This is a genomic window from Rhizobium sp. AG207R (genome assembly GCF_027109195.1).
In the GTDB taxonomy this organism is placed as follows: Bacteria; Pseudomonadota; Alphaproteobacteria; order Rhizobiales; family Rhizobiaceae; genus Rhizobium; species Rhizobium dioscoreae.
Genome location: NZ_JAEPVT010000004.1, coordinates 456746 through 514416, shown reverse-complemented (window position 1 = coordinate 514416; position 57671 = coordinate 456746). Strand labels below are relative to the sequence as shown.

At 60.0% G+C, this 57671-nt stretch carries 48 protein-coding genes (2 of these 48 running past the window's edge); 31 read left to right on the top strand and 17 right to left on the bottom strand.

The genetic code is table 11. The annotated features are described in order from the left end of the window. On the bottom strand, positions 1-233 hold the start of the coding sequence (locus tag JJQ51_RS12365; protein WP_113329572.1) for a class I SAM-dependent methyltransferase. The gene continues 799 nt to the left of window position 1, outside the view; 233 of the gene's 1032 nt are visible here — the first part of the coding sequence; its start codon is at positions 231-233; its stop codon lies beyond the left edge, outside the window. Between the two features lie 253 nt (positions 234-486). On the opposite strand from JJQ51_RS12365, the gene JJQ51_RS12360 reads away from it, so the two are divergent. Both JJQ51_RS12360 and JJQ51_RS12355 read left to right on the top strand, forming a co-directional pair. Continuing rightward, positions 487-2430 (top strand): putative bifunctional diguanylate cyclase/phosphodiesterase, encoded by a 1944-nt coding sequence (locus JJQ51_RS12360; RefSeq protein WP_246661121.1) that lies wholly within the window; start codon positions 487-489, stop codon positions 2428-2430. A 34-nt stretch (positions 2431-2464) separates the two neighbouring features. Then, complete coding sequence (locus JJQ51_RS12355; RefSeq protein ID WP_269244772.1) at positions 2465-2851, top strand: ester cyclase; 387 nt, start codon at positions 2465-2467, stop codon at positions 2849-2851. On the opposite strand, the gene JJQ51_RS12350 is transcribed toward JJQ51_RS12355, so the two are convergent. From JJQ51_RS12350 to JJQ51_RS12330, 5 genes are all read right to left on the bottom strand, one after another. Then, on the bottom strand, positions 2848-4050 hold the full coding sequence (locus tag JJQ51_RS12350; RefSeq protein ID WP_269244771.1) for an MFS transporter: 1203 nt from the start codon (positions 4048-4050) through the stop codon (positions 2848-2850). The two genes, JJQ51_RS12355 and JJQ51_RS12350, sit on opposite strands and share 4 nt — an antisense overlap. A 122-nt stretch (positions 4051-4172) precedes the next feature. Next, positions 4173-6500 (bottom strand): cation:proton antiporter domain-containing protein, encoded by a 2328-nt coding sequence (locus JJQ51_RS12345; protein WP_269244770.1) that lies wholly within the window; start codon positions 6498-6500, stop codon positions 4173-4175. A gap of 155 nt (positions 6501-6655) precedes the next feature. Beyond that, a complete protein-coding gene (gene pcaF, locus JJQ51_RS12340; RefSeq protein ID WP_269244769.1) occupies positions 6656-7861 on the bottom strand; it encodes a 3-oxoadipyl-CoA thiolase in 1206 nt (401 codons plus the stop codon). A gap of 114 nt (positions 7862-7975) precedes the next feature. Continuing rightward, positions 7976-8665, bottom strand: coding sequence for a CoA transferase subunit B (locus JJQ51_RS12335; protein WP_269244768.1), 690 nt, complete (start codon positions 8663-8665; stop codon positions 7976-7978). Then, positions 8662-9369 carry a 3-oxoacid CoA-transferase subunit A gene (locus tag JJQ51_RS12330; protein ID WP_269244767.1) on the bottom strand — a complete coding sequence of 236 codons (708 nt, stop codon included), beginning with the start codon at positions 9367-9369 and terminating at the stop codon, positions 8662-8664. Before JJQ51_RS12330 ends, JJQ51_RS12335 begins: the two co-directional genes overlap by 4 nt. A 153-nt stretch (positions 9370-9522) precedes the next feature. Between JJQ51_RS12330 and JJQ51_RS12325 the strand changes: the two genes are divergently transcribed. Further along, a complete protein-coding gene (locus JJQ51_RS12325; protein ID WP_269244766.1) occupies positions 9523-10278 on the top strand; it encodes an IclR family transcriptional regulator in 756 nt (251 codons plus the stop codon). A 201-nt stretch (positions 10279-10479) separates the two neighbouring features. Here JJQ51_RS12325 and JJQ51_RS12320 read toward each other — a convergent pair whose 3' ends face one another. Beyond that, on the bottom strand, positions 10480-11367 hold the full coding sequence (locus JJQ51_RS12320; protein ID WP_269244765.1) for a helix-turn-helix domain-containing protein: 888 nt from the start codon (positions 11365-11367) through the stop codon (positions 10480-10482). Between the two features lie 115 nt (positions 11368-11482). Between JJQ51_RS12320 and pobA the strand changes: the two genes are divergently transcribed. Then, positions 11483-12655, top strand: a complete 1173-nt coding sequence (gene pobA, locus JJQ51_RS12315; RefSeq protein ID WP_269244764.1) for a 4-hydroxybenzoate 3-monooxygenase — start codon at positions 11483-11485, stop codon at positions 12653-12655. A 7-nt stretch (positions 12656-12662) separates the two neighbouring features. Here the strand turns inward: pobA and pcaQ are convergent, their stop codons facing one another. Further along, on the bottom strand, positions 12663-13589 hold the full coding sequence (gene pcaQ / locus JJQ51_RS12310) for a pca operon transcription factor PcaQ (protein WP_269244763.1): 927 nt from the start codon (positions 13587-13589) through the stop codon (positions 12663-12665). Between the two features lie 94 nt (positions 13590-13683). Between pcaQ and pcaD the strand changes: the two genes are divergently transcribed. From pcaD to JJQ51_RS12240, 14 genes are all read left to right on the top strand, one after another. Continuing rightward, positions 13684-14490, top strand: coding sequence for a 3-oxoadipate enol-lactonase (gene pcaD / locus JJQ51_RS12305; RefSeq protein WP_269244762.1), 807 nt, complete (start codon positions 13684-13686; stop codon positions 14488-14490). Continuing rightward, entirely contained in the window at positions 14490-14894 is a 405-nt protein-coding gene (gene pcaC, locus JJQ51_RS12300) for a 4-carboxymuconolactone decarboxylase (protein WP_113350645.1), read from the top strand. The genes pcaD and pcaC overlap by 1 nt, the downstream gene beginning before the upstream one ends. 12 nt (positions 14895-14906) lie before the next feature. Continuing rightward, positions 14907-15656 (top strand): protocatechuate 3,4-dioxygenase subunit beta, encoded by a 750-nt coding sequence (pcaH, locus tag JJQ51_RS12295; protein ID WP_113350644.1) that lies wholly within the window; start codon positions 14907-14909, stop codon positions 15654-15656. Continuing rightward, positions 15656-16270 (top strand): protocatechuate 3,4-dioxygenase subunit alpha, encoded by a 615-nt coding sequence (gene pcaG / locus JJQ51_RS12290; protein ID WP_113350643.1) that lies wholly within the window; start codon positions 15656-15658, stop codon positions 16268-16270. Before pcaH ends, pcaG begins: the two co-directional genes overlap by 1 nt. Before the next feature lie 3 nt (positions 16271-16273). Beyond that, positions 16274-17326, top strand: a complete 1053-nt coding sequence (locus JJQ51_RS12285; RefSeq protein ID WP_113350642.1) for a 3-carboxy-cis,cis-muconate cycloisomerase — start codon at positions 16274-16276, stop codon at positions 17324-17326. Between the two features lie 145 nt (positions 17327-17471). Beyond that, positions 17472-18644, top strand: a complete 1173-nt coding sequence (locus JJQ51_RS12280) for an ABC transporter substrate-binding protein (RefSeq protein WP_113350641.1) — start codon at positions 17472-17474, stop codon at positions 18642-18644. Positions 18645-18734: 90 nt separating this feature from the next. Further along, on the top strand, positions 18735-19598 hold the full coding sequence (locus JJQ51_RS12275) for a branched-chain amino acid ABC transporter permease (protein WP_113350640.1): 864 nt from the start codon (positions 18735-18737) through the stop codon (positions 19596-19598). 1 nt (position 19599) lies between these two features. Beyond that, positions 19600-20604 (top strand): branched-chain amino acid ABC transporter permease, encoded by a 1005-nt coding sequence (locus JJQ51_RS12270; protein WP_113350639.1) that lies wholly within the window; start codon positions 19600-19602, stop codon positions 20602-20604. Next, complete coding sequence (locus JJQ51_RS12265) at positions 20601-21365, top strand: ABC transporter ATP-binding protein (RefSeq protein WP_113350638.1); 765 nt, start codon at positions 20601-20603, stop codon at positions 21363-21365. Before JJQ51_RS12270 ends, JJQ51_RS12265 begins: the two co-directional genes overlap by 4 nt. Continuing rightward, entirely contained in the window at positions 21346-22062 is a 717-nt protein-coding gene (locus JJQ51_RS12260; RefSeq protein ID WP_113350637.1) for an ABC transporter ATP-binding protein, read from the top strand. The genes JJQ51_RS12265 and JJQ51_RS12260 overlap by 20 nt, the downstream gene beginning before the upstream one ends. A 238-nt stretch (positions 22063-22300) precedes the next feature. After that, the gene (locus JJQ51_RS12255; RefSeq protein WP_113351043.1) at positions 22301-25927 is read left to right on the top strand and encodes a hydantoinase B/oxoprolinase family protein; all 3627 of its coding nucleotides are present in this window, start codon (positions 22301-22303) and stop codon (positions 25925-25927) included. An 83-nt stretch (positions 25928-26010) separates the two neighbouring features. After that, the gene (locus JJQ51_RS12250) at positions 26011-26538 is read left to right on the top strand and encodes a winged helix DNA-binding protein (protein ID WP_069610284.1); all 528 of its coding nucleotides are present in this window, start codon (positions 26011-26013) and stop codon (positions 26536-26538) included. 302 nt (positions 26539-26840) lie between these two features. Next, positions 26841-27671 (top strand): MBL fold metallo-hydrolase, encoded by an 831-nt coding sequence (locus JJQ51_RS12245; protein ID WP_113350636.1) that lies wholly within the window; start codon positions 26841-26843, stop codon positions 27669-27671. 80 nt (positions 27672-27751) lie between these two features. Continuing rightward, on the top strand, positions 27752-28192 hold the full coding sequence (locus tag JJQ51_RS12240) for a VOC family protein (RefSeq protein WP_113350635.1): 441 nt from the start codon (positions 27752-27754) through the stop codon (positions 28190-28192). An 8-nt stretch (positions 28193-28200) separates the two neighbouring features. Here JJQ51_RS12240 and JJQ51_RS12235 read toward each other — a convergent pair whose 3' ends face one another. Together JJQ51_RS12235 and JJQ51_RS12230 are read right to left on the bottom strand one after the other, a co-directional pair. Next, positions 28201-28947 (bottom strand): polysaccharide deacetylase family protein, encoded by a 747-nt coding sequence (locus JJQ51_RS12235; protein WP_113350634.1) that lies wholly within the window; start codon positions 28945-28947, stop codon positions 28201-28203. Beyond that, on the bottom strand, positions 28937-30034 hold the full coding sequence (locus JJQ51_RS12230) for a glycosyltransferase family 4 protein (RefSeq protein ID WP_113350633.1): 1098 nt from the start codon (positions 30032-30034) through the stop codon (positions 28937-28939). Before JJQ51_RS12230 ends, JJQ51_RS12235 begins: the two co-directional genes overlap by 11 nt. A 304-nt stretch (positions 30035-30338) precedes the next feature. Here JJQ51_RS12230 and JJQ51_RS12225 point away from each other — a divergent pair, with 304 nt between their 5' ends. Further along, on the top strand, positions 30339-32063 hold the full coding sequence (locus JJQ51_RS12225) for an adenylate/guanylate cyclase domain-containing protein (RefSeq protein WP_113395014.1): 1725 nt from the start codon (positions 30339-30341) through the stop codon (positions 32061-32063). 72 nt (positions 32064-32135) lie between these two features. Further along, positions 32136-33014, top strand: coding sequence for an FkbM family methyltransferase (locus JJQ51_RS12220; protein ID WP_113350631.1), 879 nt, complete (start codon positions 32136-32138; stop codon positions 33012-33014). Positions 33015-33016: 2 nt separating this feature from the next. On the opposite strand, the gene JJQ51_RS12215 is transcribed toward JJQ51_RS12220, so the two are convergent. Further along, positions 33017-33496 (bottom strand): class I SAM-dependent methyltransferase, encoded by a 480-nt coding sequence (locus JJQ51_RS12215; protein WP_113329599.1) that lies wholly within the window; start codon positions 33494-33496, stop codon positions 33017-33019. Positions 33497-33639: 143 nt separating this feature from the next. Here JJQ51_RS12215 and JJQ51_RS12210 point away from each other — a divergent pair, with 143 nt between their 5' ends. From JJQ51_RS12210 to JJQ51_RS12160, 11 genes are all read left to right on the top strand, one after another. Then, positions 33640-34815: a DUF3095 domain-containing protein gene (locus tag JJQ51_RS12210; protein ID WP_113351042.1), complete on the top strand. Its 1176-nt coding sequence runs from the start codon at positions 33640-33642 to the stop codon at positions 34813-34815. Between the two features lie 360 nt (positions 34816-35175). Then, entirely contained in the window at positions 35176-36513 is a 1338-nt protein-coding gene (locus JJQ51_RS12205) for an adenylate/guanylate cyclase domain-containing protein (RefSeq protein ID WP_113350630.1), read from the top strand. A 160-nt stretch (positions 36514-36673) separates the two neighbouring features. Further along, a complete protein-coding gene (locus JJQ51_RS12200) occupies positions 36674-38581 on the top strand; it encodes an ABC transporter ATP-binding protein (RefSeq protein WP_113350629.1) in 1908 nt (635 codons plus the stop codon). Next, positions 38578-40494, top strand: a complete 1917-nt coding sequence (locus tag JJQ51_RS12195) for an ABC transporter substrate-binding protein (RefSeq protein ID WP_113329602.1) — start codon at positions 38578-38580, stop codon at positions 40492-40494. Before JJQ51_RS12200 ends, JJQ51_RS12195 begins: the two co-directional genes overlap by 4 nt. Next, complete coding sequence (locus JJQ51_RS12190; protein WP_095437102.1) at positions 40487-41485, top strand: ABC transporter permease; 999 nt, start codon at positions 40487-40489, stop codon at positions 41483-41485. The genes JJQ51_RS12195 and JJQ51_RS12190 overlap by 8 nt, the downstream gene beginning before the upstream one ends. Beyond that, a complete protein-coding gene (locus JJQ51_RS12185; RefSeq protein ID WP_113350628.1) occupies positions 41482-42657 on the top strand; it encodes an ABC transporter permease in 1176 nt (391 codons plus the stop codon). The genes JJQ51_RS12190 and JJQ51_RS12185 overlap by 4 nt, the downstream gene beginning before the upstream one ends. Before the next feature lie 101 nt (positions 42658-42758). After that, the gene (locus tag JJQ51_RS12180) at positions 42759-43973 is read left to right on the top strand and encodes a glycosyltransferase family protein (protein ID WP_113350627.1); all 1215 of its coding nucleotides are present in this window, start codon (positions 42759-42761) and stop codon (positions 43971-43973) included. Positions 43974-43984: 11 nt separating this feature from the next. Further along, positions 43985-45250: a glycosyltransferase family 4 protein gene (locus JJQ51_RS12175; RefSeq protein WP_173004577.1), complete on the top strand. Its 1266-nt coding sequence runs from the start codon at positions 43985-43987 to the stop codon at positions 45248-45250. Further along, a complete protein-coding gene (locus JJQ51_RS12170; protein ID WP_113350625.1) occupies positions 45247-46392 on the top strand; it encodes a glycosyltransferase family protein in 1146 nt (381 codons plus the stop codon). Before JJQ51_RS12175 ends, JJQ51_RS12170 begins: the two co-directional genes overlap by 4 nt. Before the next feature lie 237 nt (positions 46393-46629). Continuing rightward, positions 46630-49344 carry an ABC transporter ATP-binding protein gene (locus tag JJQ51_RS12165; protein WP_113350624.1) on the top strand — a complete coding sequence of 905 codons (2715 nt, stop codon included), beginning with the start codon at positions 46630-46632 and terminating at the stop codon, positions 49342-49344. A 53-nt stretch (positions 49345-49397) separates the two neighbouring features. Then, positions 49398-49874: a cyclic nucleotide-binding domain-containing protein gene (locus JJQ51_RS12160; protein WP_069610301.1), complete on the top strand. Its 477-nt coding sequence runs from the start codon at positions 49398-49400 to the stop codon at positions 49872-49874. 187 nt (positions 49875-50061) lie between these two features. Here the strand turns inward: JJQ51_RS12160 and JJQ51_RS12155 are convergent, their stop codons facing one another. The 6 genes from JJQ51_RS12155 to JJQ51_RS12130 form a co-directional block, all read right to left on the bottom strand. Continuing rightward, positions 50062-51204 (bottom strand): fumarylacetoacetate hydrolase family protein, encoded by a 1143-nt coding sequence (locus JJQ51_RS12155; RefSeq protein ID WP_269244761.1) that lies wholly within the window; start codon positions 51202-51204, stop codon positions 50062-50064. A gap of 178 nt (positions 51205-51382) precedes the next feature. Then, on the bottom strand, positions 51383-52753 hold the full coding sequence (locus JJQ51_RS12150; RefSeq protein ID WP_145318878.1) for an alpha-glucosidase/alpha-galactosidase: 1371 nt from the start codon (positions 52751-52753) through the stop codon (positions 51383-51385). Between the two features lie 19 nt (positions 52754-52772). After that, a complete protein-coding gene (locus JJQ51_RS12145; RefSeq protein WP_145633960.1) occupies positions 52773-54443 on the bottom strand; it encodes an ABC transporter ATP-binding protein in 1671 nt (556 codons plus the stop codon). 13 nt (positions 54444-54456) lie between these two features. Beyond that, on the bottom strand, positions 54457-55584 hold the full coding sequence (locus tag JJQ51_RS12140; RefSeq protein WP_113350620.1) for an ABC transporter permease: 1128 nt from the start codon (positions 55582-55584) through the stop codon (positions 54457-54459). Next, positions 55584-56594 (bottom strand): ABC transporter permease, encoded by a 1011-nt coding sequence (locus JJQ51_RS12135; RefSeq protein ID WP_269244760.1) that lies wholly within the window; start codon positions 56592-56594, stop codon positions 55584-55586. The genes JJQ51_RS12140 and JJQ51_RS12135 overlap by 1 nt, the downstream gene beginning before the upstream one ends. A gap of 154 nt (positions 56595-56748) precedes the next feature. Beyond that, positions 56749-57671, bottom strand: partial view of an ABC transporter substrate-binding protein gene (locus JJQ51_RS12130; RefSeq protein ID WP_269244759.1) — the 3' end only. Its footprint extends 1165 nt past the window's final position; only the last 923 of its 2088 coding nucleotides appear in the window; its start codon lies beyond the right edge, outside the window — the gene reads right to left on this strand; it ends in the stop codon at positions 56749-56751.

Sequence of the window (57671 nt, the reverse complement as noted above, 5' to 3'; positions counted from 1 at the left end):
GTCGTCTTGTTTTTCAGCGCCTGCAGACGCTCCGTCAAGGCTTGCATGGTGCCTGGAACGGGCGCGTTTGCTTCGAACGCCTGCTGCGTGAGGGAGAGAATGAGGGCGAGTTCGGCCTCGCCCTCCTTTATTTGGTCGGTTGCAATGTTGTTACCGGACGATCTCGTATGTTCCGAGATGGACTGGGAGGTAACGAGGCTGAAGCCATCAAGAGCGGTTTGAAATTGTTTCAATTTTAAATCATTCCGTGAACACTACGCAAACCATATCTCATATAAAAATTGAGCGCTATGGTTTTGTTAATGTCGCTGCGGCAACGCTGTCGTTATCAAACGGATCAAATTAGCCGCCGTGGTGAAGCGAGCGATTTGTTCATTCGAGCGACGCAAAGGTAACGCGGTGGACATGAGGTCTCGGCTAACTCGGGTGATGATGAGCATGCGTCGATTGTCGGGAAACAGCGATCTTGGTCAGAGCGAGGCTCGCATGACTAACCGCCCCGATGAGCTGCGCGGGCTCTACAAAGCCTATAGCAACGATGCGCGGCGCGTCTTGGCTCGCAGCGGTCTGTGGCTTGCCGTGCCCGTTTATATCCTCTTCCTGGTCACGGATCTGGTCTTCATTCCCGACGTCTCGCACGTGACGATCCCTGCGCGGTTTCTGATCGGGGGTTTTTCGCTTTTGATCCTGGAAATGCAGTTTTCGCGGCAACGCCGTGCCGGCGAGCTTGAGGCGACATGTGCTGCGGCCGTCGTTCTCGGATATGTCGTGTGGCTGCTGCCGGCATTGCAGACGGCCAATGCCGAGGCATTCTCCTATTATGCCGCCTTCGGCGCCATCTTCATGATGGGCGTTAACCTGTTCTTCAGCCTTGAGTTCGGCCTGGCACTGATGTCATCAGGGCTGATCTTCGCCTTTTTCCTGCTGTCGCTGACGGAATTTCATTATAGCGCCGCCTACTGTCTGGCCTTCACCACCTTCTATCTCTGCTGCTTCGTGTTCACCTCCTATGTGAACTGGAAACTGAACAAGGAGCGTTTCAACGTCTTTCTCAATGCCAGGGAAGCGGAGCTGCAGCAGCGCCAGGCGACGGAACGCGGCGAGGCGCTTCTGCGGCTTTCGATTACGGATTCCCTGACCGGGATGGAGAACAGAAGAGCCGCGGATATAAGGCTGAAACAATTTTGGGATCGCTGGCGCGAGAAGGGCGCAGCATTCGCCATCCTGCTGGTCGATGTCGACTTCTTTAAGAAGTATAATGATTATTACGGCCATCAGGAGGGGGATCACTGCCTTGTGACGGTTGCCAATGCGCTGTCGAACATCGTTGCTCCACTCGGGGCAACGGTCGGACGTTACGGCGGCGAGGAATTCATCGTTATCCTCGATCTGGAGAGCAGTTCGGATGCGCTGGCTCTGGCGGATGCCATTTGTCAGGGGATAGAGGCTCTCGATATCGTCCATGCACAACGTCTGGACGGCTTCCGGCATGTCACGGTAAGTGTTGGAGCGACCATTACGAGAGACGTCGCCGGCGCGAAGCTGGAGAACGTGATCAACGAGGCAGACCGTGCTCTGTATTCGGCAAAGGCGAGCGGCCGCAATTGCGCACGGATCTTCGATCCGAACGAGCTGCCGGGCGGCGATGCGAGCGAGAATATCGCGGCCATTTTGAAGATCGCCATCCAGCAGAACCTCGTCTCGCTGGTCTATCAGCCGATCCAATATCTCCAGACTGGAGAAATCGGTGCCTATGAAGCTCTGATGCGCCTGCAGTTGCTCGACGGATCGAATGCTTCTCCGGCCGTCTTTATCCCGATAGCGGAACGCACCGGCGCCATCATGGAACTCGGCTATTGGGCGATCAGAAGGGCCTGCTGTGATTTGCTTACCCGCGACATTGTCGACACGGTCAGCATAAACGTCTCCCCGATCCAGCTTCGGGCTCCGGGTTTCGCCGCGCAGGTGGCCGCTATTCTGGCGGAAACGGGCGTTTCGGGTCACAGGGTGGCGTTCGAGATCACCGAGGGCGTCGATATGGAGATACGCCCCGATGTCCTCGACAGCATTCAGGATCTGAAGAAGCTCGGCATCAAATTCTGGCTGGATGATTTCGGCACAGGTTTTGCCGGATTGTCATGGCTGCGGCTGATGGAGTTCGAAACCGTCAAGATCGATAAATCCTTCCTGCATGACGCGGCAAGCAACGACGGTGCGAAGATCCTTCTCGAGGACATCATCGGTCTGGTGCGCAATCGCGGCCATCGCATCTTGGTTGAGGGCGTGGAGGACGAGGAGCAGCTCAATCTCGTCAAATCCTTTGGCATCGATGCCGTTCAGGGATACCATATCGGCCGTCCGGCACCGGCGCTCAAGCATCCGATTACGATGATGCATACCAGTCGCCGCCGTCTGCAGGCATCGGCCTGAAGCGCGGGCCGCCTCCAGGGCGTGGGTGATGAGAATGGCAAGCGTCGATCTGTCCGAGATCTACCGAGGCTATATTGCCTGTCTGAACAAGCAGGATTGGTCGAATCTGGGTAAATTCGTCCATGAAGACGTGCATTACAATGACGCCTACATTGGACTATCAGGCTATTGGCAAATGCTCGAAGGCGATTTTCGCGCCATTCCCGATCTTCATTTCGATATCACTCTACTGATCTGCGAACCGCCACGCGTCGCAAGCCGCCTGCAATTTGATTGTAGGCCGACGGGAATGCTGTTCGGTATGGCGGTGAATGGCAGAAGGGTGCAGTTTGCCGAGAATGTCTTCTATGAGTTTCTGGATGGGCGGATCCGGAACGTCTGGTCTGTCATCGACAAGGCTGCAATCGCAGCTCAGCTCTAGGACTTCTTCCCGAGGCGCAACGCGATAAAGCCTGCTGCGAATGCCGCGAGGCCGGTTGCGATAATCGGGCCTGAATAGCTGCCGGTATGGTCGAAAATAAAGCCTGCTGCAGTTGGCCCGATCAGGGCTGCCACACCCACGGCCGAATAGAGATACCCGATAACTGCACCAATCTGGCGCGTGCCGAACAGATCGGCGGCGACAGCCGGATAAAGGCCGACGCACCCGCCATAGCTCATGCCGAAGATCAATGCGAACAAGATCAGCTGGATCATGCCTGATGCCGACGCCCATATGGCAAAGGAGGCCGCGACTGCAAGGGTGAGCGATGCCAGCAGTTGCCGGCGGCCGAAGCGATCTCCCAGGCCTGCCAGAAAGAAGCGGCCGATGACGCTGCCGACACCGATAACGCTGACAAGGGCGGTTCCGTCCTGAATGGAAAGCCCCATGTCGCGGGCGGCGGCGACGATATGAACATAGGGGATGAAGGTGCACAGAGAGGACAGGAGCAGCACGATATAGAAAAGCCAGAACCGTCCGTCGCGCCATATAGCGGGGAGCTTGGGATTGCCGGCGTGCGCCGGGAACGAGATCGTACCGTCACGGCGCTTGCGGACAAGCAGAGCCGCCGGTATGCCAAAAACGGCGAAGATGCAGGCAAGCGCAAGGAAACACCCTCGCCAGCCGATGAAGGGAAGAGCCTGGCCGATGGCGAAGGGCAGGATCAAGGTCCCAAGCCCAATCCCCGCCGTCGCGACGCCCGACGCCTGGCTTCGTTTGTGGATGAACCAGGATTGCACCGCTCCGATCGCCGGAACGTATGACAGGCCGATCCCAAATCCGACGCCGAAGCCATACCAGATGTAAAGTGCGGTCAAGGATCCGGCACGACTGGCGGCGATATAGCCAATGATCATTGCTCCCAGTCCCAGAAGAACAAGGCTGCGCGACGACCATCTGTCGGCGAGAGGCCCGGCAATCGCGCCGAGCGAGTAGAAGAGAAATGCGGAAATGGAAAAGACGAGGGCGACCTCGCCGCGCGACGCATTGAACTCCGCAGCAAGCCCCGGCAAAGTGGCGGAGAAGGAGTAGGCGGCTCCGAACGTCACGGTCGTCAGCACATGGGTGGCGGCAACGACCTTCCATCCTTCCCGCGTATCGGCTTCTTCATGGTCGCGCGAAAGGATAAGGTCGGACATATCGGGCTCTGCAAAAGATCGTGCTGCCGGTCAATATGCTTCACGGGGCTACGTTCGAGAAATGAATAGTGCTGATGGCGCCTATTGCTTCTCTTGATTCATCCCACCGTTGACGGACAGGGCTATTCGCGAATTGCCTGCGAGGCGGCCAGGTCGGTTTCAATGAAGACGCATGATCTGTCTGCCGTTTGCAGCAGTGTGTCTGCCACGCTGCCATAGGAGAGGCTGCCACTGGCTCGCTTGCTCACGCCGAGCACGATCAGATTATATTTGCCGCTTCGGGCGTGCCGCAGGATCGAGAGCTCCGGTGACGGTCCTTGCTGAACCACCTTCTCGATCTCGACGCCATAGTAATCCGCGATCGCGCCGACCTTGTTGAGAACGTCCCATTGGTCATTGCCTCGGTCGCTGATGCGCGGAATGGCTCTGACCTGTCGCGGTTCAACGATCCGCAGCAGGGCGCAATGGGCTCCCGCCGCCTTCGCAATCGCAAGCCCGAATTCGGCTGCCCGGACGGAGCGTTCGGTGCCGCTGACCGGCAGCAGGATTCTCAAGTCCTGGGGACGTTCGGGGAGCATACCGCGTGCTGTTACGATAGCTGACGTTCCCTGGAAGGCAGAGGTCATGATTTGCAGGGCCGTGCTGAAGCGCCCGTCTTCGCCCATGGTCGGTTCGATGCCCATGAAGAGGAGATCGTGGCCGGCACCCGAGACATCTTCGAGCATGGTTTCCAGCGTGTCGTTCTTCTCCCGGACCGTAACATGGATATCGCTTTCGCTGGCCATATCCTGCTTCGGGGAAGCCGACGCCAGTAAATCGGTCGCGCATTGTCTCAAATCGTCAGCGACGGCTCGACCTTGCGGCGCTGCGACTGTCGTCGCTCTGTCATTTGGATCGTGTATTGCGTCGCTTGGTTCCCTGATATCCAGGACGGTGACAGGCATCTTGCGCGTCACGGCGAAGAAGGCGGCGATCCACGTGGCGAGGCGGCTGCTTTGCGAGCCATCCACGGTCAGCAGGATGCGTTCGAAATTTCCGAGGAAGCTTTCGCTTTCGAATTCTTCACGTTCGAGCCGGTCACGCTCCTCTTCGCGCAACGGCAGGCGGGCAAGCGCCCAGCGAAGCGTTGGCGGCATCGCCATCGTGGTGATGACGGCCATGGCGACGATGATGGAGAAGAGTTTTTCGTCCAATACGCCGACGGACAGGCCTATGGTCGCGACGATGACTTCCGTCGATCCCCTGGCGTTCATTCCACAGCCGAGCGCCAGAGCTTCGGATGCCGAATAGCCGCCAAACTTGGCGGCGGCAAAAGCGCCTCCGAACTTGCCGATGCTCGCTATGATGACGATGGCGGCCGTCAGCAGCAAGATGGAGGGATCGGCAAGCACGGTAAGATCGGTCTGCAGGCCGGTCAGCCCGAAGAAGACTGGCATGAACAGCGCTGTCGTCAAACCGCGAAGCTGGACGTCGATCTGTCGGGTGAGGATCGGCGATTCACCGACGAGAATGCCGGCGACGAAGGCGCCGAGCACGGTATGGACGCCGATGAGATTGGTGATGATGGCCATCCCGCCCATGATCGCAACGATGGCGCTGAGCACGGGCAGATCGCTGCGAAAATTATCGTTGGTCCAGCGGATGATCTCGAACACGATCCGCCGTCCTACAGTGAAGCTCACGGCCATGAAGGCCAGTGTGCCGATGACGCTGGTCGCCAGTGTCATGAGATCGACTGTCCCTTTTTCCGCAAGACCAAAGGTTATGGCGATGATGACCCACCCAACCGTATCGTCGATAATGGCCGAAGCGACGATCAGCTGACCGATGTTCCGGCGCATGAAATCCATTTCGCGGACGACGGAGGCGACGATCTTCACGGAAGAAATGGAAAGCGCGGTACCAAGAAAAAGTGATGTGACCAGCCGCTTTTCGGGATCGGGAAGAAAGGCGTCCGGGATGAGCTCGCCGAGTGCAAAGCCGGCCGCAAAGGGAATGACGATGCCCGTCAACGAAACGCCGGCCGCCGATTTGCGCAAGCGTTTCGCAAGAGCGAGATCGGTCTCCATGCCTGCGAGCAGCAGGAGAAAGAGAATGCCGAGCTGGCCGATCGCGTCGGTCATGCTCTTTTGTGCGCCCTCCGAAGGAAAAAGGCTCGCCTGTGCATGGGGGAAGATCAAGCCGAAAAGGGAGGGGCCGAGAATGATGCCGGCAATGATCTGGCCCATGATCGATGGCTGGCCGATGCGCACCATCAATTCGCCGAGCAATCTGCCCGATACCACAAGCAGAATGATCTGGACCAGGAACAGCCCTTCCGAAGGGTGGCTGGCCTTCTGCCCCTCGGCAGCGAAGGCGGAGTGCGCAATCGACAGCGACAGGGTGATGGCAATGAGAATGATAACGGCGTTTGACGGAGATGCTTTTAAGACATTCTGGCGTGATGGCATGGACTGATCCCACTGAGCAGCAGGAAAAACGCGCCAGAACCTTTGCCGTTCCAGTTTTTATCGTTGGTTGCAGCCTTCAATGACCCGGCTCGGGTTTCGGCCGTGAGCATGGTCCGCCGCTCATGTGGCGCCGGACCATAGGCTGGCCAGAACGATCAGACCCGTTCCAGTGCGATAGCGATGCCCTGGCCGACGCCGATGCACATGGTCGACAGCGAATAGCGACCGCCGGTTTCTTTCAGTTCCAGGGCGGCGGTACCGGTGATGCGGGCACCGGACATGCCAAGCGGATGACCGAGCGCGATGGCGCCTCCGTTGCGGTTGACGCGCGTATCGTCATCGGCAATGCCGAGTTCGCGCAACACGGCAAGCCCCTGCGAAGCGAAGGCCTCGTTCAATTCGATAACGTCGAACTGTTCCTGGTGCATGTTGAGGCGAGCCATCAGCTTGCGCGAGGCGGGAACCGGGCCGATCCCCATGATGCGCGGAGGGACACCTGCGGCCGCGCCGCCGAGGACGCGGGCAATCGGCGTCAGGCCGTATTTCCTGGCAGCTGCCCCTGAAGCAATGATGAGCGCGGCAGCGCCATCGTTGACGCCGGAGGCGTTGCCGGCGGTCACCGTGCCGCCTTCCTTCTTGAAGGGCGTGCCGAGCTTGGCAAGCGCTTCCATGGTGGTTGCGCGCGGATGCTCGTCCTTGCCGACAATGACCGGATCGCCCTTGCGCTGCGGGATCGTGACCGAAGTGATTTCCTTGGCAAGCCGGCCGTTCTCCTGTGCTGCCGCAGCCTTTGCCTGCGAGCGAACGGCAAAGGCGTCCTGATCCTCGCGGCTGACCTTGTAATCTTCTGCGACGTTCTCGCCGGTTTCCGGCATGGAATCCACGCCGTATTGCTTCTTCATGACAGGGTTGATGAAGCGCCAGCCGATGGTGGTATCGTAGATCTCGGCATTGCGCGAAAAGGCGCTTTCGGCCTTGGGAATGACGAAGGGCGCGCGCGACATGCTTTCGACGCCGCCGGCGATCATCAATTCAGCCTCGCCGGCGCGGATGGCGCGGGCGGCTGCTATGACGGCATCCATGCCCGAACCGCAAAGCCGGTTGATCGTCGTGCCGGGCACTGAAATCGGCAGGCCGGCCAGCAGGCTTGCCATGCGCGCGACGTTGCGATTGTCCTCGCCCGCCTGGTTGGCGCAGCCATAGATGACATCATCGACGGCTTCCCAGTCGACAGAGCCGTTGCGTTCGATCAGCACCTTCAGTGGTATTGCACCGAGATCGTCGGCGCGGACGGAAGAAAGCGATCCGCCGAAGCGGCCGATCGGCGTGCGGATATAGTCACAGATGAAGGCTTCGGTCATGGTCTTCTCCCTACGGCATGGCGCGCAAAAGTGAGCAGCGGATTTGCGACAACGGCATGCGAAATATTATAAGCTTAAAGCATTGCGCGCGAATCTGAAAGATCGCAACGAGCTTTAGAGCGTCGGCACGATCAGGTCGGCAACCGGGCCGTCTGTATGCAGGGGCGCACCGGTCATCGCTTGCAGCTCGTTCATCGTCAGGGCAGCGAGTTTTTCGCGCACGACGAAACCTTGCTTGCCAATGTCGATGACTGCATGGCTCGTATAGATACGGGTGATGCAGCCGACACCGGTCAGCGGAAAGGTGCAGGCCTCCACCAGTTTCGGCTTGCCGTCCTTCGTCACATGTTCGGTGATGACGAAGACCTGCTTGGCGCCATGGACCAGATCCATGGCTCCGCCGACGGCTGGCACACCCTTGGAGCCGACGCGCCAATTGGCGAGATCGCCATTCTGCGCCACTTGATAGGCGCCGAGGATCGCGACATCCAGATGGCCGCCACGCACCATGGCGAAGCTATCGGCGTGGTGGAAAAAGGAGGCGCCCGGTTTCAGCGTGACGGCCTTTTTGCCGGCGTTGATCAGATCCCAATCTTCCTCGCCTTCCGCCGGCGGCTCGCCGAAATTCAGGATGCCATTTTCGGTGTGGAAGATCGCCTGGCGGCCAGGAGGCTGGTAGCGGGCGACCATTTCCGGAAAGCCAATGCCGAGGTTAACATAGGCGCCATCCTGGATATCCTGAGCTGCGCGCCAGGCGATCTGGGCGTTGGAGAGCTTGATGTCTTCGCGTGTGTCGATGGTCATACGTAGGCCACTCCGGCTCGAATGAGATTTTCTTCCTGCTGCGGATCGGCGACCTCAACAACGCCGTTGACGAAGATGCCGGGGGTTACGATGTGCTCGGGATCGAGCTCGCCGGCAGCAACGATTTTCGAGACTTGTGCGATCGTCTTGGCCGCGGCCATGCACATCAGCGGATTAAAATTGCGGCCGGCCTTGTTGTAGATGAGATTGCCCTGCACGTCGCCGACTTCAGCCTTGACGATAGCGAAGTCGGCCTTGAGCCAGCGCTCCTGAACATAGTGGCGGCCGTCGAATTCGGCGATGATCTTGCCGTTGGCGAGTTCGGTGCCATAGGCGGTTGGGGTATAAAAGGCTGGAATGCCGGCGCCGCCGGCACGGATGCGTTCGGCGAGCGTCCCCTGAGGCACCAGTTCCAGCTCGATTTCACCGGCCAGGTAACGGTCGGTGAAGGCGCGCGGATCGGACGAACGCGGGAAGGAGCAGATCATCTTCCTGACCATGCCGGCATCGATCATCGCAGCGATGCCGATACGCCCGTTGCCGGCATTGTTGTTGATGACGGTCAGGTTCTGCGGGCCTTTGTCGATCAGCGCATGAATGAGTTCGATCGGCGCACCGGAGCCGCCAAAGCCACCGATCATGACGGTCGCACCATCGCTGATCTCGGAGACGGCAGCCGCCGTGCTCGCAATTGTCTTATCCATGCGCAAACTCCCACTTGCCAATGCGGGCGGACCAAGGCGCCCCGTCCTCTTCCTTTCGAATAGATCAGCAAGGGCTGGACGGCAATTATTTTGTGCGATATTTGACATTTGTTCATATATCGCACAAAATGCCGCCAAAATCGGGGATCAGAGATGCGCGAAACGGATTTCGTCAGCGGCTTTGCCAAGGGATTGAAAGTCATCGAAGCCTTCGGCGAGACGCAGCAGCGCCTGACGATTGCCGAAGCATCGAAGCTGACCGGCCTCGATCGCGCCACCGTGCGCCGTTCGTTGCTGACGCTCTCCGAACTCGGCTATGCCACTTATGACGGCAAATTCTTCACGCTGACGCCGAAGATCCTGAGGCTCGGCCACGCCTATCTGGCCGCGACGCCGCTGCCGACGATCATCCAGCCCCATCTCGATCAGCTTGCTGAGCGCGCCGGGCAGAATGCGTCAGCCTCGGTGCTCGACGGCACGGAGGTCGTCTACATCGCCCGCGCCTCGCAGCGCCGGGTGATGTCGATCAACTTGACGCCGGGCAGCCGGCTTCCGGCCTTCTGCGCCTCAATGGGTCGCGTCCTGCTGGCCGCCTTGCCGGAAAGCCAGGCCCGTGCGGTGCTCGAGCGGAGCGACCTCAAGGCGAACACGCCGAATACAAAGACCGATCCTGAGGAACTGATGGCGGAGTTCCGCCAGGTGAGGGAGCAGGGCTATGCCGTCATCGATCAGGAACTGGAAATCGGCCTTTGCTCGATTGCCGTGCCGGTCGAAAACGATCGCGGCCAGACCGTGGCGGCGATCAATATTGGCGCTCCCGCTGCTTACGTCGCGGCTTCCGACATGGCCGAGCGCTTTCTGCCATTGCTGAAGGAAACACAGAAGGCGCTGCGGCTGGTGCTGCCGTAGTCTGTGAAGCTTACGGGGCCATCCTCGTCCTTCGAGGCTCCGCCTTCGGCTGCGCACCTCAGGATGAGGATGGAGCATGCCCGACGCTCGATATGCTTTGGAGCCTCTTTTTGGCGCGTGAGAGGATTAGCCCTCATGGTGAGGAGGCCTGTAAGGCCGTCTCGAACCACGAGGGCGGGTGATTACCCGATTGATTTCTGTTCACATTCCCAACCTCTCCCTCTCCTCAATCCGCCAGGCGCGAGGCGTTTGCCCGGTCTGCTTGACGAAGAAGCGGGAGAAATAGGCGGGGTCGGCAAAGCCGAGGCGATAGCTGATTTCCTGAACGGTCGCGAAGGTGAAGACCAGCTCGCGCTTGGCCTCATCCAGCAGCTTGCGTGTGATCAGCTCGTGCGCGCCATGCCCGGTTCTGCCACGCACGATGCGGCTGAGATGGGCCGGCGAGATGCCAAGGCTTTCCGCATAGAAGGCGGCCGGCTTGTGCGAGCGGAAGTGGCGCTGGATCAGGCCCTGCAGCATCTCCATGCGGCGCTCGCTTTCGTCGCCCGGATTGGATTCCTCATCAGCCTTTTGGGCGATGCGGGCCGTCAGCAGCAAGGCCGAAGTTAGATAGGCATCCAGCAGATCGTTGCGGCCGTTGCGGTGGCTCGCAAATTCTTCTCCCAGGCGCCTCAATGTGCTGGCGACGTAGGCTGCGTCTTCATCGTCAGGATCGAGCAAGGTCAGATGCGGATCTGCAAGCCATGTGCCCAGCCGGCTGCGATCACCCGGCGAAGCTTTGAGATGCGAGATCAGCACCGTGATGACGAAGCCGTCAATATCTCGCGAAAAGCGGAAGCCGTGATTGAGGCGCGGCGGCACCGTAATGACGGCGGGTGGCGTGATGGCATGGGGAATTCCGTCAAAGACGGCATCGCCCGATCCGGCTTGTATGTACAAGATCTGGAAAAAGCTCTCATGCCGGTGCGGGCGGATCTCCCAATGATGAAGGCTGCTGCGGGAGGGAATTGTCTCGCAATGCAGCCAGAAATCCGGCTTTCGGCCGGTATTTTCGCCATAGAGCTCATAAGTCGGCACGGTCTTCGTCATGGCACTCCTCGCTTACCATGTTCGATTTGTGCAATTTCGTGACCGAAATGTCCATTGCGGACTTACCTCGCGCCGAAGAGACTTGAGGCAAGAAATACGCATGGGAGGAGAGACGATGCGCACTCAAGTCGCCATTATCGGTTCAGGGCCGTCCGGGCTGCTGCTCGGCCAGCTACTGACGGAGGCCGGCATCGATAATGTCATTCTCGATCGTGTCGGCAAGGATTATATTCTCGGCCGCGTGCGCGCCGGCGTGCTGGAGGAAGGCACCGTCCGATTGCTGGACGAGGCTAAGGCAAGCGGACGTTTGCATGCCGAGGGCTTGCCGCATGATGGCTTTTCGCTCGCCTTCGACGGCCGCGATCATCGTATCGACCTTCATGGTCTCACCGGCGGCAAGCGGGTCGTCATCTATGGACAGACGGAGATGACCCGCGACCTGATGGCCCGCCGCGAGGAAAGCGGCGCTCCAACCATCTACAGCGCTGCCAATATCCAGCCGCACGGTTTCGATGGCGAAACGCCCTACCTGACCTATGAGAAAGACGGCGTTTCCCATCGCATTGATTGCGATTTCATTGCCGGCTGCGACGGCTTTCACGGCGTCAGCCGCAAATCGGTTCCGGAAAAGGCGATCCGCAGTTTCGAGAAGGTCTATCCCTTCGGCTGGCTTGGCGTGCTGGCGGAAGTGGCGCCTGTCAATCATGAGCTGATCTATGCCAATCATCCGCGTGGATTTGCGCTATGCTCTATGCGGTCGATGACGCGCAGCCGCTATTACATTCAGTGTCCCCTTGACGAAAAGATCGAGGACTGGAGCGACGATCGCTTCTGGGATGAGCTGCGCCGTCGACTGCCTGCCCATCATGCCGAGGCTCTGGTGACGGCGCCGTCCTTCGAAAAATCGATCGCGCCGCTACGCTCCTTCGTGGCCGAACCCATGCGTTTCGGCCGCCTCTTCCTGGTTGGCGATGCCGCCCATATCGTGCCACCGACCGGTGCCAAAGGGCTCAATCTTGCGGCGAGCGACGTGCATTACCTGTTTTCGGGTCTCGCCGAGCATTATCAGGATCGATCCAATGCCGGACTGGAGGCCTATTCCGCCCGCGCGCTTGCCCGGGTCTGGAAGGCGGTGCGCTTCTCCTGGTGGATGACGACGATGATGCATCGCTTTCCCGATACACATGATTTCGACCAGAAGATCCAGGAAGCCGAACTCGACTATCTCACCCATTCGCGTGCCGCTTCGACCGCGCTCGCCGAGAACTATGTCGGCCTGCCGTTCTAGACGAGATCTAAAGCTTCTTGGCGACCTCGCTTGCTGCCTCCCGGATCGTCTGCATCAGGATCGACAAGGGAAGGGTTGGGATGGCGTCGGTGCGCATGGTCAATCCCACCGGTCCCTTCGTCTCGCTGGTATCGATCGGCAGAAGTGCTAATAGCCCGTCCTCGACATCGCCGGCAACGACGCCAGCCGAGATGATCCAGATGGCGTCGCTTGAGCGCACGAACGCGCGGCCGAAGGAGTCGGAGACGGTTTCGATTTGGTTGGGCAGTCCGCCGGCGCCGTTGGCGATCAGAAAGCTCTCGACGAAAGGGCGGATGATCGAGCCGCGCGTCGGCATCAGGACTGTGTAGCGGCTGAGATCGGAAAACAGCGATTGCGTGCCGGACAGCAAGGGATGGCCGGCCCTGACGGCGAAAACCACCTGTTCGGAGTAGAGGTGCTCGAAGGAAAAGCCGGTCATTTTATCCGGGCTTGCCAATCGGCCGACGACGAGATCGAGGTCGCCGACGCGCAACTGCTCCAGAAGGACCGCGTTTTCGCCGGTCACGATCTTGATGCGGCTCCAGGTCTCTTCCTTGAGAAACAGATCCATTGCCCGCGGCATGATCCGCGTCGAAACCGTCGGCAATGCGCCGACGCGGATCGGCGGCGCTTCGCCGGAGCGCTCCTGCGAAACCGAGTCCAGCCCTTGTCGGAGTGCTGTCAACGCGGCACCGGCATGGCGGAGAAAGACTTCGCCATAGCGGGTGATGCGGATGCCGCGCCCGTCGCGCTCGAAGACGGCGACACCAAGCGCTTCTTCCAGCTCGCGAATGGTCTTCGTCACCGCCGGCTGGCTGATATTCAGCAGGCCAGCCGCCTTGATCACGCTTTTCTGGCGCGCAACCTCGACAAAGGTCTGCAGATGGCGGAACTTTATGCGTGCGTCGAGCATGCTCACTCATAACCCTGGAGTTATCGTAGAGCAAAGAAATATCATTTTACCTAACCAGATTATACATCCAATCTCGCACCCGAGGAGATTTCCAGTGCAGTTTGCCCGCATCAACGACGTCACGATCCATTACCAGATCATTGGCGGCCCCGCCGACAAGCCGGTTCTTGTCTTTGCCAATTCGCTCGGCACCGATTTCCGGATCTGGCGGGATGTGATCGTGCGTCTGGCCGGCGATTTCGCCATCGTGCTTTACGACAAGCGCGGCCATGGTCTCTCCGATCTCGGGCAGATGCCATATTCCATCGAAGATCACGCCACCGATCTCGCTGGCCTGCTCGATTTCCTTTCGGTCAAGAATGCCATTATCTGCGGCCTGTCGGTCGGCGGGCTGATCGCGCAGTCGCTCTATCAGCGGCGGCCGGATCTGGTGCGGGCGCTGATCCTCTGCGATACTGCCCCCAAGATCGGCACGACCGAGAGCTGGAATGCCCGCATCGCCAAGGTCGAGGCTGATGGTATCGAATCCATCGTCGATTCCATCATGGAGCGCTGGTTCACGCCCGCCTTCCGTCGTCTGGAAAACCTCGCCTATGCCGGCTATTGCAACATGCTGATCCGCCAGCCGGTTGCGGGCTATGCCGCTACCTGCGCGGCCCTTCGCGATGCCGATCTGACCGAAGCCGCGGCAAAGATCGCCGTGCCAACCATCTGCATCGTCGGCGATCAGGACGGCTCGACGCCGCCGGAGCTGGTGCTTTCGACGGCAAAGCTCATTCCGAATGCGCGTTATGAAGTTATCAAGGACGCGGGCCACATCCCCTGCGTCGAACAACCCGAGGCGTTGACCGAAGTCATCCGTGCCTTCATCGATGTCGTCCTGCGTGGAGAACAAGCCTGATGAATGATCCCACCGCGCCGTCCGAGCGTTATCTGCAGGGCATGGGAACGCGCCGCGCAGTCCTGGGCGACGAGCATGTCGATCGCGCGCAACAGGGCGTGACAGAGTTTGACAAGCCTTTCCAGGAGCTGATCACCGAAGCGGCCTGGGGGCACGTCTGGTCGCGCCCGACGCTCAGCCGTCGCGAGCGCTCCATCGTGACGATCGCGCTTCTGGCGGCACTCGGCCAGGATGACGAGGTGGCAATGCATGTGCGCGCCACGCGCAACACCGGCGCGACGCGCGACGATATCTGCGAGGCGCTTCTGCATGTGGCGATCTATGCCGGCGTGCCGGCGGCAAACCACGCGATCAAGATCGCCAAGCAGGTTTTCGAACAGATGGACGCCGAACAGGCGGCATGAAGCGAGGCAGACATGTCCGATAGAAGCAACAGCAAGCCCGAAACGGGCGCCTTTTTCGCGAGAGACCGCGCCTGGCATCCGCCGGCCCTCGCGCCCGGCTATAAGACGTCCGTATTGCGCTCGCCGCAGCGCGCATTGCTGTCGCTTGACGGCACGATCTCGGAGATCACCGGGCCGGTCTTCGGCCATTCCATATTGAACGAGCTCGATAACGACCTGATCCATAATTTTGCCAAGCCGGGCGAGAGCGCTATCGGCGAGCGGATTATTGTCCATGGCCGCGTGCTCGATGAGCGCGGCCGGCCGGTGCCGGGCGTCCTGCTCGAGTTCTGGCAGGCCAATGCCGGCGGCCGTTATCGCCACAAGAAGGAAACCTATCTCGCGGCCATCGATCCGAATTTCGGTGGGTGCGGCCGCGCCATCACCGATGATGAAGGCCGCTATGCCTTCCGCACCATCCGCCCCGGCGCCTATCCCTGGCCGAACGGCGTCAACGACTGGCGCCCTGCGCATATCCACTTCTCCGTCTTCGGCCATGGCTTTGCGCAGCGGCTGATCACGCAGATGTATTTCGAGGGCGATCCAATGATCTGGAAATGTCCGATCGTCGGCACGATCCCCGACAAACAGGCGATCGAGCAGCTGATCGCACCGCTCGACTGGGGCAATACGATCCCGATGGATGCCCGCGCCTATAAATTCGACATCGTGCTGCGTGGTCGCCGGTCGACCTTGTTCGAAAACCGGCTGGAGGGCAATTGATGGTACAGGATCTCGGTTATCTCAAGGAAACGCCGTCGCAGACGGCAGGGCCTTACGTCCATATCGGTCTGACGCCGAACTATAGCGAGATCGGCGGTGTCTACGAAACCGACCTTGGCTCCGTCATGTTGAACGACAAGACGCTCGGCGAGCGTATCACCGTGACGGGCAGGGTTCTCGATGGCGCGGGAGCGCCGGTCAAGGATGCTGTTCTCGAAATCTGGCAGGCCGACAGTGCCGGGCTCTACAACAGCCCCTCGGAGCTGCGCGGCACGGCTGATCCGAATTTTACCGGCTGGGGGCGTTGCCCAACCAGCTCGACCGACGGCGTCTTCCGTTTCGAGACCATCAAGCCGGGCCGTGTTCCCTTCAAGGACGGCCGCAAGATGGCGCCGCACATCACCGTCTGGATCGTGGCACGCGGCATCAATATCGGCCTGCACACGCGCATGTACTTCCCCGAAGAGGCCGCCGCCAACGCCGAGGATCCCTTGCTGCAACGGATTGAACATAAGGATCGTGCGGCAACGCTGATCGCCCACAAGGAAGGTTCCGTCTACACGTTCGATATCTATTTGCAGGGCGACAAAGAGACGGTTTTCCTCGATATATAGGCCATGAGCGTTTCTCCCTTCGACCACCCTTTTCTGTCTGGTCTTCTCGGTGACGAGGAGATGGCGGCATATTTTTCCGCCGAGGCTGATATCCGCGCCATGCTCTCTTTCGAAGCGGCACTTGCCAAGGTCGAGGCGCAGCATGGTTTGATCCCGCAGGAGGTGGCTGGACGGATCGCGGAGGTCTGCACGACTTTCGAGCCTGACCTGCCAAGCCTGAAGACGGCAACGGCGTCCGATGGCGTCGTCGTACCCGATCTTGTTCGGCAGTTGCGCGAGGCGGTCGGTGAGGATGCAGGCAAGCATGTCCATTTCGGCGCCACCAGCCAGGATGTCATCGACACCAGCCTGATGCTACGTCTGAAGGCGGCCGCTTTTGTCCTGATTGGTCGTCTTTTCGCGGTATCGTCCGCGCTTACCAAACTGGATGAGCGTTTCGGTTCGAACCGGCTCATGGGCCGCACCCGGATGCAGGCCGCGATCGCAATCACCGTGTCCGATCGGCTGCGGGCGTGGCAGCATCCGCTCGATCAGTATCGCGATCGGCTGACGCAGGAAAGCTTCCCGCTGCAGTTCGGCGGCGCGGCGGGCACGCTCGAAAAAATCGGCGAGAAGGCAGCCGAAGTAAGGAGCGCGCTGGCGCAGGCGCTTGGGCTTACGGACGAGCCGCAATGGCAGAGCCAAAGGGCGCGCATTGCCGAGCTGGCGGGGTTGCTCTCCATGATCTCGGGCAGCCTTGGCAAGATCGGCCAGGACGTGGCACTTCTGGCGCAGGCGGGCGACGAGATCGAACTCGCCGGCGGCGGCGGCTCCTCCGCCATGCCGCACAAGCAAAATCCGGTCGCGGCTGAAACGCTTGTCACGCTAGCTCGCTTCAATGCCGTCCAGCTTTCCGGCATTCACCAGTCGCTGGTACACGAGCAGGAGCGCTCTGGCGCCGCCTGGACATTGGAATGGCTGCTATTGCCGCCTATGGTGGTGGCAACGGCAGCTTCATTGCGCCACGCGTTGCAACTGGTCGGTTCGATCAAGCGCTTGGGAACGACGGCTGAGTAGGATATTCGTCGCATCCATAACTGAATCGGTATGGAAGCAAGGTTTTATTTCATTTTACATCACCATTTCTCATGAGAAATTGGCGATGATCAGAATTTGAATGATCAAGGGCAGCTCAAAAAGACGGCTGCCGGGAGGAGAGAAAATGAAACGGTTTGTCTTGGCCGCCATTGCGGCCGTTGCTCTTGGCGGTGCTGCCTATGCCGATACTATCAAGGTCGGCGTCATCGGTCCGTTTTCGGGTCCGTTCGCGCTGCAGGGCAAGAATTTCAAGGCTGGCATCGATGCCTATATGGCCGTCAATGGCAAGAAGGTCGGCAATGATGAGGTGGAGGTGATCTATCGCGACGTGCCGCAGGCCGATCCCGCCCAATCGAAGTCGCTCGCCCAGGAGCTCGTCGTCAAGGAGAAGGTCCAGTATCTCGCCGGGTTCTACTTCACGCCGGATGCGATGGCCGTGACGCCGATCCTCAAGCAGGCCAATGTGCCGATGGTGATCTTCAACGCTGCCACTTCGGTAATCGTCACCAAGAGCCCGCTCGTCGTACGCACGTCCTTCACCACTTGGCAGACCTCGACGCCGATCGCCAAGGTTGCCTACGATGCCGGCGTGAAGAAGGTCATCTCCGTCGTCAGCGACTACGGTCCGGGCGTCGATGCCGAAAACGCGTTCAAGGCCGGCTTCGAAAAGCAGGGTGGCGAAGTGGTGCAGGCGATCCGCATGCCGCTCTCGACCAATGACTTCAGCCCGATCATGCAGCGCATCAAGGATTCCGGCGCGCAGGGCGTCTTCGCCTTCCTGCCCTCCGGCCCGACTACGCTCGGCTTCGTCAAGGCCTATAATGAGAATGGCCTGAAGTCCGCCGGCATCAAGCTCTTTGCGCCGGGCGACCTGACACAGGAGTCCGATCTGCCGGCGCTTGGTGATGCCGCGCTCGGCATGCAGACGACCTTCCATTACGCGATTTCGCATGACTCGCCCGAAAACAAGGCTTTTGTCGCAGCCGCCGACAAGGCGATCGGCAATCCGGCCGAGCTGACCTTCCCGGCCGTGGGCGCCTTCGATGGTATGCATGTCATCTACAAGATGATCGAGGCGACCGGCGGCAAGCAGGATGCGCAGAAGGCGGTCGATGCCGTGAAGGGCCTGTCCTGGGTCAGCCCGCGCGGTCCCGTTACTATCGATCCCGAAAGCCGACATATCACGCAGAACATCTATTTGCGCGAGGTCGCCAAGGGCGATGACGGCAAGTACTACAACAAGGAAATCCAGACCTTCGAGAAGCAGGGCGATCCCGGCCTTGCCGCTGCGAAGTAAGTTGCGCCAAAACTTCATGCGCCTGAGTGTAGACATCCTCAGGCGTGTGATGGCAGCGGCCGCGCTACACAAACCGGACCAGCGATATCAATGCAAACCGTGCTCAGCATAGCAGTCGATGCCCTCGCTTACGGCATGGTGCTGTTCGTCATCTCCATCGGCCTTTCCGTCACCATGGGGCTGATGCGCGTCGTCAATCTGGCCCACGGCGCCTTTGCCATGATCGGCGGCTATATCGCTTCCTATGCGGCGCGCGATCTAGGGCTTGGTTATGGCGCCGCCGTATTGCTGGCGGTCGTCGGCACCGTCATCATCTCCATCCCGATCGAACGGTTGCTTTATCGGCGCATCTATGGCGCGCCTGAATTGACGCAGGTGCTGATGACGATCGGCATCACCTTCTGCATCATCGGCATTGCCAATTATGTCTTCGGCCCAACCTTGAAAACCATCCCCTTGCCGGGCAGTCTGCAGGGCTCCGTCGATCTTGGCTTCCGCACCATTGGCACGCATCGCATTTTCGCAATCACCTGCGGTCTCATCGTCGCCTTGGCCTTGTGGTACACGATCGAGAAGACCTCCTTCGGCGTCAAGCTGCGTGCCTCCGTCGATAATGCCGCGATGGCGGCCGCTCTCGGCGTCAGGACGGAAATCGTTTATGCGGTCAGCTTCGCCATTGCCGTCGGGCTGGCCGCCTTCGGTGGCGTGGTGGGTGCGGAGCTTCTGCCGGTCGAGCCCTATTATGCCCTGCGCTACATGGTGACCTTCTTGGTTGTCGTCTCGGTCGGCGGCGCGGGCTCGATCTCCGGTGCGCTGCTCGCCTGCCTCATTCTTGGCTGCATCGATACGACTGGCCGCTACCTCATGCCGGAATATGGGGAATTCTTTTTCTATCTGGCCGTCATTGCCATTGTCTGCGTCTTCCCGCGCGGCTTTGCCGGGAGAATGAAGTAACATGGCGCTGACGCTTGAAAGAGAGGCCGCTTCGATCGTGACCAGACATCGCACACTTGGACAGGATTTTATCGCGGTGGCGGTCATCGTCCTGCTGGCTGCCGCCGGCTACCTGCTGTTTCCGGATAATCTCGCTCTTCTCACCCGACTGATCGCGATCGCGCTTCTCGTCCTATCGCTCGATCTTGTCACCGGCTATTGCGGCGTGGCGACTCTCGGCCATGCGGCGTTGTTCGGCGCGGGTGCCTATGCAGCCGGCATTGCGTCAGCCCATTACGGCATCAACGATCCCTTGCTGATGACGCTTGCCGGCATCGCCGGCGGCGCGGCTGCCGGGTTGATTTGCTCCATTGTCATTTTGAGAGCTCATGGCCTGCCGCAGCTCGTGCTCTCGATTGCGCTGATCTATCTCTTCCACGAATTCGCCAACAAGGCGTCGAGCTGGACAGGCGGCAGCGACGGCCTGTCGGGTATTTCAGCTGATCCGCTGTTCGGTGTTTTCGAATTCGATCTCTATGGGCACACGGCCTACTTCTATGGCGTGGCACTGTTGCTGATCGTGCTCGTGCTTTTGCGCTTTCTCGTGCGTTCGCCCTTCGGCATGCTCTGCCGCGGCATCCGGCAGGATCCCTTGCGCATCCGCGCTATGGGTGCCTCGCCGAAAGTAGCTCTCATCAAGATGTATGTCATTTCCGGTGCTGTTGCCGGCATCGGCGGTGCGCTGAATGCGATCTCTACGCAGGTCGTCGGTCTCGACAGTCTCTCCTTCACACAATCGGCCGAGGCTCTGGTCATGCTCGTGCTCGGTGGCACCGGATCGCTGTTTGGTGCGCTCGTCGGCACGCTGATCTTCATGCTTTTCGAGGATTATGTCTCCGCCGCCAACCCCTTCCATTGGCTGACGATCGTCGGCGGGCTTCTCATCCTCGTTGTTCTCTTCGCGCCCAAGGGTATTTACGGCACGGCGGCTGCCTATGTGGCCCGTCGTAGGGAGGCGCGGGCATGAGCGTGATTTTCGAAGTCAGCAATCTGAAGAAGGCGTTCGGCGGGCTGACGGTGACGAACAATGTCAGCCTGTCGATGGCGCCGGGCGACCGCGTCGCTCTCATTGGCCCGAACGGCGCCGGCAAGACCAGCTTCGTCAATCTCGTGACGGGCAATCTGCAGGCGGATTCCGGTGAAGTCCGCATTGCCGGTCAGAACGTCAACAAGGTCGATGCCATCGGTCGTGTGCGACGCGGGCTGGTGCGCTCGTTCCAGGTGACGCGGCTGTTTCAGGATATGACGCCGGCCGAGCATGTCGGCATGGCGGTGCTGCAGCGGACGGGTCGCTCCGGTCGCATGTTCGGTAACTTCCTCTCCATGCGCGATGTCATGGCCGAAACGGAGGAACTACTCGGAACGCTCGGCCTCAGCGCGCTTGCGCATCGCAAAGTCAGCGAGATTGCCTATGGCCAGCAGCGGCTATTGGAAATTGCCGTTGCCATGGCGCTGAAGCCGAAGGTGCTTTTGCTGGACGAGCCCGCCGCCGGCGTGCCGCAGAGCGACACCGGCCGCATCGAGCAGGCGCTGGCCGATCTGCCTGCCGATCTCGCCGTGCTGATGATCGAGCATGACATGGACCTCGTTTTCCGTTTTGCCAAGCGCGTCGTGGTGCTTGCGGCCGGCACGATCATATTCGACGGATCACCGAAAGACGTGACGCAGGATGCGCGGGTGCGCGAAGCCTATCTGGGGAGCTACGCCAATGCCGGCCACGCCGCTTGAAGTCGAAAATCTGTCGGCCGGTTATGGTCCGACACGGGTGCTGGAAGGCGTCTCCTTTTCCGTGCCGGCAGGCGGACGGCTCGCCGTGCTCGGCCGCAATGGCATGGGCAAGAGCACGCTGCTGGCCACGCTCGCCGGGCAGACCCGGCGCTATGATGGCCGCATCCGGCTCGGCTCGGCCGATATCGCCGGCTTACCGAGCGCACGCCGCGCTCATCAGGGCCTCGGCTATGTGCCGCAGACGCGTGACGTCTTTCCGACGCTGACGGTGGAGGAAAATCTGTCCGTCGGGCTGAAGGGGCGGCCGAAGGCCGCCCTGCAGGAAGCCTATGACATGTTTCCACGCCTGCAGGAGCGCCGCAGAAACCTCGGCGGCCAGCTTTCCGGCGGCGAGCAGCAGATGCTGTCGACGGCCCGCACCATCCTCGGCCGGCCCTCAGTCCTGCTTCTGGACGAGCCGCTGGAGGGGCTTGCCCCCGTCATCTGCGAGGAACTGATGGCGGCCTTTACCAAGCTCGCCAAGGCGGGCGACATGACGATCCTGCTGGTGGAGCAGCGCATCCAGAGCGCATTGGATTTTGCCAGCGATGTCATTATTCTGGAGCGCGGCCGGCTGGCCTGGAAGGGTACACCCGAGGCGCTGGCCGCGGATCATCACGCGGTTGAACGCCTGCTCGGCGTTGGTGGCCTGCACTAGCACCTTTTACAGCGGCCTCGCGCCCTTGCATTTCATGACGGTTCATCGCTCCGGGAACGGTTGCGCCGCCAGCCTATCTGGTCTGGCTGATCGCGACTTTGCCCTCGCTTGCCTCTTGGCCGACTCGACATACTAGTGGTGAAACGCGCCGCTATCGGCGATTTATGTTGACGACAAAACGTTGACGATTTATCGATATATTATCATCGTTGTTGGTGTCGTTCTGCTGGAGGCGGGTTTGTCGGAGAATATTTCGGGTCGTTGGGATTTCTGGATCGACCGCGGCGGCACCTTTACCGACGTTGTCGGGCGCGATCCGTCCGGCGCTCTCCACGCCCGCAAGGTCCTCTCTGAAAATCCGGAGGCTTACCGCGACGCAGCCGTTCACGGCATCCGCCTGCATCTTGGTCTTGGCAAAGGTGAGCCGGTTCCCGAAGGTGCAATCGGCGAGGTCCGCATGGGCACGACGGTCGCCACCAATGCTCTGCTCGAGCGCAAAGGCGAGCGCCTCGCTCTGGTAACGACAAAGGGTTTCCGTGACGCGCTGCGCATCGGCTACCAGGAACGCAAGAAAATCTTCGCGACCGAGATCGTCAAACCGGAAGCGCTCTATGAAGATGTCGTCGAGATCGAAGAGCGCGTGCTTGCCGACGGTACCGTCGAATTGGCTCTGGACGAAAAGGCCGCCGAAATGGCGCTGCGTGACCTTCTCGCCAAAGGTTATCGCTCCGTCGCCATCGTCTTCATGCATGCCTATAAATTTCCGGCGCATGAGGCGGCCGTTGCCCGGATCGCAAGGTCGATCGGCTTCGAGCAGGTCTCGGTCAGCCATGAGGTTTCGCCGCTGATCAAGCTCGTCGGCCGCGGCGATACGGCTGTGATCGACGCTTATCTCTCGCCGGTTCTCGGACGCTATATCCGCCAGGTCTGTGATGAGCTCGATGTCGAGCGGACCGGCGCGCGCGTCATGTTCATGATGTCGTCGGGCGGGCTGACGGCGGCAGACATGTTCCAGGGCAAGGATGCCATTCTCTCAGGCCCCGCCGGTGGCGTTGTCGGCCTTGCGAAGACCGGTGAGCAGGCGGGCTTTGCCAATGTTATCGGCTTCGACATGGGCGGCACCTCCACGGATGTGGCGCACTTCGACGGCGAATATGAACGCGCCTTCGAGACGGAAGTGGCCGGCGTACGCGTCCGTGCGCCGATGATGCTGATCCATACCGTGGCCGCCGGTGGCGGCTCGATCCTGCATTTCGATGGCGATCGCTTCCGCGTCGGCCCGGATTCGGCCGGCGCCTTTCCGGGTCCGGCCTGCTATCGCAATGGCGGTCCGCTGGCCGTCACCGACGCCAATGTCATGGCCGGCAAGCTGCTGCCGGAATTCTTCCCCTCCATTTTCGGACCCAATCAGGACCAGCCGCTCGATGTCGAGACGGTGCGGTCCAAGTTCGCCGCACTCGCAGCCGAAATCGGCGATGGCCGCAGCCCGGAAGACGTCGCCGACGGCTTCATCCGCATCGCCGTTGCCAATATGGTCGAGGCGATCAAGAAAATCTCGGTACAGCGCGGCTATGACGTGACGCGTTATGCGCTCAACTGCTTCGGCGGCGCCGGCGGGCAGCATGCCTGCCTGGTTGCCGACGCGCTCGGCATGAAGAGCATCCTTCTGCATCCGATGTCCGGTCTTCTCTCGGCCTATGGTATGGGCCTTGCCGATATCAGGGCAACGCGCCAGAAAGCGCTCGGCGTTTCGCTTGATGATGCCGCACCCGTCGCCATTGCAGCGCTCGGTAGCGAATTGCGCGGCGAATGCGTGCCCGAGTTGGAAGCCCAGGGCGTCGCAACGGGCGACATCAAGACGGTCCAGCGCGCCCATATCCGCTATGCCGGCACCGATACCTTGTTGGCGGTCGAGACGACTTTCCCCGAAATCGACGATCCCGCGCGGCTGCGCAGCCAGTTCGAAACGCTGCACAAGCGCCGCTTCGGTTTCGTTGCCGAGGACAAGCCTCTGGTCGTGGAAGCCGTCGAGATCGAAACGATCGGCGGTGCTGCTGCCGATATCGCAGTCGAGCTTGAAGCGGCGGCCGAGGGTGAGGCGCAAGCTGCAAGGCGCACCGCCTTCTACTCAAACGGCGAAAGTCACGATGCGGCCGTCGTCCTGCGTGAGGCGATCAAGCCGGGCCAGACTGTCACCGGCCCGGCCATCATCATCGAGCCGAACCAGACGATCGTCATCGAGGATGGCTGGCAGGCGCAGCTGACCACAAAGGATCATATCGTTCTCAAGCGCATCAAGGCGCTGCCCGAGCGCAATGCCATCGGCACCAAGGCCGACCCCGTCATGCTGGAGATCTTCAACAATCTCTTCATGTCGATCGCCGAGCAGATGGGTATGACGCTGCAGAACACCGCCTATTCGGTCAATATCAAGGAGCGGCTGGATTTCTCCTGCGCCGTCTTCGATGCCGAAGGCAATCTGGTCGCCAATGCGCCGCATATGCCGGTTCATCTCGGCTCAATGGATGCCTCCGTTGCGACCGCGATCCGCGAAAATGCCGTCATTCATCCGGGCGATGTCTTCCTGATCAATGCGCCCTATAATGGCGGCACGCATCTGCCTGACCTCACCGTCTGCACCCCTGTCTTCGATGATGCCGGTCAGAAGATCCGCTTCTGGGTTGCCAGCCGCGGCCATCACGCCGATATCGGCGGTATCTCGCCGGGATCGATGTCGCCGCTTGCCACCCATATCGAGGAGGAAGGCGTCTATATCGACAATTTCAAGCTGCTTGATCGGGGCCGGTTCTGCGAGGTGGAGCTTACCAAGCTGCTGACGGGTGCCCGCTATCCTGTGCGCACGCTGGCGCAGAATATCAATGACCTCAAGGCCCAGGTTGCCGCCAATGAAAAGGGCGTCGCCGAGCTGAAGAAGATGATCGCGCTCTTCGGCGAAGATGTCGTCGATGCCTATATGGGCCATGTTCAGGACAACGCGGCGGAAAGCGTGCGGCGTGTCCTCGATCGTCTGTCGGACGGCGAATTCAGCTATGAGATGGATCAGGGCTGCAAGATCGTCGTCAAGATTTCGATCGACAAGGACAAGCGCGAGGCGACGGTCGATTTCACCGGCACATCGGCGCAGCGCCCCGACAATTTCAATGCGCCGCAGCCCGTCACGCGCGCTGCCGTCCTCTATGTCTTCCGCGTTCTCGTCGAGGCGGATATTCCGATGAATGCCGGCTGCCTCCGGCCGATCCGGATCATCATCCCCGAAGGCACGATGCTGACGCCGAAATATCCGGCTGCCGTCGTTGCCGGCAATGTCGAGGTCAGTCAGGCCGTGACCAACTGCCTGTTCGGCGCGGTCGAGGCGCTTGCCGCAGCCCAAGGCACGATGAACAATCTGACCTTCGGCAACGATGCCTATCAATATTACGAGACGATCTGCTCCGGCGCGCCGGCAGGACCGGGCTTCAACGGCGCCGATGCTGTGCATACGCACATGACCAACTCGCGCCTCACCGATCCCGAAATCCTTGAGACGCGGTTCCCCGTCGTGCTGGAGGATTTCCATATTCGTCCGAATTCGGGCGGGCGCGGCAAATGGAACTCCGGCAACGGCACGCAGCGCACGATCCGCACGCGTGAGAAGCTGGAATTCGCGATCCTGTCGGGCCATCGGCGTGTGGCGCCCTTCGGCATCAAGGGCGGCGAAGCCGGACAGACTGGCCGCAATTATGTCCGCCGCAACGATGGCAGGATTGAAGAGCTGATCGGCTCGGCCCATACCGTGCTCGAAGCTGGCGAAGCCTTTACGGTCGTCACTCCCACCGGCGGCGGCTACGGAAAACGGGAGGAATAGCAATGTGATGCCGGGTCGAGCGGCCTTGATCGCTCGGCCCGTCGAATCTGCTGGGCCTTGATCCGGTTCGAAGGAGTTTTCAGGTGACGTCCGAGGAAAAGAGCAAACGACGCGAGTTGATCGTATCATCGGCCCATCTTGCCGGCGGCAGCTCGCCAGCCTTGTCGGAGCTGGAATACGGGTCGATCCTCTTTTCCCATGCCTTCAATCGTTGGCTAGTGCGCTGCATGGCAGCGGCCGGCGTGCCCGGTCTTTCACCGATCGAGATCCTGATCATCCATTCCGTGCGGCATCGCGACCGGCCGAAGACGCTCGCCGATCTCTGCCTCGTCCTCGATATTGAAGACACGCATGTTGCCAATTACGCCATCAAGAAGCTCGAGGCGGCAGGCCTCGTCAAGAGCGGCAAGGCCGGCAAGGAAAAGACCATCCGGGTGACGGATAAGGGCTTGGACGCGCTGAAGCGCTATACCGAAATTCGCGAGCGGCTATTGGTTGAGGCAACGAAAGTATCGGGTCTCTCGCAAGACGATCTCTCCGATATCGCTTCGCATCTAAGGGCATTGTCCGGCTATTACGAACAGGCGGCGCGGTCGGCCGCCACGCTCTAGGATAGACGCGCGCAAGTCTCGGCCAAATCTTCTCAGTCTCTCGCACAGGTTCGCATCTTGTTGTGGTCTAATATAGATTAGCCCATCGGGACCACACGCAAATTCCCCCTCTTATCTATTCTGCCATTTCATACCTATATTAGGCCTGTGCGATCCGTTGGCGACAATCCGCCCAACGATCTGTGTCGGCTGACCGATGAGATCCAGTTTTTACCACTGCACGACTTTTAGAAATTGCTGGCTTCGCACGATAGCAAAAGTGTGCTTTTTTTGACCGAAAGGGGAATGGTGTAAAAACTTCCATGAACAACGATAGTTTTGAGCTGAAATTTTGGGGCGTGCGGGGGAGCATCCCTGTATCGGGACCGGAATTTGAGCGGTACGGCGGTAACACGTCGTGCATTGAGTTACGGCATGACGGCAGGCATATCTTGTTCGACGCAGGGACCGGTTTGCGCGAAGCGGCGGCATCCCTTGCCAAGGAGGAGGTCCGCAACATCGATCTCTTCTTCACCCATTCGCACTATGACCACATCATCGGCCTGCCTTTCTTCAACGCGATATACGATCCGCGCGTTAGCGTCGATCTCTGGTCGGGCCATCTGGCCGGCAAAACGACGACGCGGCAGCTGATCGGCCAATTCATGCGGCCGCCATGGTTCCCCGTCGAACCCGACATCTGTCGGGCGACGATGAATTTCCGCGATTTTGCCGCCGGCGACACGTTGAAGCCGCATCCCGGCATCGTCATTCATACGACGAGGCTGAACCATCCCGGCGGCTGTATCGGCTATCGCATCGAGTGGTCGGGGCGAGTGATCGCCATGGTCTATGATACCGAGCATGTGGCGGGCCGTCTCGACGAGGCGGCGCTTGAGCTGATGGCGGATGCCGATCTTGCCATCTACGATGCGACCTATCTCGAAACGGAGATGCAGAAATATCTCGGTTTTGGCCATTCTACATGGCAGGAGGGCATCAAGCTCGCGAAGAAGGCCGGTGCCAAGCGGCTTGCCATGTTCCATCATGCGCCCGGCCGGACGGACCGGGAACTGGATGACATGCAGCGCGATGCGCAGAAGAGCTTCCCCGAAGCGTTCTTCGCCTTTGACGGGCAATCGCTGCAGCTCTGAGACACCGTTTGGCTAGAAGTGTCCGTTATTACACGGGGTAACAACCCTTTGACTGAAACGGCTTTCGGGAGGTTGAAGAGATGGCCGTCAAGCGAATGGACAATGTCGGAATCGTCGTCGAAAACCTGGCAGGGGCGATTGATTTTTTTCGCGAACTCGGCCTCGAGCTCGAAGGGCAGGCGACGATTGAGGGAGAGTGGGCCGGGCGTATCACCGGCCTAGGCGATCAGCGCGTCGAAATTGCCATGATGCGCACGCCGGACGGCCACAGCCGGCTCGAGCTCTCCCGTTTCCTTGCGCCGGCCGTCGTCGCGGATCATCGCAACGCCCCGGTTAACGCTTTGGGTTATCTCCGCGTCATGTTTGCCGTGGACGACATCGACGACACCCTTGAAAGGCTTCGCGCGCGTGGCACGCAGCTCGTCGGCGAAGTCGTCCAGTATGGCGACGCGTATCGCCTCTGCTATATCCGCGGACCTGAAGGACTTCTCATCGGGCTCGCCCAGGAACTCGGCGCGTAGCTGAACGACTAATGTACGAAGTCGCCGACCGGCCGCCATTCGATGGCGGCATGGTCGGCCGTCTCCTCAAACAGCGCCTCCACGAAATTCCAGGCGAGATCGTCATGGGCGAGATGGTGCGTCATCACCCCGATCGGTTCGTCATGGCCGTCGAAACGGATCCGGAGTTCTTCCACGAGACGTCCGATTACTTCGGCATGCGGTAAACCACCACGTACGCCGTGCCATCTCATGATGTCGATATGGGTGTTGATCAAGCCGATGGGGGCCTGTTTTGCCAGTCCGAAAACGGAGACGGCGCGATAGCCGAAGGGGGCGAGATGTGGCAACAGCGCATCATCGATCCGGTTCCACGGCGGGACCAACAGCGGCACGAACTGTTGTGGGTAAAGGGTCTTCAGCTTATCGAAGCCGCGGTGCAGCTCGTCGAGCACGATCGACTGCGGCCGATGCAGACCGAGCTCCTGCTTTTTGGTTTCGTCAGGAGCATAGTTTTGATGCGTCCAGCCGTGCACCGTGGCGGTGATGTGGCTTTCCCGCGTCAGACGTTCGGCGAGTGCCTCGCCCGTCGGTCCCGGAATGATCGCCAGAGCCATCGGCATGTCGAAACGATTGGCAAGCGACAGAAGCCGGTCGAGGGCAGGGGTCGGCTCGATGGCGTCGTCGTCGCGGAACCAGAATTTCACCTTCCGTCCCGCCTCGCTCCATCGCCGCAGTTCGTCACGCACGGGCTGCCAATCGGCTCTATCGCTCATAATAGGTGTCTCCCAAATGGTTTCGAAGAATGGTTTCCAACCGCCGCGCTGCGGCGGTCAGCGAGCGCTCCTGATGCACGAAGTCATAGGCTGCGTCTGCCATGGTCTGCCGCAGGTTCTGATCGTTCAAAAGTCGAGCGATGGCACTGGCATAGGCCTCGATATCGCCCTCTGGTGTTAGAAGTCCGGTCTTGTCCGCCATCACCACCTCCGGCACGCCGGCCGTTGCCTGCGCGACGACGGGCAGGCCCGCCGCCTGCGCCTCCAGATAGGCGAGGCCATAGGCTTCGTTGCAGCCGGGCCAGACATAAAGACCGGCGGCCGCCAGTTCTTGCGCGATCTCTGGGGTGGAACGCTCTCCGCGCCAGATGATGCGGCTTTCGCCGAATGTGGAAAACAACGACCTTGCCTCGGCCCGCATCGGCCCGTCGCCAATGATGGTCAGGATCCAATCCTGATCGCGGATAAGATCGAGCGCACCCGCCAGCATGGCGTAGCTGTCAAACTTGTCGCCCTTCCGTAGCATTGCCACTGTAATCAGCCGTCGCGGATCGGAGGACGAGCGGGCGAAGGGTGCGGTATCGATGAAGGGCAGGAAGCGCTCGTAGCGGGCATCGGGGATCGCATCGAGCAAACCAAGCCGGTCCCGCTCGGTAAAGCACAGATTGACGGCGGCAAGCCTTACCGCATCGGCGATAAGGCGCTGGTTCTCGCTCCAGCCGGTCTCGTCATGACGGCGAGAGTAGGAGGCCTCGGCCGTCACATAGGGAATGCCCAGCGTCCTGGCGACGCGTGGACCGATGAGATCGGGTGTCTTGTAGTAGGGATGATAGGTGAACCACAGATCGGGTGCCGCCTTGTCCCGCCATTGCTCCCGCAGTCGGCCCATCTCGCTCTCCGCCTGCCGGGCGATCTCCGCGCGTGAGTCGGCTTCCGGGGTAAGCGTGAAGCTGCGCAGTTCGGACGCGACTTCGACCTCATGCCCGGCCATCTTCAATGCTGCGATGATCTGGCGCGCCATCAGCCGGTCGCCGGATGGGACCGGATGGGCAGGCGACTTCAAGGGAGCATAAAAGGCAATCTTCATGATGTCGTCGCACAGTTGACGATTAAGTGATGGCAGGAACCCGAATCGTGAGAGGATTGCCCGAATTCCGACCGGTTGCGTGACAATAAGGTCCCTGCTTCAAAAAGCCGCATCCTCGACAGTATGCGGTGTTGCGGCTACTGCATAATTCCTTAAATCGGAATCGATTTGAGGATAAAATTATGCAGCAGGTTAAAAGTGCTTCAGCGATTTTTGCGCGTCATATATGACGCGCGCCGCTGTAGATAAATAGGCGATAGCCGTTTTCGGATCTGTTGTGAACGGGCAATATACATTGGGTTTGATGACCATCGAGGCAAGAAAGCCAATCATAACCGATCGCCTCGTGCGAAAGCTCCGTCTCGGCTCCGGTCTGATCGTTTTTGCTTTCGTCATCATGCATCTGGCCAACCATTCCCTCGGTCTGATCTCGCTCGGCATGGCCGAACGTGCGCAGCATTGGTTCATGGCGGTTTGGCGCAATCCGGTCGGAACCGTGCTGCTCTATGGGGCACTGATCCTGCATATCCTGCTCGTGTTGCGAATGCTCTACAAGCGCAGGACGCTTGTCATGCCCGCGGGCGAGGCTTTTCAGATCGTTACCGGTCTATTGGTCCCCCTCCTGCTGATCGACCATATCGTTGCGACGCGCATCGTTCATGAGGTCTATGGCTATCACGATACCTACAAGGCGATCGTGCGCAGCCTGTGGGTGACGTCGCCATTCAACGGTGTGCGCCAGTCGCTCGTCCTTCTGATCGTTTGGCTTCATGGGTGTATCGGCGTTCATTTCTGGCTGCGCTACCGCCCCTGGTACATGGTGATCGCGCCCGTCATGCTGTCGCTCGCCATTGTTCTGCCGATCCTCGCTTTGCTCGGCTTTGCCGCAATGGGCAAGACGGTGGCACATGAGGTCGCCCAGGAGGATGAGCGCGGCTATCCCGGCGGCTATTACAGCGACGTTCGAAGCTTTGGCGAGTCAGGCTCGGCGCCTGGCAGTAAAATGGCGGAAGACTTGTTGCCGTACCGCGCCGGATTCTATGGCGCCTTCAGCCTGTCGATCGCCGCCCTTTTCGCCTTCCGGGCACAGCGCAGGCTAAAAGAGCGGCAATATCAGGTCGCCATTCGTTACGCGGGCGGGGAAGTCGTGCACGCGCCGCGCGGCTTCAGCGTGCTCGAGGCAAGCCGTCTCGGCGGTATCCCGCATTATTCGGTCTGCGGCGGCAAGGGGCAATGTTCCACCTGCCGCGTGCAAATCATCGAGGGAGCGGAAAACCTGCCGCCGCCCGAGCCGTTGGAGCAGAAGACCCTGAACCGTATCGGCGCCACGCCGGATGTCAGGCTTGCCTGTCAACTGCGTCCGACCGGAAACGTCAGCGTTGTGCCGCTGCTGACGCCGATGGCCGAGGCGACGATTCCGGTCTACACGCAAACGGCAAGTCCCGGCCGCGAGCGCGAGATCGTCGTCTTCTTCTGCGATCTGCGCCATTTCACGTCGTTGACGGAATCGCGGCTGCCTTTCGACATCGTCTTCCTGCTCAACCGCTATTTCGCGATCGTCGGCCGTATCATCGAAGAAAATGGTGGCCGGATGGACAAGTTCATCGGCGATGGCGCCATGGCGCTCTTCGGCCTTCGCACGACCCCGAAGGAGGCCAATCGCCAGGCATTGAAGGCCGCCGCGGCGATCATCCGCGAGATCGACAAGCTCAGTGCGGAGCTCGCTGATGAACTGGCTGCCCCACTCGAAATCGCCATCGGCATCCATACCGGCCTCGCTGTGGTGGGCTCGATGGGGTATGGCACCGTCAAGAACGTGACGGCAATCGGCGATACGGTCAACGTCGCCAGCCGCCTTGAGAGCGTCGCCAAGGAGTTCAATACCGCGCTCGTCTTTTCAGAACCGGTGGCGCAGCTTTCGGAAGCAGATATTGCCGGCACAGAAAGCCGGGAGATTGCCGTCAGAGGCCGGGGTGAGCCCTTGCGGGTCTACATCGTTTCGAAAGAGGCGAGCGCCCACTTTGCCTGATTTTCAGAGCGTAGCGGCATCGTCGACCTTGTCCGTTTGCAATGCAATGGCGCCGGTGTAGAGATGGCGCTCATGTTCGATCGTAGGATTCTCACAAAAAAATACTGGAGACGGGCTTTTCGCCGCAAGCGGGATGCGATCGCCACGCGCTTCTTCGACACCAGGCTGGGCCGGGATATCCTCGTCAGTGCGATTGGGCCTCGCGTCAAGATGATGACGGTCGATTGCGGGGATCACGTCCTCAGTTTCTCGCCGGCCGACTATATCGGCCGCAAGGTTTTTCGCAAAGGGCATTTCGAGCGCGACCATGTCGACCGCTTGCTGAGCGTATTGCGCGAGCGCGGCTTACTACGCAAGGGCTCGGCGCTGCTGGAACTCGGCGGCAATATCGGCACGCAGACCTGCTATTTTGCCTTGAGCGGCGCCTATGATCGTATCGTCAGCGTTGAGCCGGATCCGCGCAATTTTCGCCTGCTGGAGGCCAATATCGCCGACAATGGCCTGCAGAATATGGTGACGGCGGTCAATTGCGCCGCCGGCGATCGCGAGGGGCAGCTCGATTTCTATCTCAACCACAAGAATCATGGCAAGAGCAGCGCATTGCGGCAGAGCGCGACCGACGAGAAGATCTCGGTGCCTGTCCAGCCGGTCGGCGATATTCTCCTGCAGGCGGGCGTCGATTCCGCCGATATCGGGCTGATCTGGATGGACATCGAGGGCTATGAGCCGGTTGCCTGTCGTTCGATGGGTGCGCTGATGGCCTGCAAAGTGCCGCTTTATATGGAATTCACCCCGGCCTTCTACGGCAAGGATCAGACCAAAGACTTCATCGCCGATCTCGCCGGACACTATAGCGAATGTCTTGCGTTCTTCGAAGACGGCGAGCAGGTCATGAAGGTGGTCGAACTGCCGGTCGAAGGCGAACAGTTCGACGTTCTGTTTCTGCACTGAGCCTATTTGCGCCGATAGATGAAATAGCGGCCGTCCTTGACGGTCGAGGGCAGGGGCAGCGCCTCGAGATCTGGATGATCGAGAGGAAGGCCGCTGACCGCAAGCCCGCCCGGTGCCAGCACCCCAGCCATGATCTCGGGCAGCCAGGTCAATGTTATTGCATCCTTGTCTTCGTAGCCGGTGCCGATATCGGCATGGGCGAGCGAGGCATTGGCGCCGATGAAGGTTTTCGCCGTGTCCCTGATTTCGCCGAGCACAAGATCGTCGGCCGATGGCATCGAAGGACCGTAGGCATTGACCGTCCGGTCGAAGGCAATGATGCGGCGATCGGGAAAAAGTTCGCGCAGGTGATCGAAGGTGCGGCCATTGCCAAGACCGAGCTCCAGCACGGGGCCGGCAAGCGTTCTCACCTCGTTGGCAACGGTATTTAAGATATCGCGCTGCGCGCTGAGGCGGCGAATGAAACTATCGAGGCGGCTCATCGTATTTGAAGTATCCTTGGCGTCTTGTGCCTCTCCCGCAGTGGGCGTAGCACGGCGGGTATTGCGGCGTCGACCACCCGCTAGATTTTCGGCGCATTTGCTGTAGGGATAGATTGTCGCGGCGCTCAATGAAGGGGGACATCATGGCCGAGCCATCCAATGATGATTTCTTCCATAAGCTTGCGGGTTTCACGCGTTTCGAAGGCGTGACGGACAGCGCCAATTACCAGCCCCTACCGGATGACTGGCTGATTGCGATCGCCGATATCGTCAGCTCCACGAAGGCGATTGCCGCCGGACATTACAAATCGGTCAATATGGCAGGCGCCAGCGTGATTTCCGCCGTACTCAACGCTTTGGACCGAGGCGACTATCCCTTCGCCTTCGGCGGGGATGGTGCATTGGTCGCCGTCCCGCCTTCCGGCGCGGAGCAGGCGCGACAGGCGCTTGTGGCGGTACGAGGCTGGGTGATGGAGGAGCTGCAACTCGATCTGCGCACGGCTTTGGTGCCGATGAGCGCCATTCGCGGGGAAGGGTTCGACGTGCAGGTCGCGCGGTTCAACCCGAGCGACCATGTTTCCTACGCCATGTTTTCCGGCGGCGGCACGAGCTGGGCGGAACGACAAATGAAGGCAGGACGCTTCATCGTCGAAGACCAGCCGGAGAAGGAGGAGCCAGATCTCACGGGCCTTTCCTGTCGTTGGAACCCGATCAAGGCGCAAAATGGCGAGATCGTCTCCATCATCGCCATTCCCGGCGAGGGTGGAAACGGTCCGCAATTTCAGCAATTGGTCGCCGATATCATCGCGATCTCTGCAGAGCAGAGCCGCGACGGCCACCCTGTCCCGGTCGAAGGTCCGACGCCGGCATTGAGTTTCGGTGGCGCCGATATCGAAGCGCGGGCTTTGGCCACCCCGGCCAATCGCTGGTGGCGAAAGCTTGCAATTGACGCGCAGGTCATTCTGTTGTGGGTTCTCTCTAAGTTCGGAGCGAGGGCTGGAAGCTTTGATGTCAAGATCTACCGGCGTGATCTCGCAGCGAATTCCGATTTCCGCAAGTTCGACGACGGTCTGAAAATGACGATCGATGTCGACGCCATGCATCTTGAGCGTATCGAGGCGCGCTTGCGTCAGGCCGAGGCGGAGGGTGTCTGCCGTTTTGGTCTGCATCGCCAGGATAGCGCGTTGATGACCTGTTTCGTGCCTACCCCGCTGATGCGCGACCACATGCATTTCATCGACGGGGCGAGCGGGGGTTATGCGATGGCGGCCATGGCGCTGCGGGAAAAGAGGCCGCCCGAGCTTGCCGCGAGCGAATGATCTTCGATTGCCACGCGCAGCTGGCCATGGGTTTCAGTCGTGATTTTTATCGACCCATTTCGGTTTAGCCCATTGTTTCAGCTGAATATGCGCCTTATCTGAAAGAGAACAAAACGAGAGTCGCCGATTGCGACGGCTGTCGTTGTGCTGCATTTCTGGTGCGGGGGCGTGAGAGATGCAGTCGATTTTCTGGTGTCCGCGCGATCCAGGGGTAGCAAGGGAACGCGCTGGTGCCGTTGAATGATTGTTTCATCCAGCCTTGAACAATAGGCCGGAAATTCCGGAAGTGGACGTCGGCGAAAGAGCCGGTGCTCCATGGCCGGCGAGACATCGGGCATTGCAAGATAGGCCGCGGGGACAATGACTATCCATTCGAGTGTTTCTGATCTTCTTCTCGATAAAGTAGCGGAATGGCTGACACAGGCGGCGCTCACGGGCGAGAACCTGGAGACCATCATTCGCGGCTTCTGCGAACGCATGGCTGCGACGGGGATGCCGCTCAAGCGCGTGCATTTGACCTTTTCCATGCTTCATCCGCTCTATGATGCGCTCGGCTTTACCTGGCGGCGTGCCGGCGGTCTGATGATCGAGGGCTATCGGCATGGGAACGAGAAACCGGAACGCTTCGTGCAGAGCCCCTACTACTATCTCTTGTCCAACAATCTTCAGCACCTGCGTCGCCGGATCGATGTCGACGGTGCGGTCGAATTTCCGATTTTCGAGGATCTGCGCAAGGAGAAGGTCACCGACTATATGGCCTTCGTGCAGACTTTCGGCGCGGGCTCGGTGCAGGGGATGATGGGTTCCTGGTCGACCGACAGCATCGGCGGTTTCAGCGAAGAGATGATCGGCGCGCTGATGCGCATGCAGAACCATCTGGCCATGGCCGCCAAGATGGCGGTCCTCGGCAAGCTCGCCAACAATATGCTGACCACCTATCTCGGCGGCGATGCCGGAAAGCGCGTGCTGAACGGCCAGATTCGCCGCGGAGACGGCGAGACAATCCGCGCAGCCCTCGTCATGGGCGACATGCGGCAATCCACAGTTTATGCCGAAAAGGAAGGGCGCCAGGCCTATATCGATACGCTCAATGAGTTCTTCGACGCGATCGCGGCGCCGTTCAATCGCAATGGCGGCGAAATCCTGAGCTTCCTTGGCGACGGATTTCTCGCCGTCTACCCATGCGGGCGGCACAAGGACCCGTCAAAGGTGGCTTGCGAAGCCGCACTTTCGGCTGTTTTCGAGGCGCAACGCCGTGTCAAGGCACTCAACAGCGATCGCCAGTCGCGCAATTTGAGCGAAGTTCGCTATGGGATCGGCCTGCATGTCGGCAACGTCATGTTCGGCAATGTCGGCTTGAGGGACCGGTTGACGTTTTCCGCATTCGGCGCGGCGGTCAATGAGGTCGAGCGCCTACAGTCGCTGACCAAGAAATATGGGACCGAAGTCGTCGCGAGCCAGGCATTTTCCAGCTACACCGATTGCGAATGGGGAAAACTTGGAGAGGAGAAGCTGCGCGGTGTGCGTCAGCGCTTCACCGTCGTCTCCCCGAAAGCGGCGACGCCATCCAATGGCGCGCTCGAGACCTTTCAGGAGACGGCACCAGACAGCCTCTCCGAGGCCGAACAGGTCATTCTCTTGCATAGGGACGCCAAGAAGTTCGAGAGCCGTCTTCAAGTCGAAAACCTGACTCCGTGACTGCGCATGCCTCGCGCTTCAGCATAAGCCGATATATCACTGGAAAGGCGACAGTTTTTTTACAGTCTCCGCATTGCTTTGACCAGCTAGACACCCGTTATGGCCTACGTTAGTGTGCCGTCCAAGGCCACAAAGGTCATGTGAGCGGGAAGTAATATGTATGGCGTCAGGGACTGATCTACTGCGTATCGAGAACCTCGACGTCTCGTTTTCCCTTTACGGAGATAGTCTGCGCGTCGTCAAGAATGCCGGCTTGAGAGTGCTTCCAGGCAAGGTTACGGCGCTCGTCGGCGAATCTGGCTCCGGCAAGTCGATCATCAGCCAATCGATCATGGGCATTCTCCCAACGGCGGCAAAGGCGACGGGCCGGATTCTCTTCACCGATCCGCTCAACGGTCTGACGACCGATATTCTCCAGCTGCCGCGCGACGGCGCCGCGATCCGCGGGCTGCGTGGCGCGCGCATGGCAAAGATCTTCCAGGAGCCGATGACCTCGCTGTCGCCGCTGCATACGGTCGGCAACCAGATCAGTGAAGCGCTTCGCATTCACAGCGCAGGCACCAGTAGAGCTGAGCAGCGCGAAAAGACGGAAGAGATGCTGAACCTCGTCGGCTTTCAGGACCCGGTTCGCACTTTCGACATGTATCCCTTCGAACTTTCCGGAGGCATGCGTCAGCGCGCGATGATCGCCATGGCGCTGATCTGCAATCCGGCGCTGCTGATCGCCGACGAGCCAACGACGGCATTGGATGTCACCATTCAGGCGCAAATTCTCGGACTGCTGCGCAATCTCCAGCAGACGTTCAACATGGCAATGTTGCTGATCACCCACGATCTCGGCGTGGTTGCGAACATGGCCGATGAGGTCGTGGTCATCTATCACGGCGAGATCATGGAAGCAGGTCCCGTTGAGACGATCTTCCGTCAGCCGCAGCATCGCTATCTGAAGGCGCTGATGTCGGCGGTGCCGCATTTCGACATGAAGCCGGGAGAGCGATTGAAATCTTTGCGGGATGTCCCGGTCAATCTCGGCACTTTCTCGGGGAAGAAGAAGCTTATCGGCAACGGTGTGCCGGCTGCGGGCACCGCACTCGATGTCCTGCTCAGCGTGCGCAATCTGACCAAGACCTACACCTCGAAGGCCGGTGGGCTGTTCGGGCGGCGGGATGGCACGAAGTTCCGTGCGGTCGATGATGTCAGTTTCGATATTCGCCGCGGCGAATGTCTCGGCCTGGTCGGGGAAAGCGGTTGCGGCAAGACGACCGTCAGCAAGATCCTGATGCGGGGTGTTACCGCCGATAGCGGTTCCGTCACCTTCGATGACGGCAGCGGCAAGATCGATGTGCTTGCCGTCAAGGGCGATGAATTGATGGATCTGCGCACGAAGATCCAAATGGTTTTCCAGGACCCGGTCTCTTCGCTTTCTCCGCGCATGACCATCCGCAACATCCTGAGCGAACCCCTGGAAATCCACGGGCGGGGCGAAAGCGACGAGCGCAAGGAGAAAGTCACGGCGCTGATGCAGGCGATCGGGCTCGACAAGCACTATCTGAGCCGCTATCCGCACAGCTTCTCCGGCGGCCAGCGCCAGCGCATCGGAATTGCGCGCGCATTGGCGCTTGGGCCAAAACTTCTGATCCTCGACGAGCCCGTCTCGGCTCTCGACGTGTCCGTCCAGGCGCAGATTCTCAATCTCCTCAAGGATCTGCAGAAAGAACTCGGCCTGACCTATCTGTTCATTTCGCATAATCTGGCGGTGGTCGACTATATGGCTGATCGGATTGCCGTCATGGCGCGTGGACGCATCGTCGAAATCGCGCCGCGCGAGATCATCCTGCGCGATCCCGTTCATCCCTACACGCGCTCGCTGCTTGCGGCGGTGCCATTCCCCGACCTGGACCGGCCGCTGGATTTCTCCGCCCTGGGCAGCGAAGGCGCCGCGGCCAAGCAGAAATGGGGGCCGCAATTCTCCGAGGGATCAGACGGAGATCTGGCCTATGCCGATTTGGGCGGGGGGCATTTCGTGCGCGCCCGCCGGGGCCTCGGTGCCCGGGAGCTGCGCAAATGATCAATCGGCGCACTTTTCTTGGCCTTTTGGCCTCTACCGTTCTGCCTCAGCCCGTTCTCGCAGCCGACATCGACAACGAGCCGGAATATTTTGCCGATTGGCTGAGGGCGGGTCAGATGCCGCACCTTGCCAAGCGTTTGCCGAAATTCCCGCGCATCGTCAACGTCGCGGCCATGGGCCGTACGCCGGGTCAATATGGCGGCTCCGTGCGCACCATTGTCGGCAGCCAGAACGATATCCGCTTCATGACGATATACGGCTATGCCCGTCTCGTCGGCTATGACCGTACCCTGTCGTTGCAACCTGATATTCTGGAGTCATTCACCTCCGTCAACGACATGGTTTTCACCTTCAAGCTGCGCGACGGACATAAATGGTCGGATGGGCATCCTTTCACGGCCTATGATTTCCGCTATTGGTGGGAAGACGTCATCCTCAACAAGGAACTGACACCGGGCGGCGGCGCCTTGGAGTTGCGCCCGCACGGCAGCCTGCCGCGCTTCGAGCTGCTCGACGAACTGACGGTGCGTTATTCCTGGGATGATCCTAATCCCGATTTCCTGCCGATCCTTGCGGCGCCGCAGCCGCTCGTCATTGCCGGCCCTGCGCATTATCTGAAGCAGTTTCACAAGAAATATCAGGACAGCATTCGCCTTTCCTCGCTGATGAAGGAAAACCGCGCCAAGAAATGGCAGGACCTTCATATCAAGATGGCCCGTTCCTACCGGCCTGAAAATCCCAACCTGCCGGTACTCGATCCCTGGCGCAACACGACCGCCCCACCGGCCGAGCAGTTCGTCTTCGAGCGCAACCCCTATTTCCATCGCGTCGACGAAAACGGCCGCCAGTTGCCCTATATAGACCGGATGATCCTGAACATCAGCTCTTCCGCGATCATCGCTGCCAAGACCGGCGCGGGAGAAAGCGATCTGCAGGCAAACGGCATAGATTTCAACGACTATACCTTCCTCAAGGAAGCGGAGAGGCTGCACCCGATCAAGGTCAATCTCTGGAAGGCGGCGCGTGGGTCGCGGGTCGCACTGTTTCCCAATCTGAACAGCGCGGATACCGTATGGCGAGACGTTTTGCGCGATGTCCGGGTGCGGCGGGCCCTGTCGCTGGCGATCAATCGCCATGAGATCAACATGGCCGTCTTCTATGGCCTCGGCACTGAAAGCGCCAACACGGTCCTGCCAGACAGCCCTCTCTTCAAGCCCGAATATGCGGCGGCCTGGATTGCGTACGATCCGGATCAGGCCAATGTGCTGCTGGACGCCGCCGGTCTTGCCAAACGCGATGAAGACGGCGTTCGCCTGTTGCCCGACGGGCGGCGCATGGAGATCACGGTTGAAACACCGGGCGAAAGCCCGCTGGATGCGGACGTCCTCGAACTCGTCACCGATCACTGGCGCAAGGTCGGCATTGCGCTGTTCACGCGTGTATCGCAACGCGACATTTTCCGCAGCCGCGCCATGGGCGGGCGTATCCTGATGTCCTTGTGGTACGGCCTGGACAATGGCGTGCCGACAGCGGACATGAACCCGGCGGAACTGGCGCCGACAACCGACGACCAGATGCAGTGGCCGCTCTGGGGCATGTACTATCTTTCGCGTGAGACGCAGGGCGTTGCGCCCGATGTTCCGGAGGCGGCCAAGCTCGTCAAGCTGCTCCGCGAATGGGAGGCGGCCGCCTCTTCCTTCGAGCGCGCCGAGATCTGGCACGAAATGCTGTCGATCTATACGGACCAGGTTTTCTCCATCGGCCTCATCAACGCCACGCTGCAGCCGATCGTGCATTCGGCGCGCATGCAGAACGTGCCGGAGAAGGCGCTTTACGGTTTCGATCCAACCTGTTTTCTCGGTGTCTACATGCCGGATACCTTCTGGATGAAGGAGGATCGCCGGAATGCTTAGATATATCCTTTGGCGCATCGCGGTGATGATCCCGACCCTGATCGTCATTTCGATGCTGGTCTTCACGATCATCCAGCTTCCGCCTGGCGATTTCTTCGAAAGCCAGATCGCCGAGCTGCGCGCCCAGGGCGAGACGGCGAACCTTCAGGAGATCGAGAATCTTCGTCACGAATACGGCCTCGATCAGCCTATGCCGCTTCAATATGTCCATTGGGTTGCCGGAATGCTGCATGGCGATTTCGGTTATTCCTTCGAATATCAGCTGCCGGTTTCGGATGTCGTCGGCGACCGCTTGTGGCTGACCATTCTCGTATCGATGACGACGATTCTCGTGACCTGGCTGATCGCCTTCCCGATCGGCATCTATTCGGCGACTCATCAATATAGCTGGGGCGATTACGGCCTGACTTTCCTTGGTCTGCTCGGTATCGCCATTCCGAATTTTATGCTGGCGCTGATCCTGATGTATTTCGCCAATGTGTGGTTCGGCGTGTCGATCGGCCATCTGATGGATCAGCAATATCTCTCGCAGCCGATGAGCTGGGAAAAGGCGCGCTCGATCCTGTCGCATCTGTGGATTCCGGTCATCATCGTCGGCACGGCAGGAACGGCGGGCATGATCCGCCGCCTTCGCGCCAATCTGCTCGACGAGATGCAGAAGCAATATGTCATCACCGCACGGGCAAAGGGGTTGCACCCCCTGAAGGCTCTGGTGAAATATCCGCTGCGCATGGCGCTGAACTTTTTCGTCGCCGATATCGGCTCCATCCTGCCGTCGATCATTTCGGGCGCTGAGATCACCGCCATCGTGCTGTCGCTGGAGACGACCGGCCCAATGTTGATCCGGGCCCTGCAAAGCCAGGACATGTATCTTGCCGGTTCATTTCTGATGTTTCTCGCCTTCCTCAATGTTATCGGCGTGCTGATCTCGGATATCGCGCTCGGCTTTCTCGATCCCCGCATCCGCTTGCAAGGCAGGAGTACAAAGTGAGCGTATCTCTGCCAAAACCCGGGGCTCCCCTGGAGCATTACGTCTCGAACGCGGATTTCGATCCGGATCAGTTCGAAGCCATGTCGGCCGGCCAGCAGCGCTATTACATGGCTTCGCAGAAGAAGCTGATGTGGTGGAAGTTCAAAAAGCACAAGCTTGCGCTCGCCTCCGGTATCTTCCTGCTGCTCGCCTACGGCATGATCCTGATTGCGGAATTCCTGGCGCCCTACGGTCTGCACAGCCGCAATGTCGATTACATTCATTCGCCGCCGCAGATGGTTCATTTCTTCGACAAGGGCGAGTTCGTCGGACCGTTCGTCTATGGCCGGAAAATGACGCTCGATATCGATACGCTGCGTCGGATCTATACCGAAAATCCTTCCGACGTGCAGCCGATCCGTTTCTTCTGTCGCGGCGATTCCTATCGTTTCTGGGGCTTGGTGGATTCGAACCTTCATCTGGTCTGCCCTTCCGTCGGCGGGCAAATGTATCTGCTTGGAACCGATCGCCTGGGCCGGGACGTGCTGTCGCGCATCATTTACGGCGCGCGCATATCCCTGACGATCGGGCTGATCGGCATAGCGATCAGCTTCGTGCTCGGCGTCGTCATCGGCGGTCTGGCGGGCTATCACGGCGGTCTTTTCGATCTCCTCGTTCAGCGCGTGATCGAGGTGCTGCAATCACTGCCGAGCCTGCCATTGTGGATGGCGCTGGCGGCGATCATGCCCGTGAGCTGGAGTCCGATCATCGTCTATTTCGGCATTACCATTATTCTCGGCATTCTCGACTGGACCGGCCTTGCACGCGCCGTGCGCTCGAAGCTTCTGTCCCTGCGGGAGGAAGACTACGTGCTCGCCGCGCAATTGATGGGCGCAAGCACACGCCGCATCATCGGCCGTCATCTCGTTCCCGGCTTCATGTCGCATCTCATTGCCACGGCGACGATCTCTGTTCCCAGCATGATTCTCGGCGAAACCGCCCTTAGCTTTCTCGGATTGGGGCTTCGCCCGCCAATCACGAGCTGGGGCATTTTGCTGACCGAGGCAAGAAGCGTCAGCGTCATCGCCTTCTATCCATGGCTCCTTTTCCCTATGATCCCGGTGATTTTGGTCATTCTGGCGTTCAACTTTTTAGGAGACGGCTTGCGCGATGCCGCCGATCCCTACAAATAGCAGGATGAACGGCGAAGACAGGATTGCAATTCGAGAAGCGGCCCGCGGATGTCGTTTGCCGACATACCGCGTATAACTTTCACCCCCAGAGGTTTTTGCCTATGAAGCGGCGCTTAGAAGATGCTCGAATCCTCATGTATAGCCATGACACGTTCGGTCTCGGCCATCTGAGGCGGTGCAGAACGATTGCCCATGCGCTTGTCGAGGACTATCGCGGCCTGAATGTGCTGATCATATCCGGCGCGACGATCGCCGGCGCATTCGATTATCGCGCCCGTGTCGATTTCGTCAAAGTGCCGAGTGTCATCAAGCTGCGCGACGGCGAATACACGTCTATGGCGAGCCATGTCGCATTGCAGGAAACGCTGAAGATGCGGCAATCGATCATTCGCCACACGGCCGAAACCTTCCAGCCCGATGTTTTCATTGTCGATAAGGAGCCGATGGGGCTGAAAGGTGAGGTCGAGGAAACGCTGACCTATCTCAAGGCGCGCGGCACGACGCTCGTACTCGGCATGCGCGACGTCATGGATGCGCCGCATCTCCTGGAAGCCGAATGGAAGAAGAACAACGCCCTGCAGAAGATCGATCAGTTCTACGATCGCGTCTGGGTCTATGGCCCGCCGGACTTTCACGATCCACTCGTCGGCCTCGATGTTCCCCCCGGCGTGCGCCGGAAGATGGAGTTCGTCGGCTTCCTGCAGCGCAGCGTTTCCACCCTGGGCACGAAGTCGGAACATGTGCCTGACGAGGATTATATCCTGGTGACGACTGGCGGCGGCGGCGACGGCGCCGATCTCGTCAGCGATGTCATTGCCGCTTTCGAGGAGGATAGCTCTCTCACGCAGAAGACGCTGATCGTGCTCGGCCCCTATATGCCAGCCAAGGAGCGCGGTCAGCTTTTGGAACGCGCGAGCAAGATCGACTGTCTGCAGGTCATCGAGTTCGACAACAAGATGGAAGAGCTGATCGCCGGCGCCAAGGCCGTTGTTGCCATGGGCGGCTATAATACCTATTGCGAGATCCTGTCCTTCGACAAGCCGGCGCTGATCATTCCGCGCACGCGGCCGCGCGAGGAGCAGCTCATCCGCGCGCAGCGGGCAAGCGAACTCGGCCTCGTCGACATGCTGCTGCCGGAAGAATCGGCCGATCCGAAGCAGCTTGCCGCTGCGCTGAAGCGCCTGCCGAACAGGGCGCCACCTTCGGCGAGCAACAGCAACATGCGCCTGGAAGGGCTCGTGCATATTTCGCGCACCGTCGGCGAATGGTTCGATGACCGCGAGCGCTATACGCCGCTATCGATCGTTGCCGAGTAGATCACCGGAACCTGTCGATGCGGAAGAAAATACTGGTGGTCCTGAAAGGCTATCCCCGCCTGTCGGAAACCTTCATCGCGCAGGAGCTGCTCGGCCTGGAAAAGGCCGGCTTCGACCTGACGCTGATTTCGATGCGCAAGCCTACGGACAAGAAGCGCCACCCCGTCCATGACGAGATCAAGGCGCGCGTCATCTATCTGCCCGAATATCTGCATAACGAACCGTTGAGGGTGCTTCGCGCGTTCTTTGCCGGTATCGGCAAGCCCGGGTTCAAGCCGCTCCTAAAGCAGTTCTGGACCGATCTCAAGCGGGATATCACGCCGAACCGCGTGCGGCGCTTCGGTCAGGCCCTGGTGCTGGCGCATGAATGGCCCGATGGCGGCGAATGGCTGCATGCGCATTTCATCCATACGCCGGCCTCGGTGACATCCTATGCCAGTATCATGACCGGCATTCCCTGGACGTGTTCGGCCCATGCCAAGGATATCTGGACGTCACCGGACTGGGAGCTTTCGGAAAAGCTCGGCCGCGCCCGCTGGACTGTGACCTGCACGCGCACCGGTTTCGAGCACATGCGCGATCTGGTCGGAGCGGACGACAAGGTTCATCTGAGCTATCACGGGCTGGATCTGGATCGCTTCGGCTCCTTCACTGGCGAACATTCCAGCCGCGACGGCAAGGACGCTTCCGATCCCGCTTTTATCCTCAGCGTTGGACGTGCGGTGGAGAAAAAGGGATACGACGTGCTGTTGAAGGCGCTGGCATTGCTTCCCGGCGATCTCAACTGGCGCTTTACCCACATTGGCGGCGGAGATGGCTTGACGAAACTCAAGGCATTGGCTGATACGCTTGGCATCGCCGACCGCATCACCTGGAAGGGTGCGCTGGCACAGGAAGACGTGCTTGCCCAATATCGCCAGGCCGATATCTTCGCGCTCGCCTGCCGGGTGGCCGCCGACGGTGATCGCGACGGGCTGCCGAACGTGCTCGTTGAAGCCTCTAGCCAGCGCCTTGTCTGCGTTTCCACCGATGTCTCCGGCGTTCCCGAACTCCTCGAAGATGGTGCGAACGGTCTTGTCGTTCCTCCGGAGGATCCGCAGGCGCTCGCCGTAGCGCTGGAATCCGCCATTCGTAACCCGGCACTGCGTCACAGGCTGGGCGAAGCGGCCGAAAAGCGGGTGCGCGAGCATTTCGACTATCACGCCAGCATCCGGCAACTGACGGGGCTGTTCGAGGAGCAATGGCAGAGAGAAGATCAATGGCGGAAATCCGCATGACAACCTCGCATAGCCTACCGTTGCGGGTCTTTTTCTACGTTCAGCATCTGCTTGGCATCGGCCATCTGGCGCGCGCGAGCCGCATCGCCAGCGCGCTGGCGCAAGACGGCTGCCAGGTGACGGTGGTCACCGGCGGCCTGCCGGTAAACGGCTTCCCGGGGGCGGACGTCACCTCCGTCACATTGCCGGCCGTGGTTGCGAGCAGCGCCGGCTTCTCCGGTCTCGCCGATCAGTCTGGCAATGCCGCCGGCGAGGAGTTCCTGTCTCGGCGCCGCGACTTGTTGCTGGAGGCGTTCCGGCAGGCGGCGCCCGATGTCGTCATCATCGAGGCCTTTCCCTTCGGTCGCAGGCAGATGCGTTTCGAGCTTCTGCCGCTGCTCGATGCCATTTCTGAAGCCGATCCGAAGCCGAGGCTCTACACCTCGGTGCGGGACATTCTGCAGCAGCAGAAGAAACCGGGGCGCGACGAAGAGACGGTCGGCCTCCTGCGCGATCATTTCGATGGCGTGCTCGTCCATGGCGATCCGCATTTCGTCCGGCTGGAAGAGACCTTTCCCCTGACGGAGGCGATCGCTGACAAGATCATCTATACGGGTCTTGTCGCACCCGCTTTGCCACCGGAACCAGTCGAAACCTTCGACATCGTCGTTTCAGCCGGCGGCGGCGCTGTCGGGCGCGACCTTATCCGCGCCTCGCTCGAAGCGGCAAGCCGAGTGGCGAGCGATCGCCGCTGGCTGTTGATCGCCGGGCCGAACCTCCCGGAGCGGGATTATGCTGAGCTCGCCAGCGACGCGCCCGGTAATGTCGAACTGGTTCGCTTCCGCAAGGATTTTCCCTCCCTTCTGCGCGGCGCCGAGCTTTCGATTTCGCAGGCCGGCTATAATACGGTCGGCGATCTTCTCGTGGCTGGCTGCCGAGCTATCCTGGTTCCTTTCACCGCCGGTGGGGAGACGGAGCAATCCGTCCGAGCCGAGCGGCTGGAGAGATTGGGCCTGGCCTTGGCCTTGCCAGAAGCGGGATTGACGACGGATATGCTGGTCGAAGCCGTGAAGACGGCATTGTCGCGCCCCAAGCCAGGCAAGCCGGATATCGATCTTGGCGGCGCCGCCAGAACTTCCGCCATTCTGCGTGAGGTCATGTAGCGACGTGTGTGGCTGATATCGGAGACATCCTGTCGTTTTATCCTCCTGGATTCCCGCAATCTTGTGATATAAATCGAAAAATCGATGAATCGGGAGGAGCGTGGACGAAAGACCGGGCGGAGTCCCCTTTCACATATGGGGCCACGTATCCGTAACGAAACCTTCCCGCATCTCTGCAACATCAGTGCCGGCATCGCGCTGGCGCTGGGCGTTGAATTTGAAAGCCTGCAGTAAGCAATGGAAAAAAGCCTAGCGCGTTACATTTGGTCGAATACCCGGCTGGAGCAGGTCTGGATACTGCTCGTCGTCGCGGCCTCGATGATCCCGTACTTCCTGTCCTTCGACTTGCCGAAGCAGATCGTCAACGGGCCTATCCAGGGCAAAGGTTTCGAACATCCCGGCGATACGCAGACCTTCATGCACATTGCTTTCAATGTGCCGCTCATCGGCCATGTCGAGATTTTTCAGGGCGTGCAGCTGACGCGCATGTGGATGCTCGTTGCGCTGAGCATGGTGTTTTTGGCGCTCGTCGTCCTCAACGGTCTCTTCAAGCTCTATATCAACACCTATAAGGGACGTCTGGGCGAGCGCATGCTTCGCCGTATCCGCTTTGAGCTGATCGACCGGGTCTTGCGGTTTCCGCCGGCGCACTTCAAGCGCGTCAAGCCCGCGGAAATCGCCACCATGATCAAGGACGAGGTGGAGCCGATGGGTGGCTTTACGGGCGATGCTTTCGTGCAGCCCGCCCTTCTCGGCGGCCAGGCGGTAACGGCGCTCGTCTTCATCATCATGCAGAATTTCTGGCTCGGCATGATCGCCGCGGCCATCGTTGCCGTGCAGGCCATCGTCATTCCCCGCATGCGCAAGCGGCTCCTGGAACTCGGGCGCCAGCGGCAGCTGACGGCGCGCGAACTTTCCGGCCGCGTCGGTGAGATCGTCGATGGTATCGGCACTATCCACGCCAACGATACCACGAACCTGGAGCGCGCCGATATCGCGCACCGGCTCGGATTGATCTTCTCGATCCGCTACGATCTCTATCAGTGGAAGTTCCTGGTCAAATTCATCAATAACTTCCTCGCTCAGGTAACGCCGTTCCTGTTCTATCTGATCGGCGGCTTCCTGGCGTTGCAGGGCCGACTGGACATCGGTCAGCTCGTCGCCGTCATCAATGCCTACAAGGATCTGCCCGGACCACTGAAGGAGCTGATCGACTGGGACCAGTCGCGTCAGGACGTCCAGGTAAAATACAATCAGGTGGTCGAACAGTTCAGCGTCGAGCATCTGATCGATCCGAAAATCCAGGCGGTTTCGCCCGCGCCCGCCGCCCGCATCACCCATTCTCTCGTCGCGACCAATCTGACCATCGTCGACGACAGCGGCGCGCGCGTGCTGGATCATGTCTCGGTCGAAATTCATCCGGGCGAAAGGGTGGCGATCGTCGGCGATAGCGGTGCGGGCGGCGAGTATCTTGCGGAGGCGTTCGGACGCCTGATCTGGCCGGATAGCGGCCGCATCTCGATCGACGGCCACGATATTCTGGAACTGCCGGAATCGCTCATCGGGCGACGCATCGCCTACGCCTCCTCCGAGACCTTCTTCTTTCACGGCACTTTGCGCAGCAATCTCCTCTATGGTCTCAAGCACGCTCCGCTCGTTGCCCCCGTCTATAGCGAGGATGAAGCGACAAAGGTCAAATGGAGCATGGCCGAGGCGCGTCGTGCGGCCAATCCGGAATTCGACCTCAATAGCGACTGGGTGGACTATGCCGCCGCCGGGGCGACGGGGCCGGATGATATCTACTCCGCCATCCGTCCGGTTCTCGATGCCGTCGCCATGTCGCAGGATATTTTCGACATGGCCTTGCGCTCGAATGTCGATGCCACGGCACATCAGGATCTGACGTCGCGCATCGTCGAGCTGCGGCAGGCATTGCGGTCGCGGCTCGAGGAGGAAAAACTCGCGGATCTCGTGGTTCCCTTCGAGTTCGATGCTTATAATCCGCAGGCGACCGTTGGTGAAAATCTGCTTTTCGGTACGCTGAAGCGGCCGCAGATGACCAATCGCAAACTGGCGGCTCATCCCTATTTCCAGCAGATATTCGCCGAAACGGGTCTGGTATCCGATTTGTACGATATGGGCCTGGAGATCGCCGAAAACGCAGTCGAACTCTTCACGGACCTGCCGCCGGACCATCCGTTCTTCCAGCAGCTGACCTTCATGACGGCGGAAGACATCCCGACCTATGAGGCGCTGCTGCAGAAGCTGAACGGCAAGGGCTATGAGGCGGCTACCGACGATGAGCGTGCGGCCATCATCCGGCTGAGCTTCTCCTATATCGAACCGCGTCACCGCTTCGGCCTTCTGACGCAGGTGCTCATGGAAAAGATCGTGAAGGCGCGCGCGAGATTCTACGAGAATATTCCGGCCGATCTCGCCAAGGTCATCGAGCGCTACGATCCGGAGCGCTTCACTGCGTCTGCCACCTTGATGGACAACGTGCTGTTCGGGCGCATCGCGCATCAGCAGGCGAATGCGCCGGAGCGTATCCATCAAATCATGTACGATGTGTTCGGGCGTCTCGGCATGCATGATGCAGTTCTGTCGATCGGGCTGGATTTCGACGTCGGCTCGGGCGGCAAGCGCCTGACCAACGTGCAGCGCCAGAAACTCAATCTCGGTCGCGCCCTTTTGAAACGAGCCGATTACATCATCTGCAATCGGCCGCTGCCGGCACTCGACCATCGCGTCCAGGATCAGATCGCGAGAGCCATTCTGGGCGAACTCCATAGCGGCGATTATGCGCCGGCGATCATCTGGGTTCTCTCCAACCCCAGTTTTGCCGAATTGTTCGACCGTGTCATGGTTTTCGATCACGGCAGCCTCGTCGAAAATGGCTCTACCACCGATCTTTTAGAGAAAAACGGTATGTTCAAAGAACTGTTATCGTAATATCCTATCTCGACAGTGGCGTCTGGGGCCGAACACTGGGGGTACCGAAGCTCATGCTTCTGAAGGACGAAGTTGAAATGCTGAAGCGGGTGCCGATTTTTTCGCGCATTGCACCCGCAAAATTGAAACTCTTGGCGTTTACGTCCGATCGGGTCAGCTACAATGCTGGCCAAACCCTGTTTCATCAGGGCGATCAAGGTGATGCGGCCTATGTTGTTCTTTCAGGAACTGCTGATATTCTCGTCGATAGCCCAGCCGGCGAAATCAAGGTTGCCGAAGTCGACCTCAATTCCATCGTCGGCGAAATTGCCATCCTCTGCGATGTCTCCCGTACAGCCACGGTGAAAGCGACTTCCAGGCTGGAAGCCTTGAAGATCAGCAAGGAGCATTTCCTGAAGCTGCTCAGCGATTTCCCGGAGATGGCGGTCGAGATCATGCGCGTGCTGGCCGATCGCCTGAACCACACGACTTCGGAACTGACCGCTGTGCGCAGCCGCCTCGACCAGCCGCAGTCGATGTCCACTCATTGAGATTGGGGGATATGCCATCGGCCGGCGGGCGCCCCCGTTTCAATTTGGCGAACGCAATAACGAAATACGCGCAGTCTCGTATCGCTGCGGATTTTTTCTCAGCGAGAGCGGCAATCTTGCGTCCATCAAAACCGTCGAGTTGAACGCGAAACTGGCCTTTCCAGTTTCGCGCCCGGTAATTGATGTTTCAAATCAAGCTGCGGCGTGCGAGATTGCGCATCAGATGCGAAGTTCCGAATGTCCATGGCGCGCATTCGGTCGATAGCAGCACGCGGTTCTTCAGCGCCCCCAGCTTGTCGTTCGAGATGGTGACGATGTCGCCGACCTTGTGGGTGAAGCCTTGGCCGGGCGTGTCGCGATCTTCGACGGGGGCGAAAAGCGTTCCCATGAATAGCACGAAGCCGTCGGGATATTGATGATGGCGGCCGATGGTCTGGGAGACGAGATCGAGCGGATCGCGGCTGATTTCCTTCATCGACGAGCGGCCGTGCAGCACATAACCGTCCTCACCTTCGACTTTGAGGTCGAGATCGGCGTTGCGCACGTCATCAAGATTATAGGTCTCGTCGAACAGACGGATGAACGGCCCGATCGAGCAGGAGGCGTTGTTGTCCTTGGCCTTGCCAAGGAGCAGGGCGGATCGGCCTTCCACGTCGCGCAGGTTGACGTCGTTGCCGAGGGTGGCGCCCTTGACCCGGCCCTGGCTGTCGACCGCCAGCACGATTTCCGGCTCGGGATTGTTCCACTTGGAGATCGGATGCAGGCCGACATCGGCGCCTTGTCCCACAGACGACATTATCTGCGATTTGGAAAAGACTTCCGCGTCCGGTCCGATGCCCACTTCGAGATATTGCGACCAGACGCCTTCTTCGATCAGCGCTGCCTTGACCTTGGCCGCTTCCGCTGAACCGGCCTTCAAGTTGCGCAGGCTGTCGCCGATCAGTGCGGTCACCTTGCGGCGGATCGCTTCGGCTAGGTCCGGATTGCCGGCTGCGCGCTCCTCGATGACGCGCTCCAGCATCGAACGGGCAAAGGTGACGCCACAGGCCTTGATCGCCTGCAGGTCGATGGGGGCGAGAAGGTGGATGGCCGAGTGGTCGGCCTTGGCGGCCAGCAGATCATCGAGTTTGGCGATGGCTTCGCCTTTCTGGGTGCGAATGAAAGCCACCGGATCATCTTTTTCCAGAAGGTCGCGCATGGTCGGCGTTTCCTTCGAGGTGATATCATAGAGCGTGCCGTCGCGAAGGGTGACGAGAGCGGGGCCTTGCACATCCGGGCGCCAGATGCGGCCGACGAATGTTCCGGTGGTGAATGTGTTCGAGCTGGCCATGTCGTTCGTCTCCTCCAAACTGCGAGCGTTTCTAGCGCAGTCGATCCCGCTTTGCCATCTGTTATGACGGCATCATTCGCTGCATTTTGAATTTTCATCTTTTCCTGGAAGCTAAAAATGTAAGGCCCCGCGGCGCCACCGCGAGGCCTTTTGGGCCGCAAGCCGGGAGAGAGTGGCTTTACGCGGCCTGAACCTTGCGATTGCCGCGCGCCCATTCCGGCAGCCAGTCGCCGTGGGCTGCCAACAGCTCGTCGACCAGCGACCAGATTTGGTCGAGATCGAGTTCGGCTGCCGTGTGCGGATCCATCATCGCGGCATGGTAGATGTGCTCGCGATTTTCGGTCATCAGAGCTTTCACGGTCAGCTCCTGCACGTTGATGTTCGTGCGGATGAGCGCCGTCAGCTGCGGCGGCAGATCGCCGACATAGGTCGGCTGGATGCCGGAGGCATCGACGAGGCAGGCGACTTCCGCCGCGCAATTATAAGGCAGCGAGGTGATGCAGCCATTGTTGCGGACATTGCCGTAGATGACGGAGGGTTCGCCGGTCCAGACCGAATTGATGATCGAGGAGGCATATTCCTTCGACTGCTTGACCTCGATCTTTTCCGCCGTGCGGTATTCCTCAGCCTGGTTCTTCCAGCGCGCCACCTGCTCGATGCAGCGTTTCGGATATTCGTCGAGCGGAATGCCGAACTTCTCGATCAGATCCTCGCGGCCCTCCTTGATGAAGTAGGGGGTGTATTCGGCGAAATGCTCGGAGCTTTCGGTGACGAAATAGCCGAGGCGGGTCAGCATTTCATAGCGCACCTTGTTCGGGCAGCGCGGGTTCCAGCCGGGCTTCGGCGCGCGTCCTTCGCGATAGGCGCGAACGAGATCCGGATAGAGATTACGATAGGAACCATCCGGCTGACGATGCTCGAATTCGAGATAGAAGGCCATGTGGTTGATGCCGGCCGAGCGGTAGCGGATCTCGTTGTAGGGAATGTCGAGATCGTGCGCCAGTTCCATGGCCGTGCCCTGCACCGAATGGCAAAGACCGACCTGCTTGATCGTTGGGTACTTCTCCCCGATCGCCCAGGTATTGATGGCCATCGGGTTCACATATTGCAGCATGATCGCGTTCGGGCAAACGGCGAGCATGTCTTCGCAAATCTTCCAGAGATGCGGAACCGTGCGCAGGCCGCGCATGATGCCGCCGACGCCGAGCGTGTCGGCGATCGTCTGGCGCAGGCCATATTTCTTCGGCACTTCGAAATCGGTGACGGTGCAGGGCTCGTAGCCGCCGATCTGAAAAGCGACGACGACGAAATGCGCACCGTCGAGCGCCTTGCGCTGATCGGTAAAGGTTTCGACCGTCGCGGAGGTGCCCAGCGTCGAGGCCAGCTTGCGGGCAACAATAGCACTTTCGTCCAGCCGCTGCGGATTGATGTCCATCAGCGCGATCCGGGCGTCCGCAAGGGCGGGCCGCTGCAAGACATCGCCGATGATATTCTTCATGAAGACGGTCGAGCCGGCGCCGATGAAGGTGATCTTGGGAGTACCTGTCATGTCAAAATCTCCTGGGATGCTACGAAGCTACTTCGAACGCCGCTCTGACAAGGCGTTCTGTGTAAGCGGTCTTGGGATGGGACAGAACCTCTTCGACCGGCCCTTGCTCCATGATCTTGCCATGCTGCATGACGATGACGCGATGGCAAAGGGCGCGGACGACCTTGAGGTCGTGGGAAATGAAAAGGTAGCTCAGGCCTTTTTCATCCTGCAGCTTGCGCAGGAGGTCGATGATCTGGGCCTGAACGGAAAGATCGAGTGCGGAGGTCGGCTCGTCGAGCAGAATGAATTCTGGCTCGAGCGCGATGGCGCGGGCAATGGCGATACGCTGGCGCTGGCCGCCGGAAAATTCATGCGGGAAGCGCGAGAGAATGTTGGCCGGCATGCCGGCACTGACCAGTGCCTCCTTGACGCGCTCCAGGCGCTCCGCCTTGTTGGAACCGAGATTGTTGACAATCAGCCCCTCGCAAATGATCTGGCCGATGGTCATGCGCGGATTGAGCGACGAAAAAGGATCCTGAAAGACGATCTGCATGCGCGAGCGCAACGGCCGCATCTCGGCGCGAGACCGGCCATGGATCGGCTGCCCGTCGAAGAAAATCTCGCCGCCATCGGCATCGATCAGCCGCAGTAGCGCCTGACCGAAGGTGGTCTTGCCCGAGCCGGATTCACCGACAAGCCCGAGCGTCTCGTGGCGGCGCAGCTCGATATTGAGGCTGTCGACGGCGACGAGTTCGCGCATGTCGGGTTTGAAGAAGCTGCCGTGCCGCAGCATGAACGCCACCTTGACGGACTTGCCTTCGAGAATCGTGTCGCAGTTCGGCGGCAGCGGCTTTGCCTGTCCGCGTGGCTCCGAGGTCAGTAGGTGCTGCGTATAGGGATGCTGCGGGCGCGCAAAGAGCGCCTCCGTCGTATTGTGCTCGCGCATCTCGCCATGCTGCATCACATAGACGTAGTCGGAGAACTGGCGCACGACCGTCAGGTCGTGAGTGATCAGGATCACGGCCATGCCGAGCTGCTTTTGCAGGTTGCGGATAAGGTTCAGGATCTGCGCCTGCACCGTGACGTCGAGCGCTGTCGTCGGTTCGTCGGCAATCAATACGTCCGGGTCGTTGGCGAGCGCCATGGCGATCATCACGCGCTGGCGCTGGCCACCGGAGAGCTGGTGCGGATATTGTTTCAGTCGCGCTTCCGGATCGGGAATCTGAACCTGCTTCAGGAGATCGAGCGCGCGCTTCTCCGCGTCGCGGCGGCTGACCTTGCGATGGACCCGTATCGCTTCGACGATCTGGCTGCCGATAGTGTAGATCGGATTGAGCGAGCTCATCGGCTCCTGGAAGATCATGGAGATGCGGTCGCCACGCAATTGCCGACGCGCCCGCTCCGAGAATTTCAGCACGTTCTTGCCGTCGTAATGAACGGCGGACTTGTCGGAGACGACGGCGCGTTTGGTCAGCAGGCCCATCACCGTGCGGGCGGTCACCGATTTTCCCGAGCCGGATTCGCCGACGATGGCGATGGTTTCGCCGCGATAAAGCTGGAAGGTGATGTCCTTGACGGCATCGACCATGCCGTCCTCGACCTTGAACTTGACGGCAATATTGCGGGCGTCGATGACAGGTGCGGCTGTCTTGTTCGCAGCATCGAGCCGCCTGTCGGGAGCGAAGGAATTGACGAGTGCAAGAGCCATATCCGTTCTCCTCTCAATAGGGATCGATCGCGTCGCGCAGGCCGTCGCCAAGGGCGTTGAAGGCGAAGACGGTGACGAGAACGAAGGCGACGGGCGTAAGGATCCAGGGATAGGAGCCGATGACCGAATAGGTCGACGTATCCTGCAGCATCAGACCCCAGGAGATCAGCGGCGGTTTGACGGCAAAGCCGAGGAAGCCGAGGAAGGATTCCAGCAGCACGACGCTCGGGATCGCGAGCGTGACCGTCACGATGACGTGGCTCATGACGTTCGGGAAAATATGCTGCAGGATGATGCGCCGGTCGGTCGCGCCGACCGCCATGGCCGCCCGGACATAATCGATCCGCGCCAGAGCCAGCGTCTTGCCGCGCACCTCGCGCGACATCTGCGCCCAGCCGAGCGCCGACATGACGACGATGACGAAGGCGAGGAAGACGTTGGTCGGAGCCGTCACAGGGATCAGCGAGGTCAGTGCCAGGTAGAGCGGCAGTTGCGGGAAAGCCAGTACCACTTCGACGAAACGCTGGATCCAGGCATCGAGCGTGCCGCCGAAATAGCCAGATATCATGCCGACCGCAGTGCCGACGACGGTGACGATGGCGACCACCGTCAAGGCGATCATCAAGGAGATGCGCGAACCGTAAATGGCGCGCGACAGCACATCCCGGCCGAATTTGTCCGTGCCGAGGAAATGAACGGGGCCGCCGTCGGTGGCGCCGAAGAGATGCCGGTCACCGGGGATCAGGCCAAAGAGATGATAGGGGTCACCCTTGACGAAGAGACCAAGCAGGCGAGGGTGATCGTAATCCGGTCCGACGATCGGTTGGAACGTGACCGGATCGAGATCGCTGGTCTCGGCAAGCGCGTAGACCCGAGGCTGGAGGACGAAATTGCCGTCCTTGTCGTGAAAGCTGATGACCTGCGGCGGCGCGAAGCCGGTGTCGGTCGCCTTGGGGTCGAGCGGTGCGATGAATTCGGCGAAGATCGCCATCAGCAGCAGCAGGACGACGAGAGTAAGGCCGCCCATGCCGGTCCAGGAGCGCTTCAGGCGACGCCAGACCAGGGCGAGGTAGCTCTCATTGCCGCTCTTCTGCTTGATTTTCTCTTCGGGCGGCGGCGGGGAGTTGCTGAAGGCGAGCATCAGTGGATTCCTCCCTGTTGACGCACACGTGGATCGAGCAGGGCAAGCAACACGTCGGCGATGATATTGCCGACGATGAGGGTTGCCGAAAGCACCATCATGAAGGTTGCGGTCACGTAGACGTCGCCGACAGCCATCGAGCCGACGATCGCCGGCCCGACGGTCGGCAGCGTGAAGATGATCGCGGTCTCGATTTCGCCCGTCAGCATATAGGGCAGAACCACGCCCTGATACATGATCAGAGGATGCAGCGCATTCGGCACGGCATGGCGCATAACGACGGCGCCGCCGGAAAGGCCCTTAGCTCGCGCCGTTTCCACATATTGGGCATTCAGCGTATCGAGCAGATTGCCGCGCATGATGCGCATGTTGTAGGCGAGGCCGCCGAACGTGGCGATCGCGACGACCGGCCAGACATGCTTGACGAGATCGACTAATTTGGCCCAGGACCAGGGCGCACCGCCATATTGCGGCGAGAAGAAGCTGCCGATCTCCGAGACGTTGAGCTGGAAGACGAGGAGATAGACGATGATCAGCGCCATCAGAAAGCGCGGCACCGTCATGCCGAGGAAGGAGATGCCGGCAAGCAGATTGTCGATCCAGCTATATTGCCGCGTTGCGGCCCAGATGCCGAAACCGATGCCGAGAATGGAAGCCAGGATGTGGCACACGAGCGCCAAGGTTAGTGTTCGCGGCAGGCGCTCCCCGACGACATCGGCCACCGGCTTGTTGTAGACCATGCTGTAGCCGAAATCGCCCTTGGTGACGATGCCACCGATCCAGTTGAAATACTGGACGATCATCGGCTTGTCCAAGCCATGTTCCTTGCGATAGGCCTGCGCCTGGGCGTCGGCCTGTTCGAAGGACGCGCCGCCCTGGTTCATCAGTTGCGAGCGGATATAATCGGCATAATCGCCCGGCGGCGCCTGGATGATGGCAAACGTCACCACGCTCAGGATCAGGAGCACGGGAATGGCGGAGGCTATGCGAACGAGCAGGAATCGTAACATGGGACGGTTCGCTTCTCTTGATGCTGTCGACTGTCCCATTCTCCAGGAACGACATCGCCAGCGCTTCATTTAACCCGGCGATAGCTGATCGCTGGATGTTTCAGGTCCCATGGCAGCCTGCATCATACAGGCTGCCATGGGGTTGGTTGGAACCTTATTTGATCGGGCCGGCTCTGCCTGGGGCACCCGGCAGTTCCTCTGGGAACAGCTCGTATTTGCCCTGTTTGTCTGCCGCCACCCAGAGCCGCTCGCGGATGATCGAATCTTCTGCCCAGTTGAACAGGAAGATCGGCGTGCCCGGAGGAACGTTGGAGAAGCGCTTGTTGATGATGAGAGCGCCTGGATATTCGGTCAGGCCGATATTGTAGAGATGCCCGGTCGAGATCTTCTGGAACTGCTTCATCAAGGCCACGCGCTCGTCGTTATCTTTCGACGTGATGAACTTGTTGACGACATCGACCATGTCTTTTTCGAAGGGCATCAGGTCCAGCTGACCGCTTTCCGGGGCGCGGTGGTTCCAGCTGGTGCGGGGGCCGACCGGTGCAAGCTGTTCGGTATTCTGCACGACCGAGGCAAGCTCGGTGCTGTTGCGGCGGACCATCCAGTCGAAACGGCCGCTATAATTGGCATCGTCGCGCTTCGGACCAACGAGCGAGTTTATGATCACTCGAAGCCCGAGTTTTTCCATCTGGCTGACGACGCCCTCGGCAAGGCTCTTGTCGGTGGTGTAGTCGCTGCTGACCAGAAGCGTGATCTCGACATCCTTGCCGCCGTTGACGCCGGCCGGGAAGTTGACGATGCCGTCGCCGTCCGTGTCCTTCAGGCCGGCTTTTGCAAGCTCGGCCTTTGCTGCCGCGAGATCGAACGGGTAATAAACCGTGGAATTGCGATCATAGAAGCTGCTGCCGGAGGATAGGCCGCCCGGATAGATCGCGGTGAACGGTCCCTTGACCAGCGACTCGCCGAGCGCCTTGCGATCGAGCGCCATGGTGACGGCCTTGCGGAAATCCTCGTTGCGGTTCAACTCGCGCACCGCTTGTGCACGCTCGTCCGGACTGCCCCAGCCATTGGCAGAGA

Bases quoted from the DNA above. Each gene is read 5' to 3' on its own strand.
- JJQ51_RS12360 (WP_246661121.1), top strand. From the start codon at position 487: ATGACTAACCGCCCCGATGAGCTGCGCGGGCTCTACAAAGCCTATAGC.
- JJQ51_RS12355 (WP_269244772.1), top strand. From the start codon at position 2,465: ATGGCAAGCGTCGATCTGTCCGAGATCTACCGAGGCTATATTGCCTGT.
- JJQ51_RS12350 (WP_269244771.1), bottom strand. From the start codon at position 4,050: ATGTCCGACCTTATCCTTTCGCGCGACCATGAAGAAGCCGATACGCGG.
- JJQ51_RS12345 (WP_269244770.1), bottom strand. From the start codon at position 6,500: ATGCCATCACGCCAGAATGTCTTAAAAGCATCTCCGTCAAACGCCGTT.
- pcaF (WP_269244769.1), bottom strand. From the start codon at position 7,861: ATGACCGAAGCCTTCATCTGTGACTATATCCGCACGCCGATCGGCCGC.
- JJQ51_RS12335 (WP_269244768.1), bottom strand. From the start codon at position 8,665: ATGACCATCGACACACGCGAAGACATCAAGCTCTCCAACGCCCAGATC.
- JJQ51_RS12330 (WP_269244767.1), bottom strand. From the start codon at position 9,369: ATGGATAAGACAATTGCGAGCACGGCGGCTGCCGTCTCCGAGATCAGC.
- JJQ51_RS12325 (WP_269244766.1), top strand. From the start codon at position 9,523: ATGCGCGAAACGGATTTCGTCAGCGGCTTTGCCAAGGGATTGAAAGTC.
- JJQ51_RS12320 (WP_269244765.1), bottom strand. From the start codon at position 11,367: ATGACGAAGACCGTGCCGACTTATGAGCTCTATGGCGAAAATACCGGC.
- pobA (WP_269244764.1), top strand. From the start codon at position 11,483: ATGCGCACTCAAGTCGCCATTATCGGTTCAGGGCCGTCCGGGCTGCTG.
- pcaQ (WP_269244763.1), bottom strand. From the start codon at position 13,589: ATGCTCGACGCACGCATAAAGTTCCGCCATCTGCAGACCTTTGTCGAG.
- pcaC (WP_113350645.1), top strand. From the start codon at position 14,490: ATGAATGATCCCACCGCGCCGTCCGAGCGTTATCTGCAGGGCATGGGA.
- pcaH (WP_113350644.1), top strand. From the start codon at position 14,907: ATGTCCGATAGAAGCAACAGCAAGCCCGAAACGGGCGCCTTTTTCGCG.
- pcaG (WP_113350643.1), top strand. From the start codon at position 15,656: ATGGTACAGGATCTCGGTTATCTCAAGGAAACGCCGTCGCAGACGGCA.
- JJQ51_RS12285 (WP_113350642.1), top strand. From the start codon at position 16,274: ATGAGCGTTTCTCCCTTCGACCACCCTTTTCTGTCTGGTCTTCTCGGT.
- JJQ51_RS12280 (WP_113350641.1), top strand. From the start codon at position 17,472: ATGAAACGGTTTGTCTTGGCCGCCATTGCGGCCGTTGCTCTTGGCGGT.
- JJQ51_RS12275 (WP_113350640.1), top strand. From the start codon at position 18,735: ATGCAAACCGTGCTCAGCATAGCAGTCGATGCCCTCGCTTACGGCATG.
- JJQ51_RS12270 (WP_113350639.1), top strand. From the start codon at position 19,600: ATGGCGCTGACGCTTGAAAGAGAGGCCGCTTCGATCGTGACCAGACAT.
- JJQ51_RS12265 (WP_113350638.1), top strand. From the start codon at position 20,601: ATGAGCGTGATTTTCGAAGTCAGCAATCTGAAGAAGGCGTTCGGCGGG.
- JJQ51_RS12260 (WP_113350637.1), top strand. From the start codon at position 21,346: ATGCCGGCCACGCCGCTTGAAGTCGAAAATCTGTCGGCCGGTTATGGT.
- JJQ51_RS12245 (WP_113350636.1), top strand. From the start codon at position 26,841: ATGAACAACGATAGTTTTGAGCTGAAATTTTGGGGCGTGCGGGGGAGC.
- JJQ51_RS12240 (WP_113350635.1), top strand. From the start codon at position 27,752: ATGGCCGTCAAGCGAATGGACAATGTCGGAATCGTCGTCGAAAACCTG.
- JJQ51_RS12235 (WP_113350634.1), bottom strand. From the start codon at position 28,947: ATGAGCGATAGAGCCGATTGGCAGCCCGTGCGTGACGAACTGCGGCGA.
- JJQ51_RS12230 (WP_113350633.1), bottom strand. From the start codon at position 30,034: ATGAAGATTGCCTTTTATGCTCCCTTGAAGTCGCCTGCCCATCCGGTC.
- JJQ51_RS12225 (WP_113395014.1), top strand. From the start codon at position 30,339: ATGACCATCGAGGCAAGAAAGCCAATCATAACCGATCGCCTCGTGCGA.
- JJQ51_RS12220 (WP_113350631.1), top strand. From the start codon at position 32,136: ATGTTCGATCGTAGGATTCTCACAAAAAAATACTGGAGACGGGCTTTT.
- JJQ51_RS12215 (WP_113329599.1), bottom strand. From the start codon at position 33,496: ATGAGCCGCCTCGATAGTTTCATTCGCCGCCTCAGCGCGCAGCGCGAT.
- JJQ51_RS12210 (WP_113351042.1), top strand. From the start codon at position 33,640: ATGGCCGAGCCATCCAATGATGATTTCTTCCATAAGCTTGCGGGTTTC.
- JJQ51_RS12205 (WP_113350630.1), top strand. From the start codon at position 35,176: ATGACTATCCATTCGAGTGTTTCTGATCTTCTTCTCGATAAAGTAGCG.
- JJQ51_RS12200 (WP_113350629.1), top strand. From the start codon at position 36,674: ATGGCGTCAGGGACTGATCTACTGCGTATCGAGAACCTCGACGTCTCG.
- JJQ51_RS12195 (WP_113329602.1), top strand. From the start codon at position 38,578: ATGATCAATCGGCGCACTTTTCTTGGCCTTTTGGCCTCTACCGTTCTG.
- JJQ51_RS12190 (WP_095437102.1), top strand. From the start codon at position 40,487: ATGCTTAGATATATCCTTTGGCGCATCGCGGTGATGATCCCGACCCTG.
- JJQ51_RS12180 (WP_113350627.1), top strand. From the start codon at position 42,759: ATGAAGCGGCGCTTAGAAGATGCTCGAATCCTCATGTATAGCCATGAC.
- JJQ51_RS12170 (WP_113350625.1), top strand. From the start codon at position 45,247: ATGACAACCTCGCATAGCCTACCGTTGCGGGTCTTTTTCTACGTTCAG.
- JJQ51_RS12165 (WP_113350624.1), top strand. From the start codon at position 46,630: ATGGAAAAAAGCCTAGCGCGTTACATTTGGTCGAATACCCGGCTGGAG.
- JJQ51_RS12160 (WP_069610301.1), top strand. From the start codon at position 49,398: ATGCTTCTGAAGGACGAAGTTGAAATGCTGAAGCGGGTGCCGATTTTT.
- JJQ51_RS12155 (WP_269244761.1), bottom strand. From the start codon at position 51,204: ATGGCCAGCTCGAACACATTCACCACCGGAACATTCGTCGGCCGCATC.
- JJQ51_RS12150 (WP_145318878.1), bottom strand. From the start codon at position 52,753: ATGACAGGTACTCCCAAGATCACCTTCATCGGCGCCGGCTCGACCGTC.
- JJQ51_RS12145 (WP_145633960.1), bottom strand. From the start codon at position 54,443: ATGGCTCTTGCACTCGTCAATTCCTTCGCTCCCGACAGGCGGCTCGAT.
- JJQ51_RS12140 (WP_113350620.1), bottom strand. From the start codon at position 55,584: ATGCTCGCCTTCAGCAACTCCCCGCCGCCGCCCGAAGAGAAAATCAAG.
- JJQ51_RS12135 (WP_269244760.1), bottom strand. From the start codon at position 56,594: ATGTTACGATTCCTGCTCGTTCGCATAGCCTCCGCCATTCCCGTGCTC.